The organism is Bradyrhizobium oropedii (assembly GCF_020889685.1).
GTDB lineage: Bacteria > Pseudomonadota > Alphaproteobacteria > Rhizobiales > Xanthobacteraceae > Bradyrhizobium > Bradyrhizobium oropedii.
The window spans coordinates 1-48,659 of sequence record NZ_JACMYO010000049.1 but is presented as its reverse complement, the minus strand read 5'-3'; the positions used below and the strand labels follow the sequence as shown (position 1 = coordinate 48,659).

Genomic DNA, 48,659 nt, shown 5'->3' with positions numbered 1-48,659 from the left:
CACCAGCCCCCGCAGAACCGCCCTGTGTAGTGCCACCAGCACCACCGCCGCCCGCATACGTGCCGCCCCCGAGAGCAGCCGATACCGTGCAGCCAGCCCCGCCTGCGCCGCCAGTTGAGCCCGTGCCCGAGCCGCCCGCAGCGTTGCAACCGCCGCCGCCGCCGCTTGGGAACGGTGTTGCGGTATTACCGGAACCACCAGCGTTGCCCTGACCTGCCGTTCCAGAGCCGCCCGCGCCACCAGAACCACCTGAGCCGCCGCCACCACCCGAGCCGCCAGCGAGGCCACCCGCACCGCCACCACCGCCACCGCCACCACCGCCCGTTGCGGTGAAGCCAAGTGCAGCCGAGTTGCCTCCGTTGGCCGCCGATGTAGTCGCGTTGCCGCTGACGACGCCTGCACCGCCCGCACCAACCGTGACTGGATAACTTCCGGCAACAAGAAGAGCAGCGCCAGAAAGAAGGCCACCAGCACCGCCGCCAGCGCCGACGAGATTTGCACCACCGCCACCACCACCAGCGACCACAAGATAGTTAGCGGAGCCAGATCCAGCGCAAACCAGCGTGCTCGATCCCGTGAACGTGTGGATGCGATACACGCCAGACGTCGTGACCGTGCCGCCCGAACACGACAGCGGCGCAGAGCCCGCGACGCTCGCCAGCATGACCGGCTGGAACGTGCCAGGCATATTGGCTTGCGCCGTGGACAGCAGAGCGATCCACGGCGCGACGACGAAGGCGAGAACTGCGTTCCTGAACTTCATGAAATCACTGCGCTTGTTTGACGAGAGACGCGACACAAAACGTCGCGCTGCGGCAGGAGTAGGCGAGAACATCAACCGCGCTTGCCGCGGTCGAGAGCGACGGCTGCGCGCCGCCGGCAAACTTGAAGATGCTGTTCCAGACCGTCGTGCGGCTGCCAGTGCCATCCTGAATGAACGTGATTGTGCCGGCTTGGCCGGCCTTCACGTTCGCAACGTTCATCGTGGTGATGTTGCCGGTGAGCGTCACCGCCGTGTTGATGAAGGTCGAAAAGTCGAACGTCGTCGTCGCGCCATACGTCGTCGTGGTTTCCGACGTGTAGATCACGCTGGTCGGGACGAGGGTGTTAGCCGCGGCAGAAAAATACTGCGCCTGCGTCGCGAGCGCGCCCGACGCCATCGCCGAGTATCCGACAAGACCGGTTGCGGTGAAGCCGGTGGTGATGGTGACGCCGGTGGTCGCGACTGTCAGATAATCCGTAGTATTGACGCCGAGGCTAAGGTTTGCGCCGTTCTGCGAGCGCAGATGGACGGCGCCCCCAGCATCAATCGAGCTAAGCATTCGACCATTGCCGCCCGAACCGTTCACCGTCTGGAAGGTGACATTGTCGGCACCCATCGCGATGGTCTGAGCACCACCAAAGAGCTGCGTCCCGGTCACCGCCAATGCATTGGTGCCGATGGTCGCGCCACCCAGTGCGAGCGAAGTGCCGGACGCAACACCGAGCGTGGGCGTGGTCAGCACTGGGGATGTCAGGGTCTTGTTGGTGAGCGTCTGTGTGGCCGCCAGCGTCACGACCGTGTCGCTCGCGCCCGGGAACGTCATCGTCGTTCCATCAGTGCCAGCGAGCGTGAGCGAGTTGTTGACGGTGAGCGTCTTGGAGTCGACGCCGGCCAGCGTCAGCGTGTTGTTGAAGGCAAGGACCTTGCCGCTGGCGCCGGTGAGCTGCGAACCGGAGCCCGATGAATTGAGCGTGAAACTGCCACCCGCCAACGAGAGGGTCGTTCCATTTGCTATCGAGAGCGTACCGGTCGTCGTCGATATGGTCAGGCCGTTGATGCTGGTCGCGGTCGCAGCGCCCAGGATCGGGGTCACGAGGGTGGGCGTGTTGGCGAACACCAGAGAGCCGGACCCGGTCTCATTTGAAATGATGCCGGCAAGCTGCGCAGATGTAGTCGACGCGAACTGCGACAGCGGGCTCGTCGTCACGCCGCAGGTCGAGCAGGCATAGGTGACCACACCAGACGGAAACGAGACCGAGAGCGGCGACGTGGCCGCGAATGAGGCGGATGAGCCACCGCCGATCGGACCGATCGTCACGCCATTGACCTGCGCGTACAGGCCCGAGATCGTCACCCAGATATCGCCATTCGCAGGCGTTGACGGCGTCGAGCCCGGCGTAAGGTTCAGCCCCGCAGTCGTCGAGCTCGGCGCCGCCGTCACCAAGCGGCCCGTCAAGACTCCTCCGGTCGTAAGCAAGGGCGGAGCGCCGAGATAGTCCTGCTTGGCGGCGAACGCTCCATTCCATTGAGCAGGGGTGGGCACCTGGCCGTAGGTCCAACCTGGAGCGCTCTGCGCGAAAGCCGCAAGCGAGGAGACGGCACAGAGAGCCGTCGCCACGGCAAGCCTGAGCATTGCTGATTTCATCAGATCGCGTGCCTTCAGAGCGAGAGATACCAATAGACAACGGCTGATCGCTCGACGTTGTTGTGAGCGCCGTTGCTGCCGAATGAGGAAATCGAGCCTGACGGAGTGATTGTTGAAACCGCGCCCGATGGCACGATTGTTGAGACGGATCCGGCTGGAGTGAACGAGCCAGACGAGTTGACCGTGATGCCTAGCGCCGCCGGCCAGAGGAAGTTGAAGCCGCCGCCGCCAGTGGTGGACGCTGTAAGCGGCCCGACCACGATGTTGGGCTGTGTCGACGACACGTTGACTGTACCGGTCGACCCGGAGAATGTCGGCGTGACGGCATTGCCGCTGAATGTCGGAGTGACAGCGTTGCCGCTGAATGTTGGCGTGGTGACCGGCAATTCGGCACCGGTGAGCTGGTGCTGGTTCTCGCCCAGAATTGAGCCAGGCACCGTTCGCGAGCCGGACACTACAGGGGCGTTAGCCAGCAGGGACGAGGTCGTCCCGGCCATAGAGTCCGCACCTACCAGCGCAGTGCCATTAAGATTGAGCGCTTGAACCGCGTAATTGGCTGCAAAGTCCGCCGCTGCGCTAGCGCCCCGCGACACGACGCTGCCGGAGGAATTGTAGAGTACGCAACTGGAGCAGTTCGACCAAAGGAACGAGAACAGCCAGAACGTGTCGGTGTTCGCGCGATTGGTTGCGTTCGAGGATGCGTTGCCAACGGTCAAGCCGTTCGCGGGCACGGCATTGGGGGGAGGAGAGCTGGCGGACAGGACCGGGATCGGCACGCCAGGCGCATAGGTGCCGGGCAGCACGATCCAGCCGGCCGACGAGCCTGCGGTCGAATCTGGATTGGTGGTGTTGTTGTCGGCCGTCGAGTACCAGAGGCGCCCCTGCAGCACCGTCGACTGAACGATCGCGCCTTTCGGATATCCGCTCACCGCGGCCGAGAAGGCTGCGTCATAAGGCAGGCCGGATACGGCCTGCATCCACACATTCCACTGCGTGATCTGCCGCAGGATGCCGTTCATATCCTGGCCGAACGGTGGGCATCCACCGGCGGCCGCAGGCACGAATGTGAGGGGCGGGAAGCCGTCCGTCAGAGACGCGGCGCAGTTCTGAATGCCGATCTGCGAGGATTGAGGGATGTTGCGGATATAGGGGCCGCCGGCGCCGTTCCCGAAGGGGATGTTGAACTTCGTCGGGATTTGGGATTGCGACATCGCCGCGGCGCCAGCCAGCTGACAAAGCCACAGCAGTGCGACGGCCCAAACGAGCCGAATACCGGTTTTCATCTGGTTTGAATTCCTCAGCTCGCGAAAATCTTGACGGTGACGCCAGCGGCGGTTGGCAGGACGTTGGCCTGCAGGACGATCGCGACCTCGACGGGCGTGAGCCCGAACTGGAACGTGTATGTGACGCTCATGTCCTGATTGTCAGCGACGTAGCAGGCGCCACGACCAGGAAAGAGATTGAGCAGGATCTGGTTCACCGATGGAATTGCGCCATCGGAGATGTTGCCCGCTGCCTTAGCGAGCACCAGCTTTCGGAAGTCAGGATCGGTCAAGAGGTAGTTCTGCGTCAGGCCGCCGCCGCTATAGAAGCCGCCCTGTCCGAATCCGGTCCAGCTCGAGCCGGCCTCCTGGAATCCGAAGAACTGGACGTTGCCTGGGATTGCGATTGCTCGTTGCACGCCGACGATCCGACCCCAGACGTCGAGGCCGTAGCCTTGTGCGGTCATCACGTTCCACATCAGGTCATAGAAATTGTCGAGCGCCTGAGTGAGGTCCATCGCGGCGTTGAACGCCTGTATCCATGACGTGATAGTCGGCGAGTTCGCGTACTGCGCCATGATCGTGACCCAGGGGTCGAACGTCGGGATTGTGCCGATCGGCGAGATGCCGATCTGGAACGTCCCGATGGCGTTCGACCCAGGAGCTGGATTCGGATGTGGATATGAGGGGCCGGTCACGTCGTTGATACCGCGATGTTCGGCGCCGTGGTCTGCGGGACCTGGTTGGCGTGAACCGCAACCGACGTGCCGTTACCGGAGACGACCGAGATCACCGCATTCGTGGTCAAGGCCGCGCCAGCGGACGTCGTCGGGTTGCTGGTGACATAGACGCCGGCGCCTCCTCCCGCGGGTCCGCTCACAATCGTGGTGTTCGCCGGCACGCCGGCGCCGCTGAGCACGTCGCCGGCACCGATCACACCCGTAACCGCCGACACGGTCAGGTTGGTTCCTGCTCCGGTACCGGTGAAGGTCGCGCCGAGGGTCTGCGGATTGTTGATCGTGTAAGAGCCGACGCCGCCGCTTCCGGAGACGATCGACGTGCCGTTGACGATCCTGTTATCGGGGTCGAACAGAATGTTGCCAGGCGATATCGAGCCGCTGGTGACGCTCACGACATTGAGCGTCGTTCCGGTGATATTGCCCACCACGACGGCGACCGGAGCGTTCGTTGAACCGACGCTGATCGACGCGACCTGCGCCCATGATCCGAGCGCTGCGATCGCTGGGATGTAGTTGGCGGCATAGACGGTCGAGGCAATGCGGGCTTTAGGCGGGGCGGGGTTTAGCGTGCTCTGTCCCGCAAGCGCTGTGATCAGCGCATTCTGGACTTGCGTCGCAGCATCGCTCGGCACGAGCGGATTGTTGACGAGGACCACATTCCAGACGAGCTGCAGCGGCGCAGGTATCGTGTAGGTGATCTGGTACGGAATCGGTGTCGCGTACAGGGGATTGTTGTCGTAGACCGTGACGGTCGTGTTGCCCGCCATGGGCGCGCCGCCGCCTTTTTTGGAGAGGATCGCGGTTGCGACAGCGGACTGAGTGCCGCCGGCGACCGAGATATAGATCGAGTTCGCCGGGATCGTGACGCCGAACAGCGTCACCGGGTTCGGGGTATTGTTGCTATAGCCGAAGTAGTCGAGAACCCCGGAAACCTTCGAGACGGCGCCGATGATCGAGCCGGCGGCACCAAAGCTGTTGCCGGCTACGCTGTCCTGCCTCCGGGTCTCGAATGCCGCGCGTCCCTCGACGTTGCTGCCGATCACGCCGGAGACCACCGCGACCGTGTCCCATCCGTTCACGCCTTGATAGATCGTGACCGTCTGCGGGACCGACACCGGGCCCGGGACAGTGCAGGCGAACGGCACGACCACCGAGCCGATCGGCGGAATCTGCGTCGCCTGCGTGCAGGCATACAGGTTGAGGCTCGAATCCTGAACCAGCGCTCCGACCGGAATGGTGATGGGACCACCGGTGCAGTTCAGTTGAAGGATTGTCGGCTCTGCCGGATCTCGCTCCATGAAGTAGATGCGGCCGATCGCATCCTGCATCCGGCCGGTCGCATATGCGGGATCGACCTGCTGTGTGTAATACTGGAAGGTGCCATAGGTGTTCGAGATCACCGCCGCCTGGCTCTGCGCGAGCTGGCCCTGAGGCGTGGTCAGCTGATAATTCAGCGTGTTGCCGAAGGCCGCGTTGATGTCGCCTTGCACGCCGGTGAGCACCGCGGGGCCAGACGGCGCCACGAATCCCGTCGGTCCGAACGTGAAGGACGGGACCAGAGTCTGGGCCATGCCTTAACCTATCCCTTGCGGGCTGATGACTGTGAAATTGGCGGCGGCGATCTGCCCGGTCGCTTTGCTCTTGACCTGAACCTGTCCGGTTGTCTGCCGGCCGACTGTTTGAAGAAACACGCGCGCTGACGCGACGTCAGGCACCAGAACGGCTTGCGCCTGGCACTGCTGCTTGATGAGGCCGGCGTTCGGCGTCTTGCCGAGGATCTGCCGCCAAATGACGCCGAGCGTAGTGTCGTAATAGACCTCGCCGTTCCACGCCTTGATTGCCGACGCGGCATCCTGGGCGAGCGCGTACGGCTCGGCCGCGACCGCGATATTGCCGTTCGCGTCGAGAACGAGGTCCCACTTCGCGGTGTCGAGCAGCAAGGTTGAGCTCATCCCTGCGGCCCTCCCGTAAGCTGGCCCGGCGAACCGCCGCTGCTGGGCGCCGTATAGGTGTGCACGTGCTCCTTGAGCCCGATGCCGGACGCCGTGACGTTGCCTGAAGTGACGAAGTTGCCGCCGTAGACCGATCCGTTCTGCGACAACACGCTGCCGCCGAGCTGCAGGTTGCCGGACGTGGTGAGGTTGCCGACGACGGTCATGTTGCCCGTGAACGTTGCGTTGCCTTGGCCGTCGGTCTGGATCTTGTAGCCGCCGCTATCTTGCACCTGCAGCGAGCCATCGGACTTCAGCCAGAAGAACGCCTTGGGCGCCTTGTTGAGGATCGCGCCTGCGTAGACGCCATCGGCGATCGACCATCGCCGCGACGAGCCGGGCAGGCCTGCAGCGCCGTTGCCGGCCTTGATCTTCGAGATGTCGCGGTCGGCCGCAACTACCCACCCGATATCGCCGACCGCGGGATCGCAGACGATCACCCAAGGGCCGCCTTGGATGCGAGAGCAGATGATCCCGCTGACGGTGCCTTCCTGGACGCCGTTCATGTTGCCATCGACGCGCGACACCAGCGGCTGCACGTCGACGGTCGCGGGACCTGGCGGTGTACCACTTCCGGCGTGCACGGCGATGACTTTGACCGGCAGCATCGTGTCGTATTTGGCGAGAATCCGCTTGACCGCGAATGCGATCGCATTGGCCTCGCTCGCGCTGTCGTTCGGATGCTGCTGGCCGGCGCCGTTGCTGCCAGAGCCCGCAGTGTTGTCGGTCATGACGGCGGTAGCACCGGGTTAGGCGAGTTGGAATTGTAGCAATAGGCCGCCATCTCCCATTTGCCCTTGGGCACCTGGGATTCGAGCGCGAGGTCGAGCTTGTAGACAGTCCAGACGCCGTTCGCCTTCTGCGCGGCCTGTTCGCTGGTCTGAACCTGAACCTTGCCGCCGAACGCGATGTTCGGATTGAAGACGTTCCGCACAAGAATTCCCTGCTGCGTGAACGACGGGTAGAGGATCATTCCACCTTGGGGTGGTGGCGCGATCAGCGGGATGGTCTGCGTGTTGCGCGATCCGAACCGCGGCCAAATGGCGAGCACATTGCCGTTGACGATCTCGGCGTTGATGCCGGCGTCCTCGGCGCACTGGCGCATCTGTTGCTGGGGCGACCCGCGGTAGTATGGGTTCGATATGACCGTGTTGACGCCGTTGTTCTCGAATCCGACGTTCATCTGGCGGGCCAGGCCGGACATGATGTTCGACACCTGCGTGCTGCCGGCGAAGGTGGTCGGCGGAACGTTCTTCGTCGCATCCGCCAGGCCGGACTGGCAGTTCATGATGAACGGCACGTCGGGAGCGGCATTCAGGTCCGCATAAGCATTGACGATCGTTCCAGAGAAGATCGCCGATAGCGCGCCGCCTTGATCGCCAGCCTTCAGCGTGAGCGTGTTGCGCGGGACGAGGTTGAGCACCATCCCGAGCGTGGACAGCTGGTTCATGACAGAGGCGGACAGGCCGTAGATCATGACCTGCGCTGCCGAGTTCGACGGCGCGCCGGAATTCTGCACCCGCGCTGAAACCCGCTTGTCATTGGTCGTCAGAGTATCGCCGCCGGTCTCGGAGAATTGCGCCGGCTGGTTGGTCTGCGGATTGCTGGCGAGCTGGATCGAAACCTCGATCTGCTTCTTCGTGAAGGTCGTCACGCTGCCAGCCCTATCGTCGCCAGGTCAGCCGCCTCGAGATAGATGAGGATGAAACGGGTGTTGAGGCCGGTGTAGACCGGATCGGCACCGAACTGGCCTGCCGGCGCCTGAAGGTCGACGAACACGAAATCGCCCGTAAAGCCTAGATAGGCGGACCGGACGATGCGGTTCCGGTCGAGCGCGATCACGCCCTGGATGATCGGCGAGACGCCCACTAGCACGTCAATATAGAGCCCATAGGCCTGCTGGTAGATGTTCAGAGTCACCGCCTGATTGGCGAGCTGGCACTGAAGCTGCTGGCTCGCCACCGGCTGAGTGGGAACAAGCAGCATCACATCACTCCCGCCGCGGACACCGCGTTCTGTTCCTGCGATGTCATCGTCTGCGGCTGGACATTGCCGCCGCCGACCTGACCGGCTTGGCCGGGCTGCTGCGTGTTCGAGAATGCAGCGGCCTCCGACTCCCGAATCTGCAGGAAAGTGATGTCTGCGATCAGCATGCCCACACCATTCGTGGCGGACTGCTCATAGCTCCATCGCACCGGGTTGTAGCTCTCGTAGAGCTGCTGCGGTGTCTGGATGTCGTAGAGATCGGTGCCGTCGACGGCATCCTGAATTTGCGAGACCAGCTCGGCGAATGATTCCGGGTCACCGCGCGAAGTGCAGCGCAGCTTCAGCTCGGCCGGCAGCTGCACCTTGTCATAGGAGACGAAGCTGCCGGGCTCGACCTTGTAATCCGCGACCGCGTACTCCTGCCCATATCCGAGACGGACAATCGAATCGAAGTCGAAGGCTGAGGTGCCATCCAACAGGATGTCGTAGCTGCTGCCGCCAATTCCAAACAGAAGCGATATCGCGTCCGCGACGAGGAGGGTGATGCCCTCCGCGATGTACGATGCGAGCGCTGGAACGCCCGGGACGTTCGGAACGTTCGGCATCCGTCACTCCGCGCCGGTATTGAATTGGGACACTGTCTCGCCGCGTTCTAGTACGGGCTTAATGTCGCGGCCGATTCCCTCTGCGTCCTTCGCCTGGGTGTGTACGATGACGCTGCCGACCTGAACGGTCTTCGTGCTGCTGTTCGACGTCGACTGGTTGCCTTGAAGGGTTTGCCGATAGGTCGAATAGCGGGCAGGGGTCTGCTGCTGGATGCCACCCGGAAGGCTCGGCCATTCTCCCTTCAGCATCTGCTCGGCGCCCTGGTAGTCGCCGCGCGCGATCGCCTCGGCGGCCTTCGGGTAGAACCGCTCGATATAGCGCTTCGTCGCGTCGGACTGCTCGTCGTAGCTGCCATACCGCGGATCTGGGATGCCGGCATCGGTCGCGCGCTTCGCAGTGCCCTTCAGGAACTGGAAATATCCCTGCGCGCTTGAGGTGTTGTTGCCGACGTTCTGGTGGGAAGTCTCGAGGTAGGACAGGCCGCTCAGGAAATTGGTCCAGTTCGTGCCGCCCTGCGCGATCGATCGCGCGGTGGTCGCGCCGGCAGTCGCGGTCTTCGCGGCGTCGCGCTCGTCTTGGCCCTTCGGGCCGTACAATTTGTCCGCAAGAGCAAGCGTTTCCTTCGGATCTCCAATAGGCCAGTTTCCGGCGATCCATTCCAGAATCGCGCGCGGGCTCCCAAAGCGGGAGACCAGCTTGTCCCGCAGCGCCGAGCTCTGCGCCTTGTCCTCCGCACTTCCGGGCGTGACGTTCCACTTCGCAAACAGCTGGCCAAGCGCCCCCGTAACGGACGTTATCGCCGGCAGCACGAGCACCGCGAGGTTGCGGCCGAACGACGTCATGGACGTGTCCAGCTCGACCGTCACCTCCTGGTACTGCTTCGCCAGCCGGATCGATTCCGGCGTCACGTTGTTGAGCTGGCGCTGAGCCTCGAGGATCCTGCGCAGCTCGTCCCGCCCGTTGATGAGCAGGTTCAGGCTTTCCTGATTGGCGCCTGGCAGCATGCCGAAGAACGCCGAGAACCGAGCGGGGTCCATGTGCTGCGCGGCCGCGGCAAGCTCCTCCATCAGCTCGCCGGCCGTCTTCAGCCGGCCATTGACGTCGAAGAGGCCTATCCCGAGCGGGCGCAGCATCTGCGCCAGCGTGCCCTGACCGGTCAGCATGAACCGGTTCATGTCCTGCGTCATCGCCTGCAGGGTGCCGGTGACTCCTTCACCGGTCCCGCCCGCGGCTCGGGCCGCCCCCTGCCAGGCAGCGATCTCGCGGGCCGACATGTTCATCGTCTGGGCGAGGCGCCCGACATTGGCGTCCATGCCGGTGATGTAGTTCGTGAACTCCATCACGCCGCGGCCGCCGAGAAAGACGCCGAGGGCGCCGATCGCTTCGCGGCGGAACGACGCGAACATGTCGGTTAGGTTCTTGGCGTTCCGTTCGGCGCGGTTGGCGCCCTTCAGCGATTCCTCTTCAAGCTCGCGCAGCTGGCTCAGCAGCTCTTTCTGCTCCTTGGTGAAGTTGCGGCCATCGAGCCCCAGCTCGAGGACAAGCTCATCGATGACAGTTCCGCTCATGACTTGCCCTGTTGGCGCGCTTTCCAGCGGGCGACGGCTCTGGTGTTGTCGGCATCCGTTTGGACGACGTCGAGCAAGTTCTCGAGGTCCTCAGTGCCGTAGACCGTTTGCATCTCGTGGAGGGTTGCCAGACCCGCCGAGATCACCGCGCCTAGCTTGCCGGCAATGCTTCCGTATTCCCTGAGCGTGGGGCCTTCGACATGATCGAGGAGAGAAGCGTCCCGAACATATCGGCCGCGGAAAAACCCGTGTGGACGCGCAGCACCTCCGAGCGCAACCACCAGCGGGTCCGGACTTCCTCGATATCGTCAGGCGACACGATGTCGGTCGTGATGTGACCGCCGGTCGACTTGTCGCGCGCGGCCGGATCGCGAACAAACCGGACGCATTGCAGCAGCTCATCGAGCAGCGGGATCACTTCCTCCGTCGCGACGCTCGCGCTCAGGATGGTCTGAAGGCCGATGACGAAAATGGCCTCCATGCCGCGGCCGAGCAGCGCCTCGACCGGGAACGGCATCGGCTTTGAGCCTCGGGTCAGCGCCAGGACCACGCGGGTTGCCCAGCGGTCGGCAATCTCAGCATCCCACTCGCGGATCTCGAAATGCTTCCCGCTGTCTCGGCCCTTGTCGGAATCCGCCTTGATGACTTCAATTTTACGCATGCTGTGACGCTCCTACGCCGGCGCCGGGGAGACGTCTTCCCAGGTGATGATGTAGCGCCGCGGCGTCAGGACCTTCTTGCCGCCAGGAAGCTTGTATTCGGTCAAGAAGCCCTTCGTCTGGACGAACTTGATGCCGAGGCTCGGCAGCGTGAGGATGCCGTTGGCCTGATAGGTCTGCTGCGAGGCTTTCTGGCTCGAGTTCCAGGTGTCGAAGACGGCATTCGACGGGGAGTTGGCCTGAAGCACGATCGACTGCGGCTGCTCCTTCCAGACGAAGCCGCCGGACAACAGCCCATCGATGCCCATCTGGACCTGCACGTTCGAGATTGCGTCGAGGTCGTAGACGTCGTCGGTGGAGAAGCCTTGCAGCTGCTGCGGGGTCGGAAACAGCGTCGCGATCGACAGCATCAGGATCGCATTGGCAGAGGTGATGTCGGTCATCTTTGCTTCCCGATGTTATTGGAGCGCGACGCTCGCGAGGTTGATGGATTGGACGGCGCCGACGTCGAGGTACCAGAAGGTCGCCGGCGGGGTCGTGCGCCCGATCCTGGCCGTGGGGCTTGCGGTCAGGATCTGCAGGTAGTAGCCGCTCGTCTGCAGGGCAGGCGCGATGATGGCGCCGGCCTGCGCGTTGACCGCGGCGGCCTCGGCGCTGGTCAGCGTACCAGGCCCGAACATGCCGTAGTTGAGCGCGGCATTGATCGGCGTCGCAAGTGCTGCCTCCATCAAGGCCCGACCAGCTGCGTCGTAGGGGACCGACTTCACCGCGTTCAAGAGGTTCAGCAGCGCGCTCTGCGCGAAGCTGTTGAACCAGATCTGGTTGATGTAGCTGTCGAACCACTGGAACGGTCCGGTCACGAAGCCGCGCTGCTCCCAGACGAAGTTCTGGTTCGCGTTCGCGTAGGCTCCATAGAAGTTGTAGCCGTTGCCGCGATCGGTGGCCTGCGGGTTGCCACCGAGGTTTGTCGCAACGGTCGGGTCTGTCACACCGGCGACGAGGCCGGCCTGCGACTTATAGGCAAAGCTGATCCTGCCGTTCGTCTGGCTGAAGTCGATCGACGCCGCGGCACCGCAGATGAAAGCCGCCTGATTGAGGTCGGTCGGCTCGTATTGCAGGAACGTGCCGGAATCGTTGTTGTTGGCGAGGATGTAGCCCAGGCTCGCGGTGGCCGGTACCGACTGCGTCGGCGTGATGTCGGCGTCCCAGCAGACGTAGGCATACCGGTTGTTCTTGCCGTTCTTCCACGCCGCGAAGGCCTGCTTCTGGGTGTTGCCGGCGCCGCCGTCCGGATCGAATGCCGTCATGAAGGTCACCCAGTTGTTGTTCTGGGCGATCAGGGCATTCATGAACGCGGCCGGGACTGCCGCGACGGCGCCCTGCGAGAGGACGGCGCCGTTGGCCTGGGTGAGCCCGAGCGCGGAGGCCGCGGTGCCGGTCGCATAGGCCAGCGTCGAGGCTGCGCCCGTGGTGGGGCTCGAGACCACGAAGGCGCCCGAAATACTGTCGAAGGTGACGCCCGGCAGGTTGGAGGTCAGCGCTTCGCTTGCGAGCGTCTGCGCCTGGCTCACCGTATAGGTGCCGTTCCCGCCGCTGCCGGTCCCGAACGCGGTGATATAGGTTCCAGCCGTCACGCCGGGGCCGTCGACGAACTGGCCGACCGCGAGCGTTCCGGTTGTTACCGCCGTGACCGTGAGCTGGTTAGTGGTGATCGAGCCGGTGAAAGAGCAAGCTGATGCGCTCTCAATGTCGAGCATGTCGGCGATGATGGTCGCAGCATTCGTGAACGAGGTCGCCGCCGCAAGGTTCACGGTGCCGGCCTTGGCGACACCGTTGATCGTAACCGAGAGTGTGCCGTTGATCGCCTGCAGCTGTGCGATCGACAGCGCGGACACGCTGCCGCCGCGCAGGTAGGCGCCGACGGCCGCGGTGTTGTATTGCGCGAACAGGATATTCGCGGGCAGCTTGTTGGAGCCGGTGAAGCCGCCGAAATAGCCGGAGCCGAGGCCTGCACCGCCGCCTGCGATCTGCGCTTCCTTCGAGGTCGGACCGAAGTACGACTGCACGGCCGCGGCGCTGGGGAAGCTCAGGACCTGTCCGAGCGGCGCGCGCGTGTTGCTGGTCAGGACCAGGCCGATGATGTCGACGGCGCTGCCGCCGGCCGCCAGCACGCTCGGCGTGACGCTGACGAGTTGGGATGCGTCGATGGTGCCCATCTATTTCCTCTTGAGGCTGGCGCTTACAGGCCGGTGACTTGTTGCGGAACTGCCACGGTCACGATCGACACCGCGTCCGCGAACTGCTGCGGCACGCGGGTCACCTGATTGACCTGGAAATGGGCGTCCAGCACCCACCGCCATTCGTAGTTGCCCTCAGCGTTCACGAACGGGCGTAGCGCTGGATCATCGGCGAACAGCGGCACGACGGCGTTCTGCGGCGCCGTCAGCGCGGCAAAGAACGACACGCCGTAGATATCGCGCAGAAGCGCCGAGACCGTCTGGGCCAGCTGCGCCGCCGAATTGTCGGCGCTGTGGAAGTCAAGCTGCACTGTGACGTCCGCGTCGATCTCGACGACCTTGCCGCCAGCGGCGAAATTCTGCTGCGCGAGGTTCAAGGCTTGAGACAGCTGATACGTCCCGGCCTGACCGGGCTGGCCCGAGAGCTGCTGCTGAATCGTGATCGACGAATTGATGTTCTGGCCGAAGAGCAGCGCACCGGTCGGGACGATGCCGATCAGCAGCTCGGTCACGGTCAGCACGTTGTTTGCGACGGAACCGACGAACGACGAATCTTGATATCCGTCGAAGTTGGTCGCGATGCGCTCGAAGCGCAGCGGCATCATCACGATGAAGGTCGGCTGCGCCGGCTCAGCGACGCGGTTCGGCTGACCGACGATAATCTGCCCTTGGGGCAGGCCGGTCACATCCATCAGGAATGTGCCGATCGCGGCCGTGATGTCCGACTGCGTCGGCGAGATGGTAGCCGTGACCGTCATCGGCCTACCTGTAGAAGAGGACGCTGACCTTCGCGCCAGCGGTCTGGCTGATGAGCTGGATCTTCGACAGCGTGCCCTGGTAGACGATGGTCTGCCCGACGGCGACCGGCATTCCGACGGTCGAGGTCGGCGCGGTGCCGTCGTCACGGTAACGGATCGCCTGCGTCTCGACCGCAATTGTGGCGCTACGCGCGCCCGAAGGAATGCCGCCGGCGCATGATGCGAGGCCCGCGCCAGCGTCCGGCGTCAGCGCGCAGAAACCGAGCGGGACGAACGTCTGCGCGACCTGGGCGAGCGCGACCGCCGGGAGGGACAGGGCGGCCAACACCGCGAGGATCGTCTTCTTCATGATGCGGCCTGATTTTGCAGGATTGCGGAAACCTTGACCCAATCGGGCCACTGCTCGAGGACGAGCTGCACGATGTAGACGCCGGCCTGCGGAACGCCGGGATGGACCGTGATGCGGTCACCGCCCTTGTTGTTCACCCGCACGATGCCGTTCGACACGCCGTAGAGGTAGATCGCGACGCCGCTCTTCTGAAGGTTCAGCGCATCGAGCTCCTGCACGTCCGGCGTGGACAGCTCCTGCACCTGAGCCATCACCGACACCCCGGCGCCAAAGGACGGCTGCTGGGAGAAGTCGGCGGCCTGCGTGAATCCGGTGCTCGCCTCGAACAGCACCGGATAGTTCGGGTTCACGGCGCCGATCACTGGGGCGACGATGCCGTGAAGGTTCATGGCCGAGCTCGGTCAGTTCATCGCGTTGGTTTCGAAGAATGCCATCGAGGCGTCACCGGCCGCGGTCGTGTTGTTGATGGTGACCGCGATCAGGATCTGGCCGCTCTCGACGGCCACGGTATCGACGCAGGGCGTGACGCCGTTGTGCGTGCCGCCGGACACGGCGCCCCCGGAGATGACGGTCTGGGTGTTGGAGCCCGCAGCGCCGCGCTTGCCGATCGTGCCGGTCACCTGCCAGCCGCCCGCATTGGTGGCCACCGCGCCGGTATCGGCCAGCAGCGTTCCGCCGACGACGGCGCTGCCCACCACGGCGGTCGTGGCATTGAACCAGAGCTTGATGCGCTTGGTGTTGGCGTTGGCGGCGAAGTTGCCAGACGCGATTGCCGACAGCGTGCGATTTGTGCCGGCCAGACCGTCGAAGAAGTTGGCGGGAAGGGCGTAGACCCCGACCACGATATCGGCGCCGGTTGAAGCCGGCGCAATGGCGGCAGCGACACCGGGGATCTGACGATTGATGTTGCCCTCAGCCGCCATGACCGCGGTCGAGGACCCGGCCTGCGTCACCTCGGCGGGCGGATTGCTGCCGCCACCGGCGTAGTAGGCACCCTCGAACGCCCACTGCGCGGCGTTCTTTGCGTTGTTCACGCACGACCAGACGCGCAGTGCGCCGGCCGCGTTGTTGAACCAGAGCGACCCCGCGCTATAGCTCTGCGAGATATCGTCGGTCGGCAGGGGATCGCGGGTAGCGGTCAGGTTGCTGAAGCCGACGAGGACCGGGAGGTTGCCTCCGACCTTGCCGGGGACCTGAACATCAACTTCGCCAAGCGCTACATCGAATGCTCTCAAAATCATCGTTCAGTCTCCTTTGACTTCATGGTCGACCGCGCGGAGCATGTCCCCGGTCTCGATGAGCGGCTTGGCGAAGCCCTTGCGCTCGATGGTGGATGGCGCCAGGGCCGGCGAATTGGTGTCCTTGATGGACTGCTGCAGCTGGCTGGCGATAGCTTCACCGGCGAGGTTGAGCGTCAGCGCCGCATCGTAATTGTGATCCTTCAGTAGGCCGGCGATCGCGTCCGGCCATTCGCCTGACTTCGCAGCGATCATGTTGCGGAAGAACGGGCGAGGCGGGATGCCGGCGGCCGGCGCGCCGAATTCGTTGATGGCGGCGCGCATTGCGATCGGATCGCCATCGGGTCCGGTCGCGCCTTCGAGAAAGCCGACGCGCAGCGTGGCGGGCTTCGACAGGTTCGTGGCGATTTCGGCGAGTGCGATCGCGAGCCGCTCGCCGCCGCGGAGCTTCGCCATCAGGCGCCCGTGGGCTGGTCCGGTTGCCGGGCCTCACCGGTCGGGGCCGCCTGCTGCTCCGGCCCGGCTTCCTTCGGCGATTCCTTGGGCGCTTCAGCCTTCGCCTTTTCGGCCGCGGCCTCTGCTGCCTGCTGTTTCTCAACCCATGCGATGACAGGAGCGAGGTCCTGCCTGATCGCTTCGATGTCGGCCGACAGGATCGCGACATCGCCAAACGTCTTCTGGATTACGGGCAGCGTGGCGGTGATCACGTCCTTGAAGCGCAAAAGGTCTTCGATGTGCTCGGAGGCCTGACCGCGCTGACCCTCGGTCGACCGAATGATCGCCTCGACCTCGCTCTTGAACTTGACCAGGTCGGCGATCTGCCGGGACATGACTTCGATATCCATGGATTGCTCCTGTTTCAGACGCCGAAGCCCGGAGGACCGACGACGCCGCGCCTAAAGCTGGGGACGTAGCGCATGGTTCGGAACGGAGCGGCCGCCGTCCAGTACATCGCGCCGTATTTGGTCTGGATGAACCAGGCCATCTGCTGAGACACGTTGTTCGAGTATGCGGCCTGCACCGAGACCGATCCCTCCGACGCGCTCGAGATGCGACCTACGATCGTCGACGGCTGCGCGCCGGCGACAGGCGGTCCAAAGAGCGCGGCGACGTGCGCCGTGAGCATATTGAGCAGGTTCAGCTGGATGGTCGGATCGCAGACCGGTCCGCCACCGTCGTTGCGGTGGATCGAGGTCGCGATCTGGAAGTAGTTCTGCGCCTGGGTCTGATTTACCGTGGCGCCGAACTCCGGATAGGTCGCGGCCCATTGGGCGTAGTTGAACTGGACAACCACGCCCATGTGCGAATCTCCCTATTAGGCGCCTTGCGTGTCGAAGTCGGCACCGGCTCGGCTCATCGCCTCAGTGATGCCGTTGCTTGCCAACCGCTCGTCAGCGATCACCATGCGCCCTTCCTTGGACTTCATGGTGACGTCGAGCGGTTCGACGCCGGTCTTCTGGCGCTCGTGCTCGCGCGCCCAAGAGATCACACGGCCGCGGTGCTCGTGCCCGTAGATCATGTTGTTCTTGACGAAGTCGGAGTCCTCGTTGTGTTCCATGAACTGCTCGAACACTTCGGCGGGAACGCCCGAGGTGATGGCATAGCCCCCCACGACCTCGACCAACGCCTGGAATTGCGCCGGAACTACCGGACCCTTGATCCGGATGTAGGGCCCGACCGGCCGCCAGACGTCGAATTCCCGCACGCCGCCGCCGAGAACCTGCTCACGCTCGCCGCGCTTTTCATAGCCGCGGATCCTGATCCCGTGCGGCAGTTTGCACGCAACAGTGACGGTACGAGGGGACTTTGCTTCGGCTTCGGCCATACGCTTGAACTCCGGTTTGCTGAAAGGTGCTGGCCGGCCGCCGTCAAGCGGCCGGAATTGTTGTCAGATGCCGACCATCGCCACGAAGGCGATCGGCATCCGGATGATCGCGCCAAACGTGCCCGCCATCCGCTTCTGCTTGTAGGACGAAGCCGCACGGATGATCGGGAAGGCCTTGAGCTTCTCGGTGAACGAGCAGAAGGCCGTCTTCTGGCCCTGGATCTTCTCGGCGATCAGCTGCATGAAGTTGCCAGCCGGAACGCCCTGCGGGTTGGTGGCGGACTGCACGCCGTACTGAACCGCGGTCTGGATCCGCAGGTTCGGGAAGTTCTTCTTGAGCAGGTCCTCGACGTTGACGTTGAACGAGTTGGTGAACGTCAGCGCCACTTCCGAGCCCGGCGACATGGCGAGAACCATCGGGGTCTTCTTGTTGACGAGACCCAGGTTGTTCTGCACCAGCACCTCGTACAAGGCGACGATGTCGTTATAGACCTCGTTCGCGGTCGCGTTCGGCGCGCCGCCGGCGGTGAACCAGCTGGTCCCGCCGGCCGCCTTCGTCGCCGGCGCGAGCGGCGCGCCGAGGTTCGGATCGTTCAGAAGACCGAAGTTCTGCAGGTTGGCCACGCCGTAGAAGTACGACAGGTTGGAGAAGCGGTTGAGGCCGTCCGCTGCCGCGGCATCAAGGCCCGCGATCCAGTTGACGCGGCCGAGGCCGGCGCGCTCGATCTCGAGATCGCCATATTCGACCATGACCTGGAAATTGTAGGCCTGGCGCTGCGGCCAGTTGGTGTTCAGCGACGCGCGGCCGTTTTCGTTGAAGTCGCCGTACGACGACACCTCGACCGTGTGCTCGACGGTCGGGAACATGGCGGTCGTGGTCGTCCAGTTGCCTTTCCGCTCTTCGCCGATCACCTCGGCACCTTCGGTCGGCGCGAAGAGGATGTTGTAGACGTCCGGATCGATGAAGGTGGTCAGCCAGGACGGGATGCCGGTGTTGGGATCGGTCTGCAGCGCCGGCTGGGCGTCCATCGCGAGATAGTTCGCGGCGATCGCGTCGGTCGCGTAGCAACGGACGGTGTCGGGCAGCGAGACGCCACGGGACTCGAAGAAAGCCTTCTCGGCTGCAAAGGCTTGCACCGCCTGCTCAATCGTACCCCTGTACATGCTAATGCTCCTTTGGCCGAGAAAGCTCGGCTCAGTTCGAACGGTTGATTGTGGGGAAGCGCTGCGGCGGATCAGCCGAGCGCGTGATCACTGATCTTGACAAGCTCGCCGGACAGACCGGGGCTCATCGCGTACCACTTCGTTTCGACGTCCAGCGCGGTGTTGAGCGCCGCCGACGCAACGGTCTGGGTGTTGTTGACGATGTAGGTGCCGGCGCCACCGGTGCCGGTGCCGACGTCGGTGATGACGGTGCCCACCGAGGTGGTGCCACCCGAGACCGGCTGGCCGACCGCGAAGGTACCGGCAACCGTGCCGCCGATGGTGAGCAGGCCATAGGAGCCGGTCATCGCCTCGGAAGCGATGTTCTGCTCCGCCACGGTCAGCGCATAGCGGCCGATGCCGCGCAGCGCCTCGCCGGGCAGGAGCGGGGTCACCTGGTTCACGATCGCGGCGCCGGCCGGGACGCTCGCGCCGGCGACGATCGTGCCGTTGTAGAGCGTGCCGCTGGTGACCGCGGTCACGGTCATCAGGTTGCCGGTGATGGACGCGGTGAAGCCGCTGGCGCCGGCCGCGATGGTCGATGCGGTCGAGGTGCCACCGGAATCCGGCGTGCCGGTCGGCCCGAAACGGACCGAGCCATCCTGGAAGTTGGCATAGGCCTTCTGACCGATCTGCGCCTGGTTGTTGCCGGCGTTGCGGACGACGAAATCACCGCCATTCATCAGGGTCAGCGGGAAGCCGGCCTGAACGATCATGCTGGCGTTCTGCAGGTACTGCGTGATGAGGCCCTGCTGCTCGCGGTGCACGAAGCCGGTGACGGGACCGGAGCCGAAGTTGTTGCCGACAGCGGGAGCGCCGACATCGTCTTCGGATGCATCGCTCGCCCACGCGAAGCGGCCGACACGGACGCCATTGGCGCCGCAAACGAACGCGCCGGCGCCGGCGATCACGGAGAAACGCGGATTGGCACTGGCGAAGTCACCTTCGATGCCGATCGCCGGCTGAACGGTGACTGCCGTCTGAAAACCACCACCAGTCATCGGATTGTTTCCTTCAAGTTAAGAGGGGTTGCTGCCGGCGCCGCGGTGGCGCCAGCTTGAGGTTCGGTCAAAGGTGAGGGGATGGTCGGCGCTTAGGCGGCGCTGACCTTGATGTTCGCGGCGTGCGGGAAGCGCTCGGCGAGGCTCTTCTCGACAGCAGCATCAGTCGCCATCGGGCGCTTGGGCAGCGCAGAATCGTACGCGCCTTGGGGATTTCGCTGCGACTTCATCACGGCCTTGAGCGCCGGCAGGCTGTCGATCTTGTCGGCATCGGCAACGCCGAGCACGCCGAGAGCAGCCTGATAGACGCCTTCCGCGCTGTCGAACGCGCCCTTGAGGGTGCCGACGAACGGGCGGACCTCTTCACGAGCGTCCGCAGTCGCCTGAAGGCGGTTGCGCTCGGACTTGACCGCGGCATCGATCGCCTGGTCCATGGCCTTCTTGTCGACCATATCCTTGGTGCGCTTCTCGACTTCCTTCTCGACATCGCCCGCCATTTTCCGGCGCTGCTCCTCTTCCTTGCGCTTCTTCTCCTCCTCGTCGTCATCCTCGTCGGCCGCGCCGTGCGAGCCGGCCTTGAGAATGTCGCAGGCCTTCATGTAGTCGTCCTCGCCGAGCTTGCCCTTGAGGAATTCGTGCAGGTCGCCGTGCTCCTCGGAGTCCATGGTCTCCTCGGGCATATCCTCGACGTCGACCTCATCATCGCCGTCGGCGATCGGCGCCTTCTCCATGGCATCGAGCAGGGTCGCTACGTCCTCGATTGAGGCATCGGCAGCAAGCTTGCCCTTGGCCGCGGTCTTGATGCCGGTGATGATGATCGGTTTCTGCGCGGCATAGTTCTTCATCGTCAGCTTGGCCAGGATCGGGCGAAGGTCGAGCTTCGCATCCTGCGCCAGGCGCGGAACGAGGTGGAGGGCGATGACGCTGCGGAGAGCGGCACCGGTACGGGTCATCTTAACTTTGGCCATCTTGATGGTCTCCATGGTGTCGCCGACCACAACATCGGGTCCGGCTCGGCCTTCTTTCACAAGGGCAACGTGATTGCCGACGATGTCACGCATGACGCCGTCGTATTCTTCGCCGTCCGGCGTTTTGCCGGGCGTCATGTCGGCGCGGTAGCGGTACGCGCTCGACAATTCGATCTTCCGCTCGTCCTCGATGTCGTCGATATCGTCTTTCGACCAACATACCAGCGAGTTGAACAGATACGGATGCTCGAACTCTGCGTCCGTTCCGATCGATCCGATCACTTCCCCCGGGAGGTGATTGCCGGAGACGCGCGCGTCGACCGGTTTGTGGATTCTCATGAATTGGATGTTGTTGAAGGTGCTGGCACCTTTCTCCAACTCATCCGGATGACGCCAGAGCTTATAAAGTCTGTCTGGTTGCAACCCTAGTTTCTCGAACTCCGGAATCTCGGCGCCGGCATATTCGCAAACATTGGCCTTTGAGATTGGGGTCCTGGAGACATGGAGTCTCCCGTCTTCGTCGTAACGCCGTACCGAGGCCGCGCGGTCAAAGGCCATCGTCTCGCGCGCGTCGAACGCGCGATCACGGTGCTCTGGCTCGCGCTCTTCCTCGCGGGTCCATTTCACGAAGCCGTCGCGCAGGCCCTGCCAATCCTCCGGCTTCATGTCGTCGGCCAGCGACAACCGATCCTTCAGCGCGCGGACCACGGAGGGGTGCGTCTTCGAGGGCAGGCCGTCGATCGAGAACCAGGCGGCGCCGGTATGCTCGCCGTCCTCCATCTTCGGCGAGAACTTCTCGTCAACACCGCATGTGAAGGTGTGGAACGCCATCTTGTTCGGCGTCACGACGGCATCGAATGCCTTCATCAGCCGATCAGAGCAATCGAAGCCGGTCTCCTCGAGAACCTCGCGGCGAGCGGCTGCAAGCGGCTCTTCGCCGTCCTCGCTCTTGCCACCGGGCAGGCCCCACCAACCGCCATAGTTCATCTCGTCGGCCGACCGGCGCATCAGCAGGATGTCGCCATCCTTCGCCACGAAGATCACGCCGGCGGCGGTGCCGTTCACGGCATCGGCAGCAGCGAACTCCTCGCCGACCTTCTTCGGGATGCCGAGCGTGGAATGACCGTGCGCCGCCGCTTCCATGGCGCGGTGCTGGCGCTGCGATACGCTCGGCATCGATCTTCCTCTTCAGGGCTTGGCGGCCGTTTCCTTGGCTGCCTTCAAGGTCACTGCAACGGCACCAAACATGCTCGGAGCGTCCTGCCGATAGGCGGCGGCCGTCTTGTCAATGCACGGCCAGTGCAGCGTGACGGCACCGTCCATCGCGATATCGGCGAGGGAGCAGTTCTGGTCGCTGGGCATGGCCGGAACCATCAAGAGCGTCTGCTTGGTGCTCTGGTGCGGCCCGTGGATGCCGAACCAGATCAACAGGCCTACTATCGCGACGTTGACGACTAGGACGGCTGGGCCAATGCCGCGCATCACTTCGATTCCTGATCTGGCTTCGGCGGTTCTACCGCCTTGGCCTCCGCGGCGTCCTTCGCCGCCTTGTCGGTCGCGTCGAGCTGGTGCTGCAGGTTGTTCATCAGCGCCGCCGAAGTCTTGTAGGGCAGCTCCATCAGGCCCTGGCCGATGACGCCGAGCTCGGCCCGGCTGACATCCAGCTTGATCCGGTCGGACGCGGTCTGCGCGAATGCAGCGGTGGAGAGCAAGCAGAGCAGGGCGATGCACGAAACTGTACGCATGAACTGTTCCTATTTCTTGGCTTTGAGGTTGTAGACCGTGACGCAGATGACGACCGCGATCCAGAATAGGGGCCATAGACCACCGTCGAGACTGCAACTCATGAGAATCCCTTGATCACCGGCCGCCAGAAGCAGCGGCAATTCGGCTCTACGCCCGGCATGATCCAGCGGCCGACCGCTGAATCGTACATGCCTTTCTTCAGGTCGAAGCGCTTGCCGTTCATCGCGACGTGCGTCGGCCGTGGATGCTTGCCGGCGCCCGAATGCACCCAATCGCCTTCCGTGATGCCGAGGCTCTGCTGCCTGGCATTCGTCATGGCGGTGGTCGCCTTGTTGTTCTGGTCCCGCGCGATCGTCTCGGCGCGGCGGCGCGTCACGCCGAACTGCTCCTGCAGGTCCTTCGTCACCTGACCGAGATCGCGACCGGTCTGCACCGACCGCATCACGATACCCTGCACCTGCGTGAAGTATCGCTCCGGAATCGACTTGATGAGCGAGACTTGCTCGGTGATCGTCGCGTCCATGACGTCGCGCATCGCCGGCGTCATCTTGAATTTGACCGTGAAGCCGCTCTTGCGCAGCGTCGCCCGCAGTGCGGCATCGCTCCGCAGGTGGACGGCCTGCGCGAAGTATTCGGCGAGCCGCGGCGCCAGATTGTCGAAGTTCCGCTGCCACCGCTTCGCCAGCTCCTCGACGGCGATGCGCAGCTCCTCGGCCGGGTTGCGGTCCTGGGCCATCACCGGCGTGTTCTGCCGATAGGCGGCCTTCAACCAGAACCGTACCGAATTGTTCATCTCATCGATGATGGCGAGAAGCCGCTCGCGGTACCGCGCCTGAATGCCGGCATTGGCATGGACGGGCCTAAGCGTCTTCTCGTTCGGCTTCTTCGTCGGCATCGTTCTCGCCGCCCTGCGCCAGGTGCTCGGCCGAGCCCTTCGGCTCGAGCCCTTCTTCCTCTTCCTGCTTCAGGTCGGGGACCTTGTTGGGGTCGAGGCCCGGATATTGCGTGCCGGGGTCGGCGGTGATGCGGTTGCGCTCTTCTTCCGGAGAGATCACGCCGCTATCGATGTGGATCTGCGCCGTCTCGGCGTTGGTCTTGCGGACCTCGGCCTGACCCTTCTCGTCCATCTCCCAGAGGGGCTCGTAGACATACGAGATATCGGGATCGACCTTGCCCCAGATGTTGATCTGGGCGAAGCGGAACACGCGATCGAGGTTCGGCGAGAAAAACTTCTTCTGGTAGGCGTGGATGTGGTCGTAGAACGCCCGCAGCTCTGGTTCAGCCGTGGCATTCAAACCATGCGGTGTGGTGCCGAGCAGCTTGACCAGCGGGATGCGCGATACCGAAGCCATGTGCTCCTGCGCCTGCGCCTGCAGCTGATCGAGTGACGACAGCGGCGCCGCGACATTCTGGAAATCCTCCGATTCCGCATCGATCATCATCAGTCCGCGGTTGTCGCGCAGGCTGTTGAAGAGATCGGCGCGCCGGAACAGTCCTTCGCCGCCAGGCGTCAGCGTTTCGCCGAGATTGGTCGAGAGCACGAAGACCGAGAAGGCCTGGACGATATCGGCCACGCTCTGGCGGATGTTGAGGAAGTTCTCAACATAAGGCTTCGCCATTTGCGTCAGCGAAAGTCCGCCGAACGAGTAGGCGGGCTTCAGCGCGTCGGGCACCTCGCGGCCGACAAACCGCAGCAGGCGCGATATGTGCACCTCGCGGTCCATCACGAACCACATCTGCGGATTGTACCAGTCCGGCCGCAGAGGATTGTTCGAGTTGTAGCTCGTCGGATACGTCCACATCGGCTCGACGATTGCGAGCCGCTTCAGGTCTCCTCTTTCGAACTTCCGCTCGGTGATGGCGTTGCTGCCATTGCCGATCGGCATCTTTAGCTCGTTGCGGTCGTCGGTCGCGCCGGTGTCGAGATAGAGATGCGCGCGCCCGAAGAAGCCATCGACCTCGCAGGCCTGGCAGAAAATCTCGCTGACCTTGAGCCGCTCAAACTCGGCCGTGATCTGCTCGATCTTCTTCGTCTTGTCTTTCTTGCCCTTGGCCTGGAAGCGGATCCACTTCCGGGTCATCTCGGTGGCGATCGTCTCGACGATCACGCGATATTCCGGCCGCTGCGCCAGCTCAGCGAGGTATTGATAGCCGAGGAACGCGATGCCCTCGAAGGCGACATTCGATCCGAGGGAATTCCACGCCCCGCCAGCCCATGCCGACGTGCCGATCAGGCCCTCGTCTGCGGCCATCCGGCGATCGGCCGGAATGTGGTCCATCAGTTGGACCGGGAAGTCCGGCAGCTTGAACGGATTGGCGCGGGTGTAGCGGTCGGCCTTCTGCTTCGCCAGCTGCAGGTGGTCGTGTGTGACCTGGAGCGGTTTCCGCTCGGCGCGGTCGGCCGCGGCCTTCACGGCGTCGGAGCCGAGCGCCTTCTCGGCAAGCTCGCGCATCGCCCGGGTCCGCGGCGCGCGCCGGCGCCGGGCAGGGCGCTTCTGCAGCTCGGCGAACTCGAGCGCCAGCTGCTTGGCAAACTGCTTGACGTGCTTCTTCTTCACGAGAGCGGCTTCCGTCGGCGAGCAGGTTGTGCTGCCCTAGCCAAGACTTCATCCGAGATGATCAACGGCGCCCGTGCGGTGAAGGACAGATAGTCGAGCAGCCAGACAGCCGCGTCGAGCCGATCGGGCGATCCTTCGAGCTCGTATCCGTTGCGTGTCATGCCGCACATCTGGTCCTCCAGCTCGACGAAGTCGCCGACATGCGAAATCTTGTTCTGCTCATACAAGGCGGCGATCGGTTCGGCCCGGATAACCTTGCCGCGGGAGGCTACGACCTCTTCATACGAAACCGACTTGTCGACGGTGCGGATGACATGCTCGACCATCGCGCCGCCGAAGTTGCGCTCGGCGATGATCCGGTCGGCCTTAAATTCGTGATAAGCGTCGACCGCTCGACGTCCCCAACCATCAGGGGACAACTTGCAGCTACGGTCTGCCAGAATGTAGCCGCGGCCATCAATGCCCTTGCCCCCGACGATGATGCCGATCGAGTCGCCATCGTCTTCATCGCCGGCCGTGCCTGAAGGGTCGATCGAGACCACCACGCGCCGCAGGTCGGGCACGGTGACAGGCTTGCGAGCCTCGTCGATCATGGCGCGCGTCCACAGCGCTCCTGGCACGTCGTCGAGAACTTCGGCGTTCAGCTCCTGCCGGCCGAGCCGGGTGCCGGCATATCGATCGAGCACCGCCTCGAGGAAGGAAGGCGGCAGGTTCGAGGCATTATCGGTTGTCTTGCCGAGCACCACGCGGGTGAGCGCATGCTTCAGCAGGTACCGGATGAGCTGGATCGGCCGCGGCGTTGTCGTGATGCAGGCCCGAGGATGTTCGCCGAGGCGCAAACCAAACTGCAGCTGGTCCCAGGTGTCCTGTGCGTAGACCCACTTCGCCAGCTCGTCACACCATGCCGCATCATGCTGCGGCCCGCGCAACTGGTCGGGCTCGGTCGCGTTGTAGAGCGTAGCGATCGCACCGTTGGGCCAGGTCAACCGGCGCTTCGACGGCTCGTACATCGGCCGGAAGTCTTTCGGGTGAACCTGCAGCAGGCCGGAACCTTCGTCCTCGGCCTTGCCGTCGCCGACCATCACTTCGCGCGCATCGGCCGCGGTCTCGGCGATCAGCGCAAGCTGTCGATATCGACCTCGGGCGAGGGGCGTCGAGCCGCAGACATTGTCGCGCACCCACTCCGCGCCGGTGCGGGTCTTGCCGAATCCGCGACCGGCGAGCAGCAGCCAGTTCTTCCACTGCGGATCCTGCGGCTCGAGCTGGTCAGGCCTGGCCCAGAACCGCCAGTCCCAGCGCAGCGCTTCAAGCTGACTGTCGGTCAGACCCGCCAGTATCGCCGCCCTCTCGTCGTCGGGCAGCGATGCTAGCAATTCGGCTTGTGATGAGTTCACGGGGACTGACGTCTCTGGTTTCGATCGGACCGCCCTTCGGGCCCGACAGCTCGACGGCTGCCTTGTCCGTTTCCTTCAACCAGTGCTTCGAGAGATGGATCGTCATGTTCACGGCACCGGAGCCGGTGCCGCTGGCGTGGCGCCATTGCAGACGCCGCAAGCTCAGCTTGCCCTTCTCTTTGCCGTTCTCGTAGGCGAGCTTCAGCTCTGGCTCGTCCTTAAATCGATTCAAGATCGTTCGTTTGGTGCAACCGAAGACCGCAGCAACTTCCTCAGTTGTTGCGTGTATCGCGCCAAGCTTTTCCAGCTGATCGATGTCGATCTTTACTGGCGGCCGACCCATCGGCTTCGGTTCTTTCTTCCTCGCCATGTTGAACTGCACTCACGCCCAAGAAATCAAAAAGAGTGGTGAAAACAGGCCTCTGCTGGCATCATTTGATTCTGAACTTCACCCACTCCAGGAAGCGAAGCACCTTTCAAATGATCTACTACCTCAACGCCGACGGCGTATCCGTCAGAGGCTGTTCCTACATCTACGCACCGCGCGGCCAGGCCGGCGAGTACGCTCCGCTCGCCGCGAACCCCTATCGCGGCTGCGGCCACAAATGCGCATACTGCTATGTGCCGCGTGTCACCAAGCAGGACCGCGGCGAGTTCAACGCCGGCGCCGTCGTGCGCGGCAACTATCTCGATGAGCTCCGTCGCGACGCCGTGAAGTACCAGGCGCTCGGCGTCACCGAGCAGGTCATGATCTCGTTCACGTCAGACCCGTACCACCCAGGCGACACGACGACGACGCGCAAGGCGCTCGAAATCCTGATCGACCATGGCCTCGGCATCTGTACCCTCACAAAGGGTGGCACCCGGGGTCTGCGCGATATCGACCTGTTCCGCCGCGATCGCGACGCCTTCGCCTCGACGCTGACGTCGCTCGATACCGCCTTCTCACGCAAGTGGGAGAGCGGCGCCGCTGATCCTGACGACCGGATCGCTGCGCTCAAGGCCTTTCACGGAAGGGGCATCTTCACGTGGGTCAGCCTCGAGCCGACGATCGATGTGGAGGCGTCGCTTTCGATCGTCGATGCAACGCATGAATTCGTCGACCTCTACAAGGTCGGTCGGGTCAACTATCTGCCGATCACCAAGACCGAGGATTGGGAGAGCTACACCCACCGCATGGTCAACCGGCTGCAGCAGCTCGGCAAGAAGCACTACATCAAGAAGGATCTGCAGCCGTTCCTGCCGGAAGGCTATCACAACCCGCTCCGGATACCGCAGCACCACTGAGGAACCGCGCCTTGAACCCAGAAGCGAAGAAGCAGCTATTCGTTCAGAAGACATACGTGGCTAAATACTTCGGTGTCTCATACTACACGATCACGGCATGGCAGGCTGACGAAAGCCTCGGATTCCCCAAATCCACCCTAGTCAGAAGCTCAAAGCGCGAGCACTGGAGACTGACCGATATCGAAAAGTGGACGCCGCCAGCGCCAAAACGGGCGTCAAGATTGTCGGCTGATCACACCGACATTGATCCGGAAAGACTTGCAAGACGGATGTATCGTCAAGGCCTAAGCGGCGATGCAGTCGCCGCCGTGGCGTTCGCTTTGCTGCACATTAAGGAACTTCTTCACGGTGAAAAGCGCCCTGTGGCAAAACAGCCAGTCCCGGCCGATCCTGCAGGTCCCCCAACTACCGTTAAGCCAAGGCTCGCATATACGGTCCCAGAGTTCTGCCAGATTCTGGGTATCAGCCGAGCTCTCTTTTACAAAATGGTCAAGCAGGGCAAAGGCCCGCGGTTGATGAAGATCGGTAGCTTGACCCGCATCTCCGCCGAAGCTCTTCAGGATTTCAAGAAACGCATGGTGTGACGTGGAACAGCGCGTGTTGGTGTGTGGCGGCCGCGATTACAGCGACCGTGAGCAGCTCTACCGAGTTCTTGACGCGGCTCATCTCGCCAACCCCGTCGTGCTTTTGGTGCACGGTGGGGCAAGCGGCGCAGATGATCTGGCCGGCCGCTGGGCACGTCATGTTGGCGTGTCGTGGAAGGCATATCCAGCCGAATGGAAATCAGAAGGTCGATCGGCAGGACCCAGGCGGAACCAGAGAATGCTTGACGAGACCAAGCCACATCTTGTGATCGCTTTTCCAGGTGGCCGAGGCACCGCCGATATGATCAGCAAGGCGGAGCTTGCCGGCGTCCCTGTTGTCCGAGTTCGGCGTCGTCAGTTGTGAAGCTTAATCAGAAGCACGATCGCAGCAATATTGCCTGATGCCGCCATTTGTAGAAGCAGCTCTTTGATCGTCATCCTTTTCCCTTCAGCACCAGCCCGATATAGCGCATGGCGGCGCCGGTCCGACCTTCGGCCTGCCAGCGCTTCTCCACCGAGCAATTCATCCGGCGCGCAAGGCCAGCGATCGCCTTGTCGATCACCGCGTCCTGCTTCTTCGACAGCCCGACGATCCCGGTCCGCAAGCCGGTCAGGATCGCGATCGCCTCCGGCACGATGTTGGACTTGTAGGCGAAGCCGGCTCCTTCGGTCAGCACCAGGCCGAGCAGCTCGCCCGGCGCGACGCGGCGCCGGTCGGCCAAGATGATCGCCTGAACCCACGGTGACCCGTAGCTGTCGAAGTCGAACACCGAGAACGGCCTGAGATCGATCGCGCGCATGACGCGGCGGTTGTCGGCGCAGAAGAGCAGTCGACCATCGCGCTGAGGCTTCTGATCGCAACCGGTGTAGTGCTTGGCGTCCTTCCACACTGCCGAGTACATCTCGCCTGATCCGGCGAAAGCATCGAACACGCCGGCGCCGCGGCCGACGGCGTCGAGGACGTTGCGGCGGATCGCGACCTTTGCGCGGAACGCCTGCGGGTTGTTGTCGGTCTTGACCGCGTTGTTCTTGTTGCGGAGGGACACGACGGATCAGGCCAGCGCGACTTGCGCCGCTTTCTTGCCGTTGCCCTTCTTCGAGTTCGAGTCGACCAGCACGTAGCTGACCTTCTGGTCGGTCGCCAGCTCGTTGAGCGTGCCGGTGAGATCGGTGCGGTGCACGAAGACTTCATCGCCGCCATCATCGGGGCGGATGAAGCCGAATCCCTTTTCGTCGTTGAAGAACTTGACCGTGCCGGTGATGCGGACGCCTGACATCTGCTGTTCGCCTCATGATGGAAATGAAAGCGGCCGGCGGGCCCTAAGGCGGTGCCGGCCGCAGTGGTGCGCAAGCTTTCGCGAAGCGCCTTGCGGCCGCCTCGGTATCGTCAGTTCACAGACGGCGACGGCCTGGTCTGTGTCAGGCAGCTCGCGCGCGCTCGGTTTGTTCTCCAAGAACGGGTATGACACCCGATCTCATCCGATATTGATCGTGCCTTGCTCGACGCTGATGCCGGCGAAGGGCTTCATCGCGGCTTCGAGCGCGCGCAGGGCGTTGGCCTGCTGATCCAGCGGCCCGCGGACGCTGATCCAGAATTCGTCCTGCACCGGGCCGGTCTCGATCTCCTTGACCTCGAGCTCGGTCGGCTCGTCGAGGATCCGTTTCAGCTCGGCGGGCCCGAAGCCCAGCGACAGCGCGTTCTCGCCGTCGTCCTGAATTTCGAGGAGCACGTCGCGCAGGATGTCGTCATCCCAGCGCGAGTTCTCCGGGATGCGATTGAGCGCGATGCCCATCGCCTTGTAGCCGGATTCCGTCAGCCCGGCGACGACGCGGCAGTCCGCGGTGTCGCGGCCCATGCGCTTGAGCGCTTCCAGCCTGGCATGGCCGCCGATCACCTGACCGTCGGGCCGGATGATCAGCTTGTCGACGAAGCCGAACCGCTCGATCGAGGCGACGATCTGCGAAATCTGCGCCTCGGAGTGGCGGCGGGCATTCTTCGGGTCGGAGCGTAGATCGGCGACCTTGCGCGTCTCGTCGGTGATGACGGGCTGGCCGGTTGGCTTCTGCTGCTGCGGCTTTGCCATAGGTCACACCAAAAAGATCGCGAGCACCAGGGCGGCCAGCACGCCGACGACCATCAGCAACACCGGCCACGGCGATTCCGGCTCGCCGTTGTGGTCGGCCCAATAGTCGCGGGCGCCTTGGCGCACGCCGAAATGACGGGGCATAAGCTGGTTCCAATGGTTGTTCGGCCGCCGAGCAGCCGGTATTTTCCGTCGCCCTTTGGGAGGGGACGGGAATGAAGAAGTTTTTCGCTTGGTTGGTGGTCGCGTTGGGCCTCAGCGGCCTGATTTCGAAGGCCGTCGAGAGGTGGGCCGAAAGGAACGGCTATATCGACGATCCCACCAAAGCCTGGAGCTGGGCGGTCAGCTTGGTAGCGTCGCTGACGCATCACTGGTTGTTCTGGCCCTCGGTGACATTCGTCGCCGGTGTGACCCTCGGGCTGTGGATCGACAGCCTCAAGCCCAGCAGAGAAAAGCTGTATCGCGAATGGCGACAGATCGGCTTGCAGCTAATGCAACTCACTGCGGCCATCGCCGGCCGCCTTTCGACTTCAGATCCGTGGCCATCCTGCATTGAGGACCTGGTGCCAGAACTAAAATCGCTCCTCATCCGCACCGGAAAATCCGGGATATGGGCGCCGCCCGACGAAATCATGACCCTGCCAGATCGCGGGAATATGCTGCTGCACTATCTCGACTACGTTGGTCGGACGCTGGCAGATGGACATATCGACGATGCGAGGCATTACGCGAACAACACTGAGAAGGAGCTGCATCAGCGCCTGGGACAGATGCGCGGAATGTCTCGCGTTAAGAGCGGGTGAAAGAAGGCCGGGGACATCAGGGACAAAGTGGGCAATGCGGCGCCGTCAGGCGCGCAGCATGTCGGCACCGGTTCGCGCGGTAGAGAAGGGATTCTGTGTTTGGGGAGAGTGAGGAGGGGAAGCGCTCGCCTTGAAGGCTCGCTTCCCTCGTCTCGGGCAGAGTTCGCCCATCACGTCTGCGCGCGTAGAAGCGGGGACATTTTGATAGCTGTCAATGGGGCTTCGGGGACATTTCGATGCGGGCGGCGCGTAACACGCTGAAAAATCGAGCGAAGAAAATTCCGAGGGACAAAAGAGACATTTCGATTTTCGAGCGAATGTCCCCGGAAATGTCCCCGAGATTTTCGGTCACTCGCTCAATGAGTCGGATCGGCGACGATACCTATTCGATCGGTCCCAGCCCGAATGTCCGCTCTTCGGCAGGTCGTCATGAGAGAACCCGCGCAGTCGTTCGGCATCGCGACGCTGGTCTGCATTCGTGGCTGCGAGCACGACGAGCTGCCTTGTGAAGTCGGCCAGATAGGCCGAATAGGGGATCGACTTTTCGCCTTTTGCGGCCTGCTGCTCGCGGTGGATTTTGTACCGCGCATTGACGTCCTTGAGCCGACCCTCTTGGCGCGACTTTTCGACATGGACGAGCACCTCATCGACTGCGCGCTCGGCATCGGCTTTGACGACGGCGAGAGTTCGCCATCGGGCGCCGAGTTCGGCGGCGGCATTCACCAGGCGGTCGCGGACTTGGCGAACCGGCAGGTCGACCCAACCTTGTGGCCGCTCGGCGCCGATGTCGCGGAAGTCGGATTGCACGCGCATCAGCACCAGCTCGGCATGCTGCGGCTTGGCGAACCAGAACGCGTCGAAGAGATCGAATTTGCGCTGTTGCTCGAGCCCGATCAGGGCAGGGCAACCATTCGGCCCGGCGTGGATCAGCACCGGCCGGACATCCAGCGCGCCCAGATAGGCCCGCACCAGCTCATCCCGTTTGCCCATGGCGACGTTCTACCCCGTCAGGGTAAATAACCGCTGTTTCACGTGAAACAAAATGAGAACACGAAATCAAATAAATAGCTGATTTTGTGGAGAAAAAGACTTGCGGCTCAGACCAAAATGCGGTTTTATAACCTCATTCCAGCGGGGCATCGCCCCACGTCCACAACGGAGAATGTGACCATGGCCTTCGCTTTTGATACCCTCGGCTACTCGAAGCACCTGCAGGACGCAGGTGTTGCCCGCAGAGAGGCCGACGCCCATGCGGAAGCTGCCCGGGAATTCGTCATGAACGAACTCGTCACGAAGGCTGATCTCGCTCTCGCCCTCGACAACCTGAAGTCCTCGATGACCATCCGCCTCGGCAGCATCGTGGCTGCTGGCGTCGCTGCGCTGGCGATCCTGCAGCGCGTTCACTGACGCTTTCGCCTTGGGCGGTCGTAATGGCCGCCCAATGGAAAGCGCCAGCACCTTCCACCACATGGGGCAACGCCCCGCCAACGCACACGGAGAAACGTGCAAATGTCGACTACCCTCACCCAAGCCAATTCGCAGTGGTCCAGCCGTCCCGCCGATGAGCGCTTCGGATCGCTCAAGGCGATGCATCAGGCGGCGACCAGCTTCAAGACCTCGGCCATCGTCGAGGAGATCAAGACCAACGCGCTGCGCGTTGCGGCTCAGGGCTCCGAGCTGGTGCTGCACGCCGGTCGCGATGTCCCGGCCGCGGCGCTGACGAACTGGTCCTTCAGCCAGCTTGCCAGCCGCGCGTCGGCTCCGACCGCTTACCTGAAGAACCTCCCGGCGAAGCTCGCGGCCGACTGCCTGAACCACGGACTTGCCGAGGCCGGCACCGACGAGAAGGGCGCGCAGCTGCTCCTCGGCAGCAATGGCGTGGCGCCGGTGGCGCGCGCGATCACCTCCGACAAGTACAGCCGCATTTGGAACGCCGACATCACCGCGCGCCTGCTCGAGCTCGAAGCCACCGGCCCGTGGCAGCCAGCGCCGGCGGCGTTCGATGGTTCCCGTGGCCTCTACCTCGGCGATCGCGACATGTTCGCCTTCCTCGTCGACAACGAGCGGCGGATTTTCGAGAAGGGGCCGGGCGGTGGCCTGTCCCGCGGCTTCTTCTGCTGGAACAGCGAGGTCGGTGATGCGGCGTTCGGCATCATGACGTTCTGGTACGAATACGTCTGCGGCAATCATCGGGTCTGGGGCGCGCAGGACATCGCGGAAGCCAAGATCATTCACATCGGCCGCGATCAGTCGTCGAAAGCCTTCGACATGATGTCGGTCGAGGTCAAGAAATACGCCGAGGCCTCGGCCGCCGACGACGAGCTGAAGGTCGAGCGGTGCCGGCGTCACGTCATCGGCGCGAAGAAGGACGACGTTCTTGACGCCATCTTCAAGCTGAAGGTGCCGTCGCTGACGAAGACGCTGGCCGGGCAGGCCTATGACCTCGCCGAGAAGCGGGTCGACTGGTACGGCGCGCCCAACACGGTGTGGGGCTATGCCGGCGGCTTGACCGAGATCGCCCGCGACATGCCGAACGCCTCGGACCGTCACGCGATCGACTGCGCGGCGACGCGCATCATGGAAATGGCCGCGGCCTGATCCATCCCCGGGGGCGGCCGCAAGCCGCTCCCGCTCTTCCCCTTGGGGCATCGCCCCGCCTTCCGAAGGATCATATCGATGCGACAGCTATCCGACATTCGGCCCGGCGATCGGGTCTATTCCGAGCAGGAGGGCGCCCGCCGCGCGGCCGCAGCTCGCTCGTTCTGGTCAGACCATCCGCTCAATCTCGCCTTCCGCGCAGCGCGCCAGGTCGAGAGCTTCAACCTGAAGGACTTCACGGCGTTCGTGCTCGAGCTGCCGGCCGATCAATTCCAGGCCCTGACGGGAGGGCGCGATGCTCGCTGAACCCGTCAAGGAAATGTCCGCCGCACAGAAAGCGTGGGCAACACGCCGGGCCCGTGACGCCGCGCGCGCCGATCTCGAAACCCTGAATCGCGGCATCGAGACGCCGCCGACGGCCTTCCGGGAGAGCAAGCCGGTGGTCGATCTCAACATCAATCACCACGCGGTCGGCTGCGGAATGCGCCGCTATGTGGTGCTGGACTGCGGCCCGCGGCTCGTCCGCCTGTTCTCCTATTCCAAGCTGATCGCGATCACGGTCGACCGCCTGACGTTCGATCGCAAGGCCATCGGCGCGCGCGACGCCAAGCGCGACGTCATCGCCAGCATCATCCGCCGCAACATCGCGCTTGCTGAAAAGATCAACGACGAGGCCAAGTCGATCGTCATGCCAGACGGCGGCCGCGATGCAACGCGCGCGCTCGAGGTGCTGCGATGACATCGCTCGAACGCATCCTGTCCACGCCGCTGCGCGCAGAGAGGCGCGGCGGCTATGCGGCGGTGAAGGTCGCTGCCGATGGCTATCACGTCGCGACGGTGAGCCCCGGCATGAACGACGCCGGCGACTATGCGCGGTTGTTCGCCGCAGCGCCCGCCATGCTCGCGGCGCTCAAATCCATCACCCGAAACTCGGCCTTGTCTGATGCGTGGCTGGCGCCGGTTCTAGCCGCAATCGATCAAGCGGAGCGCGGCAATGTCCGTTAAGCGCTCTGCTGTCCTGCTCAATACCGACGCGCACCGACCTGCGCGTGATCAGCTGATTGATCACCTGAACCAGGTCACACGCCGCGAAGGCTGGCGCGATCACGAGGCCATCAGCTATTGGCTCGATGCGACGTTTCGATCGATGCGCGGCGCGACGCTCGTGCATCGGCAAGAGGAGCACGACAAGAACGAAGCCGAGTACATGCGCATCGTGAAGCGGTGCCGGCATCCGATCGAGACCATGACAGACCTGTCGCACATGTTCGGCGCGCTGGTGCTCGCGCTCGAGGCCGAGCCGGTGGACTTCATCGGTCCGATCTTCGGCGAGCTGGCATCGAGCGCGCAACTCGGCCAGTTCTTCACGCCGTATCACGCCTCCAAGATGATGGCGGCGATGATCATTGAGGAGCCGATGGATGCCTTCCAGCGATCGGGGCAGAGCTACATCACGTTTCAGGAACCGGCGTGCGGGGTCGGCGGCATGGCGCTGGCGGCCTGCGAGGTGCTGCGGGAATATCAGTTCGATCTCGCGCGCCAGGTCCATTGGACGCTGGTCGATATCGACTATCAGGCGCATTGCGCCGCATACCTGCAGATGAACCTCTGCCACATATCGGCGGACGTGATCCACGGCAACACGCTGTCGCTCGAAACGTGGATCTCGACCCCAACGCTCGCCGCCATCCTGCACCCCAAGCGGCCAAAAGCAGGGACCCAGGCCGATCCGCCATCGGCCGCACCGGAAACCCCGGCGATCGAGCAGGCCGCCCCACGGCCGACCAATCCGGTCCAATTGCCGCTTTTCGAGGGGCTGACATGACGAACGCACTGGCCCCGGTCGACGATCTGGCTGCACGGCGCACGGCCGCGGCGCGCAAGGCATGGAAAACGCGGCGTGCGCAAGGCTGGACGCCGGGCGGCAACTTTCCGCAGAAATCGGAAAGTTCGAGAGCGGCCGCGGAGGAGGCTCTTGCAGCCTTCGAGCGCGAGGCCGCGTCCGATCGGCCGGACTGGCACGGCGCGGCGCTGAAGCTGAAGCGCGCGTTGATGCCTGCACCTCGAACGTTAACGCAAAAAGTGACATCGGCGCTGCCGGCGCCGGTCTGGCACGATTACCCGGTCGACAAGACCAGCTCGTTCGCGATCCGGACCGACAGCCTGGTGGTGACCTTCGCCGACGGCGAGGTGGTGCGGGCGCCGGCGGTCTCGATCAAGACGAGGCCGACGAACATCGGCCGAGGCCTGCGGGTCGCGATCGCGTTCTATCAGGCTCGCATGTGCTGGCGCCGGGGCATCCGGTTTCGGCCTGGGGTCCACGCCGCGGTACCGGCGATCGCCTTGTGTATCTGCGAGGACTGCGGGGAGACTTTCGACCCGGGAATCTGTACGGTGCGCACCGAAGAAGACAGGAAGGCGCAGGATTGGAAGATCAAGCGATGAACATCAACTCAGCCCCAACAAACGAGCAGCTATCAGTCAGATTCGCCTATGACAGTTCGTCTTTCGCAAAGGCGGCAGGATCACTCTCAGACACCGAAGGATTCGGTCCGCGCTATTACCTCTTTTGTCATTCGCTTGAACTGATCCTGAAGTCATACATCCTTGCTTCTGGAGGCGACCAGGCCGAGCTAAAGGGATTGGGTCACAAATTGAATGATAGCCTTGTGCGGGCCAAAGCACTCGGCTTTGCCTCTCCAACGACAGACTTCGATCTTTTCGTCGACTGGCTTGACCCGTTCCATCGGTCTCACGATTTCAGATACGCGACGACTGGCTTTAAGCGGGTGCCGACATCCGAGGATTTGATCCGCGTACTCAAGGCCGCCCACGACCAGGTCGAGCCGGTTGCGAGGGCGTCGTATTTGCGGGCAAATCCGCCGGTTTCGCAAGCATGACCGGCGACGAGCTCAAGGACATCCGCGAGGATCTCGGCAACGCGATCGGCCGGCGGCTTTCCGTCGCCGACATGGCAAAGATCGTCGGCATGGCGCCGGCGAACGGCGCCGACACGTGGCGGAAATGGGAGACCGGGGCCGGACCCAGCGGCCCGGTTGCGGCCCAGCTCGATCTGCTCAAGCTTGCCTCCCTCGAACACAATCCCGGCCCCGACATGTTGCGCGGCGCGGCAGTGGCATCTCAGCGCTTCGGCGTAGATTTCAAGGGCGGCGTGATCGCGACGGCGATACTGCGCTCGATGCTGATCGAGGAGATCAGGCGGAGGCTTGCACAATGACCGATTTACTCCCGGCAATTTCATCTGCGGCAGCCGCGTTCGTCGGTTCATGGCTCGCCGCGCGGTTCGCGCTAGATCGCTTCCGCGACGAGAAGACTTGGGAGCGCCGCGCGGCGGCATACACTACAATTTTCGAAGCGTTTCATGATTTGGATCGCTGGCTCAACGACGAGATTGGTTCGCTCAAGTTTGCTGATGATAATGTTAAGTGGGTGAGGGAGAGCAAGGAAAGCAGTGCCCGCGAGTCCAACGCAGCAATTGCCAGGCGAATCGCCTCCGAATCCTGGATCCTGTCCGACGCTTTTCGCAAAAGGTTTGAAGCCTATAAAAACGCTTTCGTCGTTTCGGATGACAATAATCTCTCGTTCCTGCAGGCTATGCGGGACCATAATCGCAAGGCTGTGGAAGACCTCCGCGAGATTGTGCGGAAAGACCTGAATGTGAAGGCGGGGGATTAGCTCACGTCACCGGCAGCTTGCGCGCAATGAGCCGCTCGGTGACGGTCTTCAAACCTCGCTGCCACTCCAACTGAAAATACTCGTGGTTGATGTGGCGCTGCTCGCATCGCTTCCGGATATCGACGCGCATCGCCGCCCACATCGCGCGCAGGCTGAGCGCACGCGCCAGGTCCGGCTGATCGGCGAGGTGCTCGAACGGCCAGCGGAGCGCCTGATCCATCCTGGTGATCTGCGCGGTGGTCGGCGCCAGACGGACGCGGTTGCGCTTGTCCTCGAAGCTCTCGCCGGCGTCGGCCATATCGAGCAGGTCCTTTAGCGACGGTCGCTCCTGAACCGGTGTCGGCATGCCGTTGCCGAACTGCTTCGGCCTAGTGCGCGCGGGCAGGGAGGTCAGCACCGCGAAGGCCTCCTCGAGGCGATCGAGGACATGGATCTGCGTCCATTGGGGCGGCAGATCGCGCGGAACATCGCGCCCCGGGCGCGGCGGCGCCGACGCGCCCCAACCGAGAGCGCCGAGCACCTGCCGGCGGAGACCGGCATCACCTTCCTGCTCGACGAGATGCACCAGCTCTGCCTGCTGAGCCGGGGACATTTTGGACAAGGTGAGGTCAATGTCCCTAATGTCCATTTTGTCCCCCGGTTTTGATTTACGCGGTTTTTCAGCCATTTGCGGCGCCGATGATTTTGTCCTCCGGGGACATTTTGGACAAAAGGGACACGATCATGTCTCCGGGAACTCTTCCTGAGAGGGGACCGTGTCGGCCGATCCGAAGTCCCCGCGCGCCATGTCGAGGGGGGTCTCGACGGTGGCGCGGCCAGTGAGCCAGACGTAAGGGTTGACCTTTCCGATGATACCCAGCGCATAGAGGCGCTCGCCGGCGCGGGTCATCGCCTTTTTGATCGAGGCCTCCTCGGCATCGGCGGCGATCGCGGCATAGGCGTCGCGCCAATGCTTGTATTGGACCACGGTGCTGATCGCCCGCGGCAGCTTCAGCTTCTCCGGGGTCGGCTCGCCATGCTCGGCCAGCGCATCCTTCAGCGCGGTCAGGATGTTCTTCTGCTGGCTGGTCAGGCTGATGGTGCGATCCTTGGCCTTGCCTTCGAGCTTCAGCTCGAGCTTGCCGCCGATCGGCAGAGTGACGCAGGAAGTGATGGGCTTGCCGTCGCTGGCGCGGCGGCCGAGCTCGACCTGCAGCAGCTCGAACAGGATCTTGGTGCCGTCCTCGCCGTCCTTCTGCTTGTCGAGCAGTGCGGTGCGGACCTTGGTCTCCGGATCGTTGGAGACCAGCATGACCTGGTCGATGTTGGCATAGATCGAGGTGTGTCCGCGCAGCTTCGTGCCGCCGGCATTCATATGATGGACCAGGCAGACGTGACAGCCGGGGAAGGCCCCGGATATCCTGTCGATGTTCGCCATGACCATTCCCATGTCACGGCCGGAGTTCTCGTCCGCAAGGCCCGTGGCCTTCGCCAGCGTGTCGATGAACATAGCCATCACAGGCATGCCGTAGAGCTGCTCGATGCCGGCGATCTCCTCGATCAGCGCGGCGGTGTCGCCCTCGTGGCTGAAGATGTCGATCTTGGACTGCAGCAGGTAGAGCGGGATGCGGCCGGCTGGCACGCCAAAATGCTGTCGCCATGCCCTGAACCGTTTCTTGACGCCCTTGGCACCTTCACCGGCCTGATAGACGACGAGGCCTGGCTTGAGGATCTTGTGCCCGAAGAACGGCCGAGCGGTGGCGATGCACGCCGCCATGTGTGTGGCGAGGAACGACTTGCCGGCCTTGGATTCGCCGCCGATCACGCTCTTGTCGCCAACGGTCATCAGGTCGTCGACCAGAAATTCATGCTCGGGCCCGGGCTCGTCGAGCTGCTCGAAGGCGATGCCGCCGAACCGCGACACGAAGGGAGCCGGCTCGGGCTCGAGGTCGTACTCGTCGTCAAGATCGCCCTCGCGATTGGCAAGCGTGCGGATCTGTGTGGCGATGGTACGGGCGAGATGCGCGGCGTCCGGCGCCATCGGCGCCTGGGCGATCAAGATGCCGACATAGCGGGCGAGGGGATAGCCCTCGAACACCGGATAGAGCGGATCGCCGCCGGCGGCATCCATCAGATATTTGACGCTGACCGGCTTGTCGGTCTCGCCGGGATAATCGGCGATCGCGGCAAACAGCTGCTTGTGGATCGGTTCGGCGAAGCCGTCGATCGTGACCTCTTCCTCGATCGCGGCCATCAGCGCCGGCTGCATCGCCAGCATGCCGATCAGCGCGCGCTCGGCTTGCATGTCATCCGGCAGCGGGTCCGGCGCCGCGTCGGTGATGTTCTCCTTCAGCCATTTCTCGGCCTGACCGTTCTGCAGGTTCTTGAACCGCTGGATCAGCTCGATGTGTGTGCCGCTGGTCTCATCCTCGAAATCGAAATACCGGCCGGTCTTGATGTTGACGACGATGTCTCCGAAGCGGACCTGTCCCTTTTCCGGCTCAAGGCCGGACGGTGCGCCGAGCAACCGGCGCGCCACGCGCTCCGTCAGCGCTCCATCTTTGGTCCGCAAGATCGTCATTGTTGAGTGACAAACGCCTTCTCGAGATGTTCGCCGATGATCTCGACGAGAGGCACGTGCACGCCGCAGCGCTCTTCCAGCGCGCGGACCCGTGCTTGGGCATAAGCCTCGAAGAAGTCGAAGGTCTGCATCGCGGCGATGAGCCGTTCGTCGCTTCCTCCCCATGTCGGCTCGCCGTTCAGCACAGTGCAAAGGGCTTCGACGACTGGAGCCCGCACCATCCCGATGTTTCCGTCCGTGGTTTTGGTGATGCAGCGCAGGGCCGCGACGAAAGTCGCGCGACCATAGCGCTTCAGCTGGGTCTCTAGCCGCGCTGGCGAAACGGTCTGGCCGACCGTCATATCCTTGGCGGCCACCGGATATCGGCAGACGGTGACGCCAGCCTCGTCGCAGGCCTCCTTGAATGCTGTGGCGTCGGCCTCGCCGGCGGCGACGCGGGCGTGGTAGAGCTGCATTGTCGAGATCGCTGTGACGCTGCCGTTTATCGCAGCGAAGGCGTTGGCCTGCTCCGCGAAGTCTGCCTTCATGACCAGGCAAGGCACATCGCGGATGCCACGCAGCGCGGCCGCCGTGGTGCGGTGCTGGCCGTCGATGATCGCATAGAGGCCGTCTGCGCCGCTGACCTCAGCAACGATGACGGGCGCGAACTTCGCCCAGGAGAAGTGTTCGGCGATCGACAGCACGCTTTTCTCGGATGTGCGGCCGATGATCTTGCGCTGGTACCGCTCATCCACGCGCAGCGCCGATATCGCAATCCAGAAGAGCTGCGGCTTCTCTTTGCGGTCGATATCGGAAAGGGTCTTGCCGACCAGTCGCGCCCTCAAGGTGGCGCCGGATATCCTGACGAGCTCAGTCATAGTGCTGCGGTCCTCATGATTGTCTTCAACCATGAGCCGCTCTTCTTGCGCTCCAGCACTGCGCGAATTTGCGGCTCGACGCTGGACATCTCCTGGAACAGTTCCATCGCGCGCTCGACGAGTGCGAGGTCACGCTCGAGGGCGGGCACGATCAGCTCATAGCCCATCCGCGAAAGACCGATCCGCTCGGCGATCAGCTTTGTCTTCTCGACGTCCATGCCGGCCTTGATCTTGAGCAGTGTCAGCGCCACCGCGATCTCGGCAAAAGTCGGCTCCCCCTGATCAGGCACGCTTCTTCTCCCCAAACAGATGCAGGACCTCCGGGGAATTCCCCATGAAGGTCTGTCCAGCCCAGTCCCAAATTCCCGCTGCTTCAGCAGCGTTATGATCAGGTGCGTCCCAACCCAGCACGCGGCAGCGATCGACCGACATCCGCTTGGCGACCTCGCCGGGATAGTTGCCCTTGCCGATGAAGTGCTTTCGCCAGGTGCTGATCGCGGCTGGCACCAGAGTGATGCCTTTGCAATGCGTGATGCCGCAGAGGATCCCGAACAGTCCGATGGTGATCATCGTGGTTTCGTGATTGGTGAAACCCTTGGCGCCGGACGGCGGCACGACGCGCTCGATGGCAACCAGGTCAGGAGGCTCGTCGCGCAGCTGGCTTGCCATCCATTCGACGGCGCGGGCATAAAGGCCGATTAGTTCGCCCGGGCCGCGGAAGTCGACGATCTGCAGGCGCGGGACCTCACCGGGTCGCCCGAAGGCGACGCCGGTCTTGCTGGCAACGTCCAGAGCAAGGATGGTCCCGCGCTTCTGCATGGCGAGGCCTCAGTGCGCGGCGAGGCTGTCGGCCGCGGCACTGGCCCGCGACGGAGTGCCGAGCTGGTCGACGGTGCCGGTCTTGATCGCCTGCTGCACGCGGTCATTCTGGTCGCGCACCTGATCGGTGAACGAACCTCGCGGCCGGCCGTCGCCTTCTTCGTCATCATCCTCGCCATCGAGCTTCTTGAAGCCCTTGGACGCGAGCTGCTCCTGGCCGACTGCATAGCCGTCATTGTGCCGGCGGTGCGCTTCGGTGGTGACGTGGTGGGGATTATTGCAGCTCTCGCCTGCAAGACCCTGACGCTTACCCTCATTGAAGGCGCGATCGGCGAGGGGAGTTCGGTCGTCGGAGGGGAACATGTCGGATTGCGTCCGATCGGAACACCAAGCCATCGCAGCACCTGCGCATCCTGCTGAATCCTGGCACGTATCGCGGCTTCGCCTTCGGGCGTCGAGGCCTCGATCAAGCACTTGATCTGCGCCATGCCGTTGGCGCCGAGATCGGCCTTGATGATCTTACCGTGATTGCGCAGCGCAGCGTCGGCTTCCTTCTTTGCTGCCAGCAGACGTTCGTGCTTCTGCCGGTGCTGCTCGAGCAGCGAATATCGCTGATCGTCCGTCAGCTCCTCGAGTGTCTGCCGCGGCGCCGATGATGCGGCGCTGCTCTTGGTACTTCCGCCTTCACTCTTCCTTCGTGCCATCATTGGCTCCTCTGGTTGAAAGCTACTGGGCAGCGGCGGCGTGCTTCGACACGCTCGCGCTGCGGATGGTGCCGGTGCGGTCGACCGCGCGCCTGGAATGGAACGGGCAGTACGGCCGCTTATCTTCGAGGTTTGCCGACAGCTCGCCGCAGAACATGAAGCTCTCGTCGTGGGGATCTCCCATCGGCCAGCGGCACGTGATGTTCGTCAGCTCGTCGAGCTTCACGCCTTTCGCGGTCAGCGCCGCCGGGTCTGCCACGACATGCGGGCGAGGGGCCCGCTGCTCGGTCTGCGCGGGCTTCTTGAAATAGGTTGGCACCAGCGAAACGGCTGCAATCTTGCCGGGTTTCGGGCGAGGCGGCGGTGCCGGCGGATCGATATTCTTTGGCGGTGTCGGCTCTGGCGACGGCGTCGCGGCGATCGCCGCCTGCCGCTCGCGTCTGGCTGCGCCATTGATGCTGCGCTGAAGCCGCTCCGCCTCGTCATATCGAGGCGGCAACTTCAAGCGAGTGACCTTGCCGAGCACACCGCTGCGCGAGATGTTGCCCAGCTCGTTCGCTATCTCTGAAGCGCTGTAGCCATCTGCCCAAAGCTTCCTCAATCGCTCGACGCGATCAACGGTCCACTCGCCCAGCATCCTGCCCATTCCTTTTTCGCACGCGTGACAGCGGCTCGCGCTGGTTCAGCGCCTCCGCGACGTCCGACCAGAACACCGCGCAGCGAACGAAACGCTGCGACAGCGCGGTCGAACCGTTGATGAGAAGCTGCCTGATCACGCCTGCTAGTCCTGACCGCAGAAGCGCTGCGGTGCCGCACACGTGATGCTTACGCTTGGTCGAATAGGTCCATCTGCCGCTGCCTGACGGCGTTGAGCTTCCGCTGCGCGGCTTCGATCTGCTTGCGGGTGACCCGCAACTCGTACGCGTTCCTGGTGGTGACCCACCATTCGGCGTCGCTGTCGCCCATGACGGCTTCGAGCACGTCGTACCCGGCATCCGACCGGAGGAGGGCGATCACGTTTTCAAGGGAAAGCCCGGTCTCGCGCGCGAGCCAGAACTGCACGGCGCGCTCCGAAACGTTGGCAATGTGGGCAACATGCGCGGCGGTTTTCTTCGGCCACCACCGCCTGAGAATGCTCACGATTTTATCAAAAACGCCGAAGAGCTCTTCGTCTTTCACGAAGGGCGCTACAGCCACCGAATTTGCTTTCGCCGGTGCTCGGCGTGATGGTTCGCGCATGAATGGAACAACAAGCTTCTTCATTGCGCGGCCTCGGGCTGGTGGGCGGACTGCGCTGGCGTCGGCGCGGGTCGCGGCACGCCAAGTGGCCAGGACTTGCCGTCATCGGGCCACCGGTCCGAGAACCACTGCATCGCGTGCTCGAACCGACTGGTGTAGAGGTCCTTGCCCTCCCTGATCGCGTCGAGGCGCTTGCCGTCGTTGAAGATCAGCGTGGAGACCCGCGAGGTCGAAAGGCCGGTTGCCGCGCAATAGGCATCGGTGACGGCCAACAGTTGCTCGGTGATTCTCATCCCCAAGATATGCGGTTCAATAACCGCAACTGTCAATGGTGTTCTGCGGGTTTTAGCACCGCAGACCCGTGGCATTCGGCACGGTACAAAAACCGCATGGCAAAAACCGATGCGAAATCAGTTCTGTCGCGGATAGATCGGCGCCTGAAGGCGCTGGCACCTGCGGGCAAGAAGAAGCTGAGCGACCGCGCCGCGTCGCTGCGCGCTGGTCTGCCAGAGGACGCGATCGGGACGATTCGGAAGCAGGTCACGAACAGGAGACAGTCCGGCTTCCGGGTCGAGACGATGGACAAACTCGCCCGCGGCCTGATGACAAGCCCGCAATGGCTGCTCCGGGAGGAGGGGGCTGAGTACGTGATCAACTTCGAGGCCGGCGTTCACCTCGAGAGCGAGGCAGTTCTCGCGCCCGCCGTCGAGGGAAAGACGGTCCCGATCGCGGGCTATGTCAGCGCCGGCGCGCAGGCGGTGTTCATCCCGTTGCCGGCCGGAGAGCTCGACCGCGTCGCCGCTCCGCCAGGCGCGACCGAGCAGACGCAATGCCTGCAAGTCCGCGGTGACAGCCTTGGCGAATTGTTCGACCGGTGGCTGGTTTTCTACAACGACATCCGCTCTCCGGTGACACCGGATCTGATCGGCAAGCTCTGCGTCGTCGGTCTCGCCGATGACCGCGTCGTCGTGAAGAAGATCAAACGGCAGGACGGCGAATACGTGCTGATCTCCAACACCGAGCCGCCGATGGCCAACATCGCGATCGTGTGGGCGGCGAGGGTGATCGACATGAGGCCGCAGTGAGACGCGCCGCCGCGGTTGCGGTGCTGGTGCTGACCGCGGCCAGCGCGAGTGCCCAGACCAAGAAACCGGACTGGCACACCGTCGAGGCCGACAACGGCGCGCGCTACAAGATCGATCTGAACTCGATCACAGCCTACAACACCGGCGCCGCGGACATCATCGCGTATATCGTCGAGGACGGTCAGCAGTATCGCCCCGACAATTTGCGCAGGCTCTGGTTCGACTGCAGGGGCCGATTCAAGGATCTGACCACCAGCGTCATGGGCGAATCGGTCTATGCGCCGCCGCGGTCGGTTATCGGCCAAATTTCCGCTATCGCCTGTGCCCGGTCGCCTAGTACCGCGGTTCGCTGACACCGTGGCGGCCGGGTTCGGGCCGATATTTTTATCCTGATCCGGAGACGAAATGCCTGGTCCCGGCCGCCTCAAGCGGCTGGGTGGCCCGGCTTTTGCACCCATATAGAATAAACTACTACTATATCCTCGTACTAGGACGGTGCTTTAGGCACCGTCCTTTACGGGTAGTGATTCAGGGGAAACGTACGCGCGCGCGACCCCGGCAAAAAAAATAAAAGCGGTTCAATAACCGCAAAAAGAGTTGACGCGGTTCTGTAACCGCAATACCTTCCCAATCAGACCTTGGGAGGGTTCGATGCGCACCACACCACAGAACGTCAGGGGCAACGCCCCGCTGTCCGGCAGGGGTTACACCCCGGCCGTCGAAACCCGCCCGGGTCAGCTCCCGGTCCGGTTCGAACGCAATTTCGGCATGTTCAACACCTGCCACAACGTGCAGGCCTATCGCGGCTTCGAGCACGTCGGCGGCGCGTCGTACTGCCCCGTCGCGAAGGACTGGCTGATCGCCGCCAACGGCCGCGATCTCGGCTCCTACCGCCACGACCGGGCGGTCTCGCTCGAGGCGAACCTCACCGCCATCGAAAACATCATCGGCGCCGCACTCGCGGACGAGCAGGCGAGGGCGGCCTGATGGGCGAGATCGCCGAAATGATGCTCGAAGGCATCCTTTGCGAAGGGTGCGGCGAACTGATCGACGAAGACGGCGTCGGTCATCCGCAGCGCTGCTCCAGCTGCGACATGTCGCCCCGGACACTGCGGTCGGTCAAGCGCGTGGTCGGCCGCGAGCGGCAGGCCGAACGTCACAACCGCGAACGTCGCGCGGCCGCAAGGCTGCGCAAGCCCTTCGAGTGCCACTGCGGGAAACTCTGTCGCACCGAGAGGGGACTCGAGGCGCACAAACGCGACAAGCACGGTGCAGGAGGCTGGTGATGGCAAACGATTTCCGCTGCCTCAGCCGCTGCCGATCGCCGCTGGCTTGCGCGGGCTTCGGCTACTGCCGCGAACGCAACCAGGATGGTTGCCCCATGGACGACGCCAACATCGAGCGGCGCCGCCAAGAGAACGCCCGCGACGAGCTACTGCGCGCCGGGAGGGCTTCATGATCGCCGCTGCTATCCTGTTCAGCATCGAACACCCGATCATCACCGGCATCCTGATCGGCGCCGGCCTCATCGGCGGGCCGCTCTCCGTCATCGCCTGGACGCTCGGGTACGAGCACGCCATGCGCAAGGTCGCGGTCTGGATGCGGCCGGTGAAGTCCGCTCCCGCGCTCGAGCCGATCCACGGCGACGTTCCGACACTGCCGCCAGTGCGCGAGCGGCGCTTCAGCTCCGTCGAACATCGCGGGTACCTGTCATGACCCGCAAATCATCCAAGCCAGCCTGCCGCGTCTGCGGTTGCACCGAGCACAACGCCTGCGAGGAAGGGTGCTTCTGGGTCCGCGTCGAAGCCCATAGCAAGCCGCTGTGCTCAGCGTGCAGCGGAACGCCGCGCGATGTCGTCGAAGTCTGCCGTCGTGTCCGATCGGTATTCCGCAAGTTCGGCATCGTGATCGACACTGCCGGCATCGCAAATGTTGTGCTCGGCGCGCTGCTGCGGCGTATCGAGGCTCGCATCAAGGCGGACGCCAATAATCCTGATGCAACGTGGGGAGGCCGCTGATGTCCACGCTCAGCCGCATGCTCACGACAGCAACCGCGATCCTCGCCGAGCAGGATCAGGATGCCGGGCGCAAGGACCAGCCGCCGTTCTTTCTCCGCACGACCTGGCTGTTCGCCGAGCTTGAGCTGCTCGCACCGCCGGTCGAGGAAAACATCTTCCAGCGGATCAAGATCGCGCGCCTCAGCAAGGACGTTGCCGCGCTCGGTCCGCTTCTGGATCTGGTCGACGCCAACACCGGCGTGATGGAAGACGGCCGCCGCAAGCACGAGCGGAAGCAGCTCGTCAGCTGGATCAGAGAACAGATCGCGAGGGAGGTTCCCAATGGCAATTGAACGCATTGCGATCGAGGATCGCGAACAGTGGCTTGCGCTGCGGAAGCAGGATGTCACGGCGTCGGTTGCCGGCGCGCTGCTCGGCGTCCACCCATATTCCACGGCCTACGGCCTCTACCTGCTGAAGAAGGGCGAGATCGTCGAGGATCCGGAGGAGACCGGGCCGATGCGCCGCGGGCGGCTGTTGGAGCCGGTCGCCGTCCAGATGTTGCGCGAGGATCGGCCGGACTGGACGGTCGAGGAGTATCCAATCGGCTACTACTACCGCGACCCAGCCGCGCGCATCGGTGCCACGCCTGACGTGTTCGCCACCAACGAGAAGGGCGAGCCCGGCATCGTGCAAGTCAAGAGCGTCGAGCCAGGCGTTTTTCGCCGCGAATGGAGGGCCGAAAGCGGTCTTGTTGAGCCGCCGCTCTGGATCGTCGTCCAGGCGATCCTCGAGACGAAGCTGACCGGCCGCGTCTGGGCCGCGGTGGCGCCGATGGTCGTCGGCTTCGGCGTGGAGCTGCCGATCGTGCCGATCCCGATCCACGACGGCGTGTTCGAGCGCATCAGGGTCGAGGTCGACCAGTTCTGGCGCAACGTCGAGCACAGCAGACCGTACCCGCCGGATTACGCCCGCGACGGGCGGCTGATCTCGTCGCTCTACCCGAAGGACAACGGCAAGCAGATCGACCTCTCCGGCGACAACGAGATCGGCGATGCGGTTGTCAGCCTGGAACGCGCTCGCGAGGCCAAGAAGCAGGCCGAGAGCAGCGAAAAGACTGCCAAGGCGGTCATCAACGAAAAGATGAAGGACGCCGCGCTCGCGCTGCTGCCTGACGGCCGGATGCTGTCGAACAAGACCACCGACCGTGACGGCTATTACGTCAACCCGACCAGCTTCCGAATGGTCAAAATCCTGAAGGGACGCTGATATGGCCTCGACAGCAAAAGCGCTGCCCGTGCAGCAGAGCACCAATGCCGAACCGCTGATCACCGCCGATCAGCTAGCGAAAGACTTCGACTATCTGGAAACCGCGGTCGCCACCGCGCTGAAGGTGGCCGACGATTTGCCGCCGGTGTTTGAGGACGAGGAAGACATCTCCGCCGCCCGCGAAGCCGTGCGGGGCCTGATGAACGAGGTCAAGCGCGCGGAGGCCCGCCGCGAAGACACCAAGGCGCCGTACCTCGACGCCGGCCGCGTGGTCGACTCGTATTTCAACTTGATGAAAAAGCGCTGCGCCGACGTACAGGCGCAGATCGAGGCTCGGGCCAAGCGCTATCTCGACCGAAAGGCCGAGGAGGAGCGGCGGCGGCGCGAAGAAGAAGCGCGGGTTGCTCGCGAGGCCGAACGCAAGCGGCAAGAGGAAGCGGCCGCCGCGCAGCGCGCCGCCGATGAAGAGCGTCGAAAGGCGGAGGAGGCGCGCCTTGCCGCGCAGCGCGAAGCCAACGATGCCCGGCGCCAGGAAGCCGAACAGGCTGCAGCCGCGGCCCGCGCGAGGCAGACCGGAAAG

The 48,659-nt window shown here is 63.6% G+C and carries 70 protein-coding genes; 25 read left to right on the top strand and 45 right to left on the bottom strand.

Annotated elements, in window-relative coordinates; genetic code table 11:
- The 31 genes from H8A95_RS43820 to H8A95_RS15960 all read right to left on the bottom strand — a co-directional run.
- A partial coding sequence (locus H8A95_RS43820) for a glycine-rich domain-containing protein (RefSeq protein ID WP_420839397.1) occupies nt 1-664 on the bottom strand: 664 nt, incomplete at its 3' end.
- Nucleotides 665-767: 103 nt separating this feature from the next.
- Complete coding sequence (locus H8A95_RS16105; RefSeq protein ID WP_229184007.1) at nt 768-2,408, bottom strand: beta strand repeat-containing protein; 1,641 nt, start codon at nt 2,406-2,408, stop codon at nt 768-770.
- A gap of 14 nt (nt 2,409-2,422) precedes the next feature.
- Nucleotides 2,423-3,691 (bottom strand): hypothetical protein, encoded by a 1,269-nt coding sequence (locus H8A95_RS16100; protein ID WP_229184006.1) that lies wholly within the window; start codon nt 3,689-3,691, stop codon nt 2,423-2,425.
- Between the two features lie 14 nt (nt 3,692-3,705).
- Nucleotides 3,706-4,368, bottom strand: coding sequence for a baseplate wedge 1 family protein (locus tag H8A95_RS16095; RefSeq protein ID WP_229184005.1), 663 nt, complete (start codon nt 4,366-4,368; stop codon nt 3,706-3,708).
- Nucleotides 4,365-5,981 carry a baseplate J/gp47 family protein gene (locus tag H8A95_RS16090; RefSeq protein ID WP_229184004.1) on the bottom strand — a complete coding sequence of 539 codons (1,617 nt, stop codon included), beginning with the start codon at nt 5,979-5,981 and terminating at the stop codon, nt 4,365-4,367. Before H8A95_RS16090 ends, H8A95_RS16095 begins: the two co-directional genes overlap by 4 nt.
- A gap of 3 nt (nt 5,982-5,984) precedes the next feature.
- Nucleotides 5,985-6,362 (bottom strand): contractile injection system sheath initiator, encoded by a 378-nt coding sequence (locus tag H8A95_RS16085; RefSeq protein ID WP_229184003.1) that lies wholly within the window; start codon nt 6,360-6,362, stop codon nt 5,985-5,987.
- On the bottom strand, nt 6,359-7,132 hold the full coding sequence (locus tag H8A95_RS16080) for a hypothetical protein (protein WP_229184002.1): 774 nt from the start codon (nt 7,130-7,132) through the stop codon (nt 6,359-6,361). The genes H8A95_RS16085 and H8A95_RS16080 overlap by 4 nt, the downstream gene beginning before the upstream one ends.
- Nucleotides 7,129-8,055: a baseplate hub protein gene (locus H8A95_RS16075; RefSeq protein ID WP_229184001.1), complete on the bottom strand. Its 927-nt coding sequence runs from the start codon at nt 8,053-8,055 to the stop codon at nt 7,129-7,131. Before H8A95_RS16075 ends, H8A95_RS16080 begins: the two co-directional genes overlap by 4 nt.
- The gene (locus H8A95_RS16070) at nt 8,052-8,387 is read right to left on the bottom strand and encodes a phage baseplate plug family protein (protein ID WP_229184000.1); all 336 of its coding nucleotides are present in this window, start codon (nt 8,385-8,387) and stop codon (nt 8,052-8,054) included. Before H8A95_RS16070 ends, H8A95_RS16075 begins: the two co-directional genes overlap by 4 nt.
- Nucleotides 8,387-8,992, bottom strand: coding sequence for a phage baseplate protein (locus H8A95_RS16065; protein WP_229183999.1), 606 nt, complete (start codon nt 8,990-8,992; stop codon nt 8,387-8,389). The genes H8A95_RS16070 and H8A95_RS16065 overlap by 1 nt, the downstream gene beginning before the upstream one ends.
- Before the next feature lie 3 nt (nt 8,993-8,995).
- On the bottom strand, nt 8,996-10,561 hold the full coding sequence (locus H8A95_RS16060) for a hypothetical protein (RefSeq protein WP_229183998.1): 1,566 nt from the start codon (nt 10,559-10,561) through the stop codon (nt 8,996-8,998).
- A gap of 151 nt (nt 10,562-10,712) precedes the next feature.
- Nucleotides 10,713-11,222, bottom strand: a complete 510-nt coding sequence (locus H8A95_RS16055) for a hypothetical protein (RefSeq protein WP_229183997.1) — start codon at nt 11,220-11,222, stop codon at nt 10,713-10,715.
- 12 nt (nt 11,223-11,234) lie between these two features.
- Nucleotides 11,235-11,663, bottom strand: a complete 429-nt coding sequence (locus tag H8A95_RS16050) for a phage tail fiber protein (protein WP_229183996.1) — start codon at nt 11,661-11,663, stop codon at nt 11,235-11,237.
- 15 nt (nt 11,664-11,678) lie between these two features.
- On the bottom strand, nt 11,679-13,436 hold the full coding sequence (locus H8A95_RS16045) for a DUF3383 family protein (RefSeq protein ID WP_229183995.1): 1,758 nt from the start codon (nt 13,434-13,436) through the stop codon (nt 11,679-11,681).
- A gap of 23 nt (nt 13,437-13,459) precedes the next feature.
- Nucleotides 13,460-14,149, bottom strand: coding sequence for a phage neck terminator protein (locus H8A95_RS16040; protein WP_229183994.1), 690 nt, complete (start codon nt 14,147-14,149; stop codon nt 13,460-13,462).
- A 70-nt stretch (nt 14,150-14,219) separates the two neighbouring features.
- Entirely contained in the window at nt 14,220-14,564 is a 345-nt protein-coding gene (locus tag H8A95_RS16035; protein WP_229183993.1) for a hypothetical protein, read from the bottom strand.
- Nucleotides 14,561-14,953, bottom strand: a complete 393-nt coding sequence (locus H8A95_RS16030; protein ID WP_229183992.1) for a hypothetical protein — start codon at nt 14,951-14,953, stop codon at nt 14,561-14,563. Before H8A95_RS16030 ends, H8A95_RS16035 begins: the two co-directional genes overlap by 4 nt.
- 12 nt (nt 14,954-14,965) lie before the next feature.
- Entirely contained in the window at nt 14,966-15,805 is an 840-nt protein-coding gene (locus H8A95_RS16025; protein ID WP_229183991.1) for a hypothetical protein, read from the bottom strand.
- A gap of 3 nt (nt 15,806-15,808) precedes the next feature.
- Nucleotides 15,809-16,258: a hypothetical protein gene (locus H8A95_RS16020; RefSeq protein ID WP_229183990.1), complete on the bottom strand. Its 450-nt coding sequence runs from the start codon at nt 16,256-16,258 to the stop codon at nt 15,809-15,811.
- A complete protein-coding gene (locus H8A95_RS16015) occupies nt 16,258-16,647 on the bottom strand; it encodes a hypothetical protein (protein WP_229183989.1) in 390 nt (129 codons plus the stop codon). The genes H8A95_RS16020 and H8A95_RS16015 overlap by 1 nt, the downstream gene beginning before the upstream one ends.
- A 14-nt stretch (nt 16,648-16,661) precedes the next feature.
- On the bottom strand, nt 16,662-17,102 hold the full coding sequence (locus tag H8A95_RS16010) for a DUF4054 domain-containing protein (protein ID WP_229183988.1): 441 nt from the start codon (nt 17,100-17,102) through the stop codon (nt 16,662-16,664).
- A 15-nt stretch (nt 17,103-17,117) separates the two neighbouring features.
- Nucleotides 17,118-17,627, bottom strand: a complete 510-nt coding sequence (locus H8A95_RS16005; RefSeq protein ID WP_229183987.1) for a hypothetical protein — start codon at nt 17,625-17,627, stop codon at nt 17,118-17,120.
- Between the two features lie 63 nt (nt 17,628-17,690).
- On the bottom strand, nt 17,691-18,791 hold the full coding sequence (locus H8A95_RS16000; RefSeq protein WP_229183986.1) for a hypothetical protein: 1,101 nt from the start codon (nt 18,789-18,791) through the stop codon (nt 17,691-17,693).
- 71 nt (nt 18,792-18,862) lie between these two features.
- Complete coding sequence (locus H8A95_RS15995) at nt 18,863-19,831, bottom strand: gp53 minor capsid family protein (RefSeq protein WP_229183985.1); 969 nt, start codon at nt 19,829-19,831, stop codon at nt 18,863-18,865.
- A gap of 92 nt (nt 19,832-19,923) precedes the next feature.
- Nucleotides 19,924-21,975 carry a DUF2213 domain-containing protein gene (locus tag H8A95_RS15990; protein WP_229183984.1) on the bottom strand — a complete coding sequence of 684 codons (2,052 nt, stop codon included), beginning with the start codon at nt 21,973-21,975 and terminating at the stop codon, nt 19,924-19,926.
- 12 nt (nt 21,976-21,987) lie between these two features.
- Entirely contained in the window at nt 21,988-22,281 is a 294-nt protein-coding gene (locus H8A95_RS15985; RefSeq protein WP_229183983.1) for a hypothetical protein, read from the bottom strand.
- Complete coding sequence (locus H8A95_RS15980; RefSeq protein WP_229183982.1) at nt 22,281-22,544, bottom strand: hypothetical protein; 264 nt, start codon at nt 22,542-22,544, stop codon at nt 22,281-22,283. Before H8A95_RS15980 ends, H8A95_RS15985 begins: the two co-directional genes overlap by 1 nt.
- 98 nt (nt 22,545-22,642) lie before the next feature.
- The gene (locus H8A95_RS15975; protein ID WP_229183981.1) at nt 22,643-23,440 is read right to left on the bottom strand and encodes a phage head morphogenesis protein; all 798 of its coding nucleotides are present in this window, start codon (nt 23,438-23,440) and stop codon (nt 22,643-22,645) included.
- Nucleotides 23,406-25,103 carry a DUF1073 domain-containing protein gene (locus H8A95_RS15970; RefSeq protein ID WP_229183980.1) on the bottom strand — a complete coding sequence of 566 codons (1,698 nt, stop codon included), beginning with the start codon at nt 25,101-25,103 and terminating at the stop codon, nt 23,406-23,408. Before H8A95_RS15970 ends, H8A95_RS15975 begins: the two co-directional genes overlap by 35 nt.
- Nucleotides 25,100-26,497 carry a DNA-packaging protein gene (locus H8A95_RS15965; RefSeq protein ID WP_338027857.1) on the bottom strand — a complete coding sequence of 466 codons (1,398 nt, stop codon included), beginning with the start codon at nt 26,495-26,497 and terminating at the stop codon, nt 25,100-25,102. Before H8A95_RS15965 ends, H8A95_RS15970 begins: the two co-directional genes overlap by 4 nt.
- Nucleotides 26,409-26,867 carry a hypothetical protein gene (locus tag H8A95_RS15960; protein ID WP_229183978.1) on the bottom strand — a complete coding sequence of 153 codons (459 nt, stop codon included), beginning with the start codon at nt 26,865-26,867 and terminating at the stop codon, nt 26,409-26,411. Before H8A95_RS15960 ends, H8A95_RS15965 begins: the two co-directional genes overlap by 89 nt.
- A gap of 110 nt (nt 26,868-26,977) precedes the next feature.
- On the opposite strand from H8A95_RS15960, the gene H8A95_RS15955 reads away from it, so the two are divergent.
- From H8A95_RS15955 to H8A95_RS44455, 3 genes are read left to right on the top strand one after another with little or no spacing between them, the layout of a single operon-like run.
- A complete protein-coding gene (locus H8A95_RS15955) occupies nt 26,978-27,784 on the top strand; it encodes a radical SAM protein (protein WP_229183977.1) in 807 nt (268 codons plus the stop codon).
- An 11-nt stretch (nt 27,785-27,795) separates the two neighbouring features.
- Complete coding sequence (locus tag H8A95_RS15950; protein WP_229183976.1) at nt 27,796-28,368, top strand: helix-turn-helix domain-containing protein; 573 nt, start codon at nt 27,796-27,798, stop codon at nt 28,366-28,368.
- 1 nt (nt 28,369) lies between these two features.
- On the top strand, nt 28,370-28,732 hold the full coding sequence (locus tag H8A95_RS44455) for a DUF2493 domain-containing protein (protein WP_420839395.1): 363 nt from the start codon (nt 28,370-28,372) through the stop codon (nt 28,730-28,732).
- A gap of 70 nt (nt 28,733-28,802) precedes the next feature.
- Here H8A95_RS44455 and H8A95_RS15945 read toward each other — a convergent pair whose 3' ends face one another.
- From H8A95_RS15945 to H8A95_RS15930, 4 genes are all read right to left on the bottom strand, one after another.
- Nucleotides 28,803-29,414, bottom strand: coding sequence for a hypothetical protein (locus tag H8A95_RS15945; RefSeq protein WP_229183975.1), 612 nt, complete (start codon nt 29,412-29,414; stop codon nt 28,803-28,805).
- Nucleotides 29,415-29,420: 6 nt separating this feature from the next.
- Nucleotides 29,421-29,645 carry a cold-shock protein gene (locus H8A95_RS15940; RefSeq protein ID WP_229183974.1) on the bottom strand — a complete coding sequence of 75 codons (225 nt, stop codon included), beginning with the start codon at nt 29,643-29,645 and terminating at the stop codon, nt 29,421-29,423.
- 198 nt (nt 29,646-29,843) lie between these two features.
- Nucleotides 29,844-30,452, bottom strand: coding sequence for a ParB/Srx family N-terminal domain-containing protein (locus tag H8A95_RS15935; protein WP_229183973.1), 609 nt, complete (start codon nt 30,450-30,452; stop codon nt 29,844-29,846).
- A 3-nt stretch (nt 30,453-30,455) separates the two neighbouring features.
- Complete coding sequence (locus H8A95_RS15930) at nt 30,456-30,596, bottom strand: hypothetical protein (RefSeq protein WP_229183972.1); 141 nt, start codon at nt 30,594-30,596, stop codon at nt 30,456-30,458.
- 71 nt (nt 30,597-30,667) lie between these two features.
- Between H8A95_RS15930 and H8A95_RS15925 the strand changes: the two genes are divergently transcribed.
- From H8A95_RS15925 to H8A95_RS15870, 12 genes are all read left to right on the top strand, one after another.
- Nucleotides 30,668-31,255: a hypothetical protein gene (locus tag H8A95_RS15925; RefSeq protein ID WP_229183971.1), complete on the top strand. Its 588-nt coding sequence runs from the start codon at nt 30,668-30,670 to the stop codon at nt 31,253-31,255.
- Nucleotides 31,256-31,684: 429 nt separating this feature from the next.
- Nucleotides 31,685-32,275, top strand: a complete 591-nt coding sequence (locus H8A95_RS15920) for a hypothetical protein (protein ID WP_229183970.1) — start codon at nt 31,685-31,687, stop codon at nt 32,273-32,275.
- 150 nt (nt 32,276-32,425) lie between these two features.
- Entirely contained in the window at nt 32,426-32,662 is a 237-nt protein-coding gene (locus H8A95_RS15915) for a hypothetical protein (protein ID WP_229183969.1), read from the top strand.
- A 102-nt stretch (nt 32,663-32,764) separates the two neighbouring features.
- Nucleotides 32,765-33,853 carry a hypothetical protein gene (locus tag H8A95_RS15910; protein WP_229183968.1) on the top strand — a complete coding sequence of 363 codons (1,089 nt, stop codon included), beginning with the start codon at nt 32,765-32,767 and terminating at the stop codon, nt 33,851-33,853.
- Nucleotides 33,854-33,931: 78 nt separating this feature from the next.
- Nucleotides 33,932-34,159, top strand: a complete 228-nt coding sequence (locus H8A95_RS15905) for a hypothetical protein (RefSeq protein WP_229183967.1) — start codon at nt 33,932-33,934, stop codon at nt 34,157-34,159.
- Nucleotides 34,149-34,592 carry a hypothetical protein gene (locus H8A95_RS15900; protein WP_229183966.1) on the top strand — a complete coding sequence of 148 codons (444 nt, stop codon included), beginning with the start codon at nt 34,149-34,151 and terminating at the stop codon, nt 34,590-34,592. The genes H8A95_RS15905 and H8A95_RS15900 overlap by 11 nt, the downstream gene beginning before the upstream one ends.
- Entirely contained in the window at nt 34,589-34,858 is a 270-nt protein-coding gene (locus H8A95_RS15895) for a hypothetical protein (protein WP_229183965.1), read from the top strand. The genes H8A95_RS15900 and H8A95_RS15895 overlap by 4 nt, the downstream gene beginning before the upstream one ends.
- A complete protein-coding gene (locus tag H8A95_RS15890) occupies nt 34,848-35,678 on the top strand; it encodes an N-6 DNA methylase (RefSeq protein WP_229183964.1) in 831 nt (276 codons plus the stop codon). Before H8A95_RS15895 ends, H8A95_RS15890 begins: the two co-directional genes overlap by 11 nt.
- Nucleotides 35,675-36,298, top strand: coding sequence for a hypothetical protein (locus H8A95_RS15885; RefSeq protein ID WP_229183963.1), 624 nt, complete (start codon nt 35,675-35,677; stop codon nt 36,296-36,298). Before H8A95_RS15890 ends, H8A95_RS15885 begins: the two co-directional genes overlap by 4 nt.
- The gene (locus H8A95_RS15880) at nt 36,295-36,753 is read left to right on the top strand and encodes a hypothetical protein (RefSeq protein ID WP_229183962.1); all 459 of its coding nucleotides are present in this window, start codon (nt 36,295-36,297) and stop codon (nt 36,751-36,753) included. Before H8A95_RS15885 ends, H8A95_RS15880 begins: the two co-directional genes overlap by 4 nt.
- Nucleotides 36,750-37,091, top strand: coding sequence for a helix-turn-helix domain-containing protein (locus tag H8A95_RS15875; RefSeq protein ID WP_229183961.1), 342 nt, complete (start codon nt 36,750-36,752; stop codon nt 37,089-37,091). Before H8A95_RS15880 ends, H8A95_RS15875 begins: the two co-directional genes overlap by 4 nt.
- Nucleotides 37,088-37,549, top strand: a complete 462-nt coding sequence (locus tag H8A95_RS15870; RefSeq protein ID WP_229183960.1) for a hypothetical protein — start codon at nt 37,088-37,090, stop codon at nt 37,547-37,549. The genes H8A95_RS15875 and H8A95_RS15870 overlap by 4 nt, the downstream gene beginning before the upstream one ends.
- A 1-nt stretch (nt 37,550) precedes the next feature.
- Here H8A95_RS15870 and H8A95_RS15865 read toward each other — a convergent pair whose 3' ends face one another.
- The 10 genes from H8A95_RS15865 to H8A95_RS15820 form a co-directional block, all read right to left on the bottom strand.
- Nucleotides 37,551-38,150, bottom strand: coding sequence for a hypothetical protein (locus H8A95_RS15865; protein WP_229183959.1), 600 nt, complete (start codon nt 38,148-38,150; stop codon nt 37,551-37,553).
- A gap of 120 nt (nt 38,151-38,270) precedes the next feature.
- Nucleotides 38,271-40,100 (bottom strand): AAA family ATPase, encoded by a 1,830-nt coding sequence (locus tag H8A95_RS15860; RefSeq protein WP_229183958.1) that lies wholly within the window; start codon nt 40,098-40,100, stop codon nt 38,271-38,273.
- A gap of 5 nt (nt 40,101-40,105) precedes the next feature.
- Nucleotides 40,106-40,999, bottom strand: a complete 894-nt coding sequence (locus H8A95_RS15855; protein WP_229183957.1) for a DUF6551 family protein — start codon at nt 40,997-40,999, stop codon at nt 40,106-40,108.
- Nucleotides 40,963-41,256: a hypothetical protein gene (locus H8A95_RS15850; RefSeq protein ID WP_229183956.1), complete on the bottom strand. Its 294-nt coding sequence runs from the start codon at nt 41,254-41,256 to the stop codon at nt 40,963-40,965. The genes H8A95_RS15855 and H8A95_RS15850 overlap by 37 nt, the downstream gene beginning before the upstream one ends.
- Complete coding sequence (locus tag H8A95_RS15845; RefSeq protein WP_229183955.1) at nt 41,249-41,785, bottom strand: RuvC family protein; 537 nt, start codon at nt 41,783-41,785, stop codon at nt 41,249-41,251. The genes H8A95_RS15850 and H8A95_RS15845 overlap by 8 nt, the downstream gene beginning before the upstream one ends.
- A 9-nt stretch (nt 41,786-41,794) precedes the next feature.
- Nucleotides 41,795-42,148: a hypothetical protein gene (locus H8A95_RS15840; RefSeq protein WP_229183954.1), complete on the bottom strand. Its 354-nt coding sequence runs from the start codon at nt 42,146-42,148 to the stop codon at nt 41,795-41,797.
- Nucleotides 42,149-42,511: 363 nt separating this feature from the next.
- On the bottom strand, nt 42,512-43,126 hold the full coding sequence (locus H8A95_RS15835; RefSeq protein WP_229183953.1) for a GcrA family cell cycle regulator: 615 nt from the start codon (nt 43,124-43,126) through the stop codon (nt 42,512-42,514).
- On the bottom strand, nt 43,104-43,265 hold the full coding sequence (locus H8A95_RS15830) for a hypothetical protein (RefSeq protein WP_229183952.1): 162 nt from the start codon (nt 43,263-43,265) through the stop codon (nt 43,104-43,106). Before H8A95_RS15830 ends, H8A95_RS15835 begins: the two co-directional genes overlap by 23 nt.
- Nucleotides 43,266-43,314: 49 nt before the next feature.
- Nucleotides 43,315-43,752, bottom strand: a complete 438-nt coding sequence (locus H8A95_RS15825) for a hypothetical protein (protein WP_229183951.1) — start codon at nt 43,750-43,752, stop codon at nt 43,315-43,317.
- A complete protein-coding gene (locus H8A95_RS15820; protein ID WP_229183950.1) occupies nt 43,749-44,000 on the bottom strand; it encodes a hypothetical protein in 252 nt (83 codons plus the stop codon). The genes H8A95_RS15825 and H8A95_RS15820 overlap by 4 nt, the downstream gene beginning before the upstream one ends.
- A gap of 3 nt (nt 44,001-44,003) precedes the next feature.
- Here H8A95_RS15820 and H8A95_RS15815 point away from each other — a divergent pair, with 3 nt between their 5' ends.
- The 10 genes from H8A95_RS15815 to H8A95_RS15770 form a co-directional block, all read left to right on the top strand.
- Complete coding sequence (locus H8A95_RS15815; protein ID WP_229183949.1) at nt 44,004-44,813, top strand: S24 family peptidase; 810 nt, start codon at nt 44,004-44,006, stop codon at nt 44,811-44,813.
- Nucleotides 44,810-45,166 (top strand): hypothetical protein, encoded by a 357-nt coding sequence (locus H8A95_RS15810; protein ID WP_229183948.1) that lies wholly within the window; start codon nt 44,810-44,812, stop codon nt 45,164-45,166. The genes H8A95_RS15815 and H8A95_RS15810 overlap by 4 nt, the downstream gene beginning before the upstream one ends.
- Nucleotides 45,167-45,464: 298 nt before the next feature.
- Entirely contained in the window at nt 45,465-45,800 is a 336-nt protein-coding gene (locus tag H8A95_RS15805; RefSeq protein WP_229183947.1) for a hypothetical protein, read from the top strand.
- Nucleotides 45,800-46,099, top strand: a complete 300-nt coding sequence (locus H8A95_RS15800) for a hypothetical protein (protein WP_229183946.1) — start codon at nt 45,800-45,802, stop codon at nt 46,097-46,099. The genes H8A95_RS15805 and H8A95_RS15800 overlap by 1 nt, the downstream gene beginning before the upstream one ends.
- Complete coding sequence (locus tag H8A95_RS15795; RefSeq protein WP_229183945.1) at nt 46,099-46,272, top strand: hypothetical protein; 174 nt, start codon at nt 46,099-46,101, stop codon at nt 46,270-46,272. The genes H8A95_RS15800 and H8A95_RS15795 overlap by 1 nt, the downstream gene beginning before the upstream one ends.
- Nucleotides 46,269-46,529, top strand: coding sequence for a hypothetical protein (locus tag H8A95_RS15790; RefSeq protein ID WP_229183944.1), 261 nt, complete (start codon nt 46,269-46,271; stop codon nt 46,527-46,529). The genes H8A95_RS15795 and H8A95_RS15790 overlap by 4 nt, the downstream gene beginning before the upstream one ends.
- Complete coding sequence (locus tag H8A95_RS15785) at nt 46,526-46,831, top strand: hypothetical protein (protein ID WP_229183943.1); 306 nt, start codon at nt 46,526-46,528, stop codon at nt 46,829-46,831. Before H8A95_RS15790 ends, H8A95_RS15785 begins: the two co-directional genes overlap by 4 nt.
- A complete protein-coding gene (locus H8A95_RS15780) occupies nt 46,831-47,163 on the top strand; it encodes a hypothetical protein (protein ID WP_229183942.1) in 333 nt (110 codons plus the stop codon). Before H8A95_RS15785 ends, H8A95_RS15780 begins: the two co-directional genes overlap by 1 nt.
- The gene (locus tag H8A95_RS15775) at nt 47,153-48,079 is read left to right on the top strand and encodes a YqaJ viral recombinase family nuclease (protein ID WP_229183941.1); all 927 of its coding nucleotides are present in this window, start codon (nt 47,153-47,155) and stop codon (nt 48,077-48,079) included. The genes H8A95_RS15780 and H8A95_RS15775 overlap by 11 nt, the downstream gene beginning before the upstream one ends.
- 1 nt (nt 48,080) lies before the next feature.
- On the top strand, nt 48,081-48,659 hold a 579-nt coding region (locus H8A95_RS15770; RefSeq protein ID WP_229183940.1), incomplete at its 3' end, for a hypothetical protein.

What these genes read in the sequence shown, in the direction of transcription:
- H8A95_RS16105 (WP_229184007.1), bottom strand. Translation starts at nt 2,408, where the DNA reads ATGAAATCAGCAATGCTCAGGCTTGCCGTGGCGACGGCTCTCTGTGCC.
- H8A95_RS16100 (WP_229184006.1), bottom strand. Translation starts at nt 3,691, where the DNA reads ATGAAAACCGGTATTCGGCTCGTTTGGGCCGTCGCACTGCTGTGGCTT.
- H8A95_RS16090 (WP_229184004.1), bottom strand. Translation starts at nt 5,981, where the DNA reads ATGGCCCAGACTCTGGTCCCGTCCTTCACGTTCGGACCGACGGGATTC.
- H8A95_RS16085 (WP_229184003.1), bottom strand. Translation starts at nt 6,362, where the DNA reads ATGAGCTCAACCTTGCTGCTCGACACCGCGAAGTGGGACCTCGTTCTC.
- H8A95_RS16080 (WP_229184002.1), bottom strand. Translation starts at nt 7,132, where the DNA reads ATGACCGACAACACTGCGGGCTCTGGCAGCAACGGCGCCGGCCAGCAG.
- H8A95_RS16070 (WP_229184000.1), bottom strand. Translation starts at nt 8,387, where the DNA reads ATGCTGCTTGTTCCCACTCAGCCGGTGGCGAGCCAGCAGCTTCAGTGC.
- H8A95_RS16065 (WP_229183999.1), bottom strand. Translation starts at nt 8,992, where the DNA reads ATGCCGAACGTTCCGAACGTCCCGGGCGTTCCAGCGCTCGCATCGTAC.
- H8A95_RS16060 (WP_229183998.1), bottom strand. Translation starts at nt 10,561, where the DNA reads ATGAGCGGAACTGTCATCGATGAGCTTGTCCTCGAGCTGGGGCTCGAT.
- H8A95_RS16055 (WP_229183997.1), bottom strand. Translation starts at nt 11,222, where the DNA reads ATGCGTAAAATTGAAGTCATCAAGGCGGATTCCGACAAGGGCCGAGAC.
- H8A95_RS16050 (WP_229183996.1), bottom strand. Translation starts at nt 11,663, where the DNA reads ATGACCGACATCACCTCTGCCAATGCGATCCTGATGCTGTCGATCGCG.
- H8A95_RS16045 (WP_229183995.1), bottom strand. Translation starts at nt 13,436, where the DNA reads ATGGGCACCATCGACGCATCCCAACTCGTCAGCGTCACGCCGAGCGTG.
- H8A95_RS16040 (WP_229183994.1), bottom strand. Translation starts at nt 14,149, where the DNA reads ATGGATGTGACCGGCCTGCCCCAAGGGCAGATTATCGTCGGTCAGCCG.
- H8A95_RS16035 (WP_229183993.1), bottom strand. Translation starts at nt 14,564, where the DNA reads ATGAAGAAGACGATCCTCGCGGTGTTGGCCGCCCTGTCCCTCCCGGCG.
- H8A95_RS16030 (WP_229183992.1), bottom strand. Translation starts at nt 14,953, where the DNA reads ATGAACCTTCACGGCATCGTCGCCCCAGTGATCGGCGCCGTGAACCCG.
- H8A95_RS16025 (WP_229183991.1), bottom strand. Translation starts at nt 15,805, where the DNA reads ATGATTTTGAGAGCATTCGATGTAGCGCTTGGCGAAGTTGATGTTCAG.
- H8A95_RS16020 (WP_229183990.1), bottom strand. Translation starts at nt 16,258, where the DNA reads ATGGCGAAGCTCCGCGGCGGCGAGCGGCTCGCGATCGCACTCGCCGAA.
- H8A95_RS16015 (WP_229183989.1), bottom strand. Translation starts at nt 16,647, where the DNA reads ATGGATATCGAAGTCATGTCCCGGCAGATCGCCGACCTGGTCAAGTTC.
- H8A95_RS16010 (WP_229183988.1), bottom strand. Translation starts at nt 17,102, where the DNA reads ATGGGCGTGGTTGTCCAGTTCAACTACGCCCAATGGGCCGCGACCTAT.
- H8A95_RS16005 (WP_229183987.1), bottom strand. Translation starts at nt 17,627, where the DNA reads ATGGCCGAAGCCGAAGCAAAGTCCCCTCGTACCGTCACTGTTGCGTGC.
- H8A95_RS16000 (WP_229183986.1), bottom strand. Translation starts at nt 18,791, where the DNA reads ATGTACAGGGGTACGATTGAGCAGGCGGTGCAAGCCTTTGCAGCCGAG.
- H8A95_RS15995 (WP_229183985.1), bottom strand. Translation starts at nt 19,831, where the DNA reads ATGACTGGTGGTGGTTTTCAGACGGCAGTCACCGTTCAGCCGGCGATC.
- H8A95_RS15990 (WP_229183984.1), bottom strand. Translation starts at nt 21,975, where the DNA reads ATGCCGAGCGTATCGCAGCGCCAGCACCGCGCCATGGAAGCGGCGGCG.
- H8A95_RS15985 (WP_229183983.1), bottom strand. Translation starts at nt 22,281, where the DNA reads ATGCGCGGCATTGGCCCAGCCGTCCTAGTCGTCAACGTCGCGATAGTA.
- H8A95_RS15980 (WP_229183982.1), bottom strand. Translation starts at nt 22,544, where the DNA reads ATGCGTACAGTTTCGTGCATCGCCCTGCTCTGCTTGCTCTCCACCGCT.
- H8A95_RS15975 (WP_229183981.1), bottom strand. Translation starts at nt 23,440, where the DNA reads ATGCCGACGAAGAAGCCGAACGAGAAGACGCTTAGGCCCGTCCATGCC.
- H8A95_RS15960 (WP_229183978.1), bottom strand. Translation starts at nt 26,867, where the DNA reads ATGGCGAGGAAGAAAGAACCGAAGCCGATGGGTCGGCCGCCAGTAAAG.
- H8A95_RS15955 (WP_229183977.1), top strand. Translation starts at nt 26,978, where the DNA reads ATGATCTACTACCTCAACGCCGACGGCGTATCCGTCAGAGGCTGTTCC.
- H8A95_RS15940 (WP_229183974.1), bottom strand. Translation starts at nt 29,645, where the DNA reads ATGTCAGGCGTCCGCATCACCGGCACGGTCAAGTTCTTCAACGACGAA.
- H8A95_RS15935 (WP_229183973.1), bottom strand. Translation starts at nt 30,452, where the DNA reads ATGGCAAAGCCGCAGCAGCAGAAGCCAACCGGCCAGCCCGTCATCACC.
- H8A95_RS15930 (WP_229183972.1), bottom strand. Translation starts at nt 30,596, where the DNA reads ATGCCCCGTCATTTCGGCGTGCGCCAAGGCGCCCGCGACTATTGGGCC.
- H8A95_RS15925 (WP_229183971.1), top strand. Translation starts at nt 30,668, where the DNA reads ATGAAGAAGTTTTTCGCTTGGTTGGTGGTCGCGTTGGGCCTCAGCGGC.
- H8A95_RS15920 (WP_229183970.1), top strand. Translation starts at nt 31,685, where the DNA reads ATGAGAGAACCCGCGCAGTCGTTCGGCATCGCGACGCTGGTCTGCATT.
- H8A95_RS15915 (WP_229183969.1), top strand. Translation starts at nt 32,426, where the DNA reads ATGGCCTTCGCTTTTGATACCCTCGGCTACTCGAAGCACCTGCAGGAC.
- H8A95_RS15910 (WP_229183968.1), top strand. Translation starts at nt 32,765, where the DNA reads ATGTCGACTACCCTCACCCAAGCCAATTCGCAGTGGTCCAGCCGTCCC.
- H8A95_RS15905 (WP_229183967.1), top strand. Translation starts at nt 33,932, where the DNA reads ATGCGACAGCTATCCGACATTCGGCCCGGCGATCGGGTCTATTCCGAG.
- H8A95_RS15900 (WP_229183966.1), top strand. Translation starts at nt 34,149, where the DNA reads ATGCTCGCTGAACCCGTCAAGGAAATGTCCGCCGCACAGAAAGCGTGG.
- H8A95_RS15895 (WP_229183965.1), top strand. Translation starts at nt 34,589, where the DNA reads ATGACATCGCTCGAACGCATCCTGTCCACGCCGCTGCGCGCAGAGAGG.
- H8A95_RS15890 (WP_229183964.1), top strand. Translation starts at nt 34,848, where the DNA reads ATGTCCGTTAAGCGCTCTGCTGTCCTGCTCAATACCGACGCGCACCGA.
- H8A95_RS15885 (WP_229183963.1), top strand. Translation starts at nt 35,675, where the DNA reads ATGACGAACGCACTGGCCCCGGTCGACGATCTGGCTGCACGGCGCACG.
- H8A95_RS15880 (WP_229183962.1), top strand. Translation starts at nt 36,295, where the DNA reads ATGAACATCAACTCAGCCCCAACAAACGAGCAGCTATCAGTCAGATTC.
- H8A95_RS15875 (WP_229183961.1), top strand. Translation starts at nt 36,750, where the DNA reads ATGACCGGCGACGAGCTCAAGGACATCCGCGAGGATCTCGGCAACGCG.
- H8A95_RS15870 (WP_229183960.1), top strand. Translation starts at nt 37,088, where the DNA reads ATGACCGATTTACTCCCGGCAATTTCATCTGCGGCAGCCGCGTTCGTC.
- H8A95_RS15855 (WP_229183957.1), bottom strand. Translation starts at nt 40,999, where the DNA reads ATGGTTGAAGACAATCATGAGGACCGCAGCACTATGACTGAGCTCGTC.
- H8A95_RS15845 (WP_229183955.1), bottom strand. Translation starts at nt 41,785, where the DNA reads ATGCAGAAGCGCGGGACCATCCTTGCTCTGGACGTTGCCAGCAAGACC.
- H8A95_RS15840 (WP_229183954.1), bottom strand. Translation starts at nt 42,148, where the DNA reads ATGTTCCCCTCCGACGACCGAACTCCCCTCGCCGATCGCGCCTTCAAT.
- H8A95_RS15835 (WP_229183953.1), bottom strand. Translation starts at nt 43,126, where the DNA reads ATGCTGGGCGAGTGGACCGTTGATCGCGTCGAGCGATTGAGGAAGCTT.
- H8A95_RS15825 (WP_229183951.1), bottom strand. Translation starts at nt 43,752, where the DNA reads ATGAAGAAGCTTGTTGTTCCATTCATGCGCGAACCATCACGCCGAGCA.
- H8A95_RS15805 (WP_229183947.1), top strand. Translation starts at nt 45,465, where the DNA reads ATGCGCACCACACCACAGAACGTCAGGGGCAACGCCCCGCTGTCCGGC.
- H8A95_RS15800 (WP_229183946.1), top strand. Translation starts at nt 45,800, where the DNA reads ATGGGCGAGATCGCCGAAATGATGCTCGAAGGCATCCTTTGCGAAGGG.
- H8A95_RS15795 (WP_229183945.1), top strand. Translation starts at nt 46,099, where the DNA reads ATGGCAAACGATTTCCGCTGCCTCAGCCGCTGCCGATCGCCGCTGGCT.
- H8A95_RS15790 (WP_229183944.1), top strand. Translation starts at nt 46,269, where the DNA reads ATGATCGCCGCTGCTATCCTGTTCAGCATCGAACACCCGATCATCACC.
- H8A95_RS15785 (WP_229183943.1), top strand. Translation starts at nt 46,526, where the DNA reads ATGACCCGCAAATCATCCAAGCCAGCCTGCCGCGTCTGCGGTTGCACC.
- H8A95_RS15780 (WP_229183942.1), top strand. Translation starts at nt 46,831, where the DNA reads ATGTCCACGCTCAGCCGCATGCTCACGACAGCAACCGCGATCCTCGCC.
- H8A95_RS15775 (WP_229183941.1), top strand. Translation starts at nt 47,153, where the DNA reads ATGGCAATTGAACGCATTGCGATCGAGGATCGCGAACAGTGGCTTGCG.